Origin of the sequence: Komagataeibacter xylinus, assembly GCF_009834365.1 — a bacterium.
Classification (GTDB): Bacteria; Pseudomonadota; Alphaproteobacteria; order Acetobacterales; family Acetobacteraceae; genus Komagataeibacter; species Komagataeibacter xylinus_D.
Window position 1 is genome coordinate 53279 of record NZ_CP041348.1, and the last position, 56692, is coordinate 109970.

The following is a 56692-nucleotide window of genomic DNA, read 5'->3' on the forward strand; positions in this document are numbered from 1 at the left end:
GCTATAAATGATCCTGACGGCTCCACCCGAGGAATTATGCAATTCCAGGAGGCGACTATGCTTTTGGCCGATGTAGATTCAGATATAATGACCCCCACGGGAATGACCCGAGAGCGTAAAACGCAAATTGGTTGGGAGCCGCCTTCAGCCTCGACTAACTGGAGCCAAGGGGGCGTCGCTACCACGGGGTTTGGCGGAACGTGGGGCGGCGCTTTTACGGGTTTCACCCGGTCCAAAAATCTGAACTGTCTGTTTATTGTGAGGGCACTATGACCACACCCGTTGGTGTTATCGGTAGGGACGGCTACGCTTCAACTGCTGGATATCTCGCTGTTTACAGCTACGATCAGTACGGGTGCTACGCTGGATCGATCGAGCACTATTTCCCTATCGGCACCGGGCTGCCCCCCGGTTGTACGCTGACTGCGCCGCCTGCTGCCGTGTCAGGGCAGATTGCGGTCTGGTCAGGCACCGCGTGGGTTATGGAGCCGGATTTTCGCGGGCAGACCTGGTATCTGAAAAGCACGGGTGCGCCGACGGTCATCAACGCGCCTGGCACGCCGGACGCCACCACGTATTCCAGCACTCCGGTTGCCGGGTCTGAGTATCTCAAAGGCCAGGCGCAGTCGGCTCTCGGGTGGTGCAGCCAGCAGGCCAGTCTGGCGAGCATGATGGGCGAGACCTTCACGGCTGACATGAAGGCCTATGTGCTGGCAATCAGCGCGATTGCCAGCGGCACCGACACCACCAGCACCACCCTGCCTGCCCAGCCCACGGATGTGATGACGGCCAGCACGGCTGCCGCCACTACCACGGCCACCACGACGACAGGGACCACGACATGACTCCGCGTGGCATACGCAACAACAACCCCGGCAACCTGAACTATGCGCACCAGCCCGGAGCGCATCTGGAAACCGGCGTGAGCAACCCGCGCTTTGCGGCCTTCCCGACCATGGCGGACGGCATACAGGCCCTGCGGACCCAACTCCTGCGCTACGCGGAGCGCGGCCTGACCACGGTTGCCAGCATCATATCGGTCTATGCCCCCGCGACTGAAAACGCCACGAGTGCCTATATCGCTGGCCTGTGCCGACAGATGGGCGTGCAGCCTGATACCGTGCTGGACCTGCATGACCCGGCCACGATGGCGCGCCTGATCTGTGGCATTACGACCATCGAGAACGGGGCCGGCCATCTCGGCCTGGTGCAGATTGATCAGGCGCTTGGCATTACGCCCACGTCCGCCATGACCTGAACGGCCTGCACATTCCGCGCCTGCCACGCCGCCCATCCGGGCGGTTTTTTATGAGAAAAGCATGAGAAAATCCATATTTCTGGCTGCCATTCTCGGCATCCTGTCCGGCTCCCTGACAGCGCATGCTACGGATGCGCGCATGGCCTATAAATCAGTGGGCGGCCAGTATAAGGCGGTCGCGGCTGTAGCGCCTACCTGTGGCGTAAGCAGCGCAGGCGCCCCGCTTGTATGCACGGCAGACGGCACGGCGGGAACGGCAGATGCGCGGATGGCCTACAAAATGGCCAACGGGCAGTATCAGGCGGTCATTCCCACTGTTCCTGTCTGTTCGGTGGACAGTTCGGGCGTTCCTCAGATATGCGACTTCTCCAGCACGCCTGACCTGTCGTCGTATCTGACCACCACCGCTGCGGCGGCCACTTACTCGCAATTGAGCGGCGGCAACAGTCTCCTTGGGGAACAGCGCTTTGCATCCGCTTATTTTGCGGACCCGGACCAGGGTGTTTCGCGGGATGCTAAATTCGGGGATAAAGGCATCGCCGTCAGAGGCGGTACGAAAACCGATACCCTGAGCGTCACCACATCCGCATACGTGCCGGACACCACGGCTACGGACAGCACAACTGCAGCACTCAATACGGAATCAGCGGCGGCGCGGTTCGTGAGCCAGACCACGGCGGCATCGACCTACGCGACGATCTCGGCGCTCAATACGCAGGTGAACAACGCCGCCGCAACGTATGAGACAATCGCGAACGCTACAGCATTGGCAAAAAGCACAGTTGACGCGCTCCAGGGATCTGCCACCGGCGACCTGTCTGCATCCGGCAGTAGTCTGTCTATGCCAATAGGGTCGAGCGGCCTCACGCTCACCATGTCCTACTCTGCAAGCGCCACCGGCTCACTGTCGATTGTTTCCGCGTCCGGCAGCATCACGCCGGTTGATATCTACGAAACGGCGGCATGGGGCGCGACCTCGTTCAAGGGCTATACCCTCGACAGCGGAACCATCACCACAAAGCCAACTGTGATCGACAGCACATTCTATCTCTCGTCTAACGCGTGGGGGACATACCACATCGGCGTGGGCGGGAATCTCTACATCGTGGACATTTTCGGATCAGGGGCCGGTAAGCGCACGATACTCTCGTGGCGCAAGGTTCTCTGACACCCTCACAGGATAACAACAATGCCTACTAATGCAATTTATCCTGCCGAGGATCAGCCGCAGCAGGGGATGCCCGTGCGCTGCGCCACGGTCGAGGATCTGGCCCGAGTGCGTGAGCGACTAGCGAAAGTCGAAGGCGGACACGATAACCTGCGCGACGGCCTGAGCACGCTCTCGCAGCAGTTTTCCGACTTCAGACTCGACCTCATGCAATCGGTTGCCGAAAATGCTGCCCGGACCCGGCGCGAAATCATGGAGCGCGTGGACGACATGACCGACACGGCCACCGAGCGCAACAACGAGATATCGGGCAGGCTGGCCCGCATCGAGGGCGGCCTGAAACTGACCTCTTGGGTGACCATGACCTTCATCGTTCTCGCAACCGGCCTGCTGGGCTGGGGGCAGATTGGTGATGCAGCATGGTCGTTCTGCAAGCGTGCGTTCGGTTACGGTCCGTGACCGCACTCATCACGCATTTCGTTGAGGTTTAACATGAACACCACTGCAAAACTCGGCGGACTTGGCGCCGTCATCGCGCTCCTGCTGACCGCAGTGCCGGAGCAATACACCCTCTACGCCGCGATCTTCGTCTTCGCCTGTAGCGCCGCCGCTGCCATCATCCCGCCGCCACATGCGGGCAGTCGGTGGGCCGTGGCCTATCAGCTTATGGTCACCATCGGCCTGAACATCGGATGGGCGGAAAATCACTTCAAGCCGGGGCAGGGCGGCGTGCGTGTGCCGCTTGCCGACAAGCCTGCCGCCAAGCAGGCCGTAACCGCCGCAGGCATCCCGGTCCTGAACAAGAAGGGTAAGCCTGAAACCCCTACGTGACTGGCCGGTCCCGGCTCGATCATCCTGATTCCCCGACCGCCCGCGAGGCGGTTTTTTCATATGGAGACGGCAGACATGCCTGATACGAACATCACCACCATTCCAGCGCTTGAAGGTCTCGTTGAAACCGCGCTGGGCAAGAAGGACACGGCCACGACGCAGGCCGATATCGCCTTGGCGGGCAACCTGCTGCAGACGCTTCTGCCGGTCATCGTCGAGAAGGCCGCGCCGAACCTCGATCTGTCCGGCATTGACGCAGCCCTGACCAAGATCCTGAGCGGCGTTTCCGATCTCAAGACGGCGATCGAGACGAAGCCCGCGACGACTGCGGCTCCGACCGCCGCCGCTGTTTCCTAACCGATCAACAAGGAAATCATCATGAACACGAGCATTTCTCGCCGATCCCTGCTGCGTGCCGGGGCTGGAACGCTGGCGGCTGGCCTGCTGGCAGCCTGCACCGTGACCAAGAGCGGCACGACCACCACGCTGACCCTCAACGTGGCCGAGGTCACAGACTACGGGAACGCGATCCTGTCATTTGCCAGCACGGCCATCAACGTCTCGTTCGTGGCGAGCGCGATGGGAACCGCGAACCTGGCACTCGCCAACACGGTGATTGCATCGCTGAAATCGGCCCTGTCCGCGTTCTCGACTGCCGCCGGGTCCAGCACGTCCGTCAGCTACGACAGTGCCAGCGTGAAAACCGCGTTCGACAGCATCCTTGCCGATGTGGAGAAGGTGGACACTCTCATCATTTCCACAATCACCGGCACGGCAGCGAGCCTGTCAAGCAGCGTGGTATCTGAGGCCAAGACGGCGGCTGGTGCGGCTGAAACGCTGATCTCGCTGCTCAAGGCGATGATCGACATGACTGGTCCGCGCCTGCGTGGCGTATCGCCCCTGAGCGGTGATGCGGCCATTGCGCAGATTGCCGTTTTCTCGGCTTCGCAGGGATGACCGCCCACGCGCTCGCTGGTCTGGGCCTGTTCCTGACCGGCGCGGCGTTCTCGCAGGTGCTGGCATTCGGCATCGCCGCGTGGCGGGAAGCTCGGCGCGAACGGCAGATTGACGACACGCTTGGGCCGCCTGCGCCTTAGTCATCAAAAATTGATGCGTACATGAAAAACCCCGCCCCAATTAAGGGACGGGGCTGAATCTGAGTTCTTGCATGTTTCTCAATTTCTGATGGGCATTTTGGCGAGGATGGTTCCGCCGACTGCCAGAACGATAGGCATGACGACGAAAGCGATAAGCTCCATAAGCATCACCCTGACTTCTTGATGGTTTGAGCGTATTTTCCGGTAATCAAGGCCATAACCGTCCCTCCCACTGCTGCCGCTCCGATGCTTCCACCGGCCCAATCGTGCCCGCTCAAGCATAGACTTACGCCTGAAATGAGAGCCGCTATCGCAAACAGGAATCCAAGAATGCGCCCTGTCATATCCAACCAAAACCGTTGAAGTTGCTCCCGCTGCAGCCTCAGCCGCTCATCCTCGGAGTTCTGTTCTGCCATGCGGAGAATGCGTTCGGGCATATCCGCCTGGACTGCGCCGTATGCCGCAAGCTCGCTTGCGGGCGGCAATGGACCGCTGTGCTTCTGAAAAACTGCCGTCGCGCCCGGAATTCCTAGAATGGGATACCCGTCTATCGGTCCGACGTTCGCGGTAACTTTGTCAGGCGTCCGGGTTGAAGGGGGATTTTTCGGGGGATGATGTTCGGGCATCTACGTCCTTCATTGCTCTTCGCAGTGATGAACCCACACGCCCCCATGAGCGCGCGCTGATCTCATTTGCCGTTGGAACAGGGTGATGCTCAGCCGGACTCGCAAAAGTGAGCAGGCCCGCAAACCCGGCGATCGTGCTCGCGATCAAACGTCGCGCATGACTGGCCATACTGGTTTCCTCCCTGATGAGGGCTTCATATGCATCGTGCAGGAACGCATAGCATGAATGGGAAGCAGGTTGCCATATCTCTCATGAATAGCTCGGCTCTGCGGATTCATGGGGTAAAATTCAGCCCTTATCCACCTCAAGCCCCCTCGCGATCAGGCGGCGGATGGCTTCGGCGCGAGTAACGCTGTTGGCTTCGGCCCATGCATCAAGGTGGTCCAATAGAGGGCGTTGAATGCGCGAGCGCACTTCTTCGCTGTCCACGCGTGGCCGCCCCATCTTTTTGCGCGCATTAAGTGTTGACATATCCACTTTATACGCGCATATAAGTCGGGCGGCAACGGAAATCTCACCTTCCGAAACCGCCCTAACCACACCGAAACGGAGCTTCGGATATGGCTGATAATGCCAATAGCACAATTGCGATTAACCCGCAGCCCATGGATGGCGAACTGCGCATCAAGGATGAAGACCTCGGGGTGCGTCTCGGGTTTAATCGCCCGCGCGATATTCGCAAGATCATCGTGCGCTATCTGCCGGAATTGGGGCGCCTGGGGGTTTGCGCCACCGCGTCGCAAACCTCTGGAAGCAAGGGCGGAAGGCCCACAGAAGCATATTACCTCAACCGCAAGCAGGCCATCTTCATCACGGCCAAGTCGGAAACAGCGATTGCCGCCGATATCACGATTGAAATCGTCGAGCGGTTCGACGCTTACGAGCGCGGAGAAGTCGGTGCCATCAAGTCACCCGACCAGAAAAACAAGCGCATCCGCAAGCCAGCCTTCGATGTAGCTTTTGAACGCTGCCTGCGTGTCGCATCGCACCTGTCTCATCTGGACGAAAACCAGCGCCTTCTGATGGCCGCTCGCGGCACGAAGGAACTGTCAGGCATCAACCCGCTGGAATTGATGGGCGTAACATCCGTTGCCGCGCCGACGCAGGAAAATTACCTGACGCCCACACAGATCGGTAAGGAGATCGGCCTTAGCCCGATTGCCACGAACAAACTGATTACCTCCATTGGCTATCAGGTGAAGTCGGTCGGTTCCAGCGTGTCGAGTGACTATTCGATGACCGAGGCCGGTGGGAAGTATGGCCGGATGTTCGACACAACGCGCCGTCACGGCAAGGGATCGCAGCAGCAGTTGAAGTGGTCGCCCAATCTGGTTGGCATCCTGCGTGCCGCCATGCTGGCGGATAAGGATGCGCCGCACCCTTTCGCCAAGAACCCGGAGCCTGCCCCAGTGTAGGGCTGACAGAAAACCCGATCAGCGGGCACTATCCAGAGGATGAGTATCTGCTCATCCTGATGGCGAACTATCGGGCGTGGGACCGCACATTCCAGCAGAGGCCGGATGATGCAGGCGCCCGGTGGTGCCGGGATAACTGCCTGATGCACATCCGGTCCCGCACAGGGATCAAGGCTGTTGTCGAGCAGGCAAGGTGCATCTTCCTGCGCAAGATCGGGGTGGACGTGGAGCCGATAGAGCTTCGGCCCATGCCACACAGGCAGATTGCTTAACCACAAGGCGGTTCTTCGGAGCCGCCTTTTTTATTGGATATACCATGACAAAACGCTTCCTCGGCTGCCTGATTATGACAGCCATCTGCCTTTCGGGATGCTCGACATACAGAGATTGCCGTTCCGAAAATATCCCCAAAGGGCAGTGCATTTTTGTAACTGTGTTTGAGAACATCCAGCCATGATCAATCGTAAACTCGGCTGCCGCCCGGCTGAACACCGGCCCGGCCAGCCGCATCTGTCCGTCATGCGCGGGTTCTGCGCCCGGCAGGCTCCGGCTAGGCTGATCCGAGACCATATCGACCCGCACCCCGGCATGTTGGGCAATGACGCGCTGGGCGATTGCACGGCGGCAGGCATTTTCAACCACATGCACGCCACGGCTGCGCTGGCTGGATTCGACGTGGCAGGCATCACCACAGACGCGGCAATCCGGTTCTACAGCCAGTCCACCGGCTACGTGCCAGGCAACCCGAACACGGACAACGGCGGCGTTGAGGTCGATGTGCTGACATCAGCGTCCCGTGATGGATGCGCACTGACCGATCAGACCCTGTATCCGTGCTGGGGGAGCGCCGATCCGGGCGACCTGAACGGGGTCCGCAACATCACCGCTGGCCTGTCCGCTGCCTATCTGGGCGTGCAGCTTGCCACGGCGGATATGTGGGAGGACCAGGACGGCAACCTGCCGCCCGTTTGGGACACGGACAGTCCGACTGACCATGGCGATCCGACGCCGGGCAGCGCGGGCGGCCACTGTCTGCTGCTGTGGGATTACGCGGGCACAGCTGACACCGATCTGGTCACGCTCCTGACATGGGGCAGTAAGCAAAAAGCGACGTGGCGATGGCTCCGGTCCCGCATCATGGAGGCGCACGGTCTGGCTTGGGGCCAACTGCACGCGCCGGGCACGCTATATCCGTCTGGCGATGACTGGGCGGCTCTGGTCGCGTCTAATGAGGCATATCTGCGAGGTGCGGCATGAAGTCGGTTCTGGTGCTGGCCTGCGCCCTCGGCCTGTCCGCCTGCGCCCATCAGGCACCCGTGCAGACCACGATCCCGGCGGCCATGGCATCCATTCAGTCCAGTCTGGCGCAGGCCGGGGTGGTGTCGGTATCGCATGCGGGAGACTGGACGGCGGAGCAGGACGCCCTGTTCGTCCGCGCCATCCGGGCGGCGCAGTGCTCTCAGGACCGGCCCGACCCGGTGGTGGGCACGATTGCAGGCGACGTGACGCTTCAGCTATCCGGCCAGTTCACGCAGGGCGGTCAGTTCAGCGTAGGCGCGGCCACCACGGTGCCCACGTTCGGAGTGCAGGCCGATGCCAGCCGGACACGCGGGCAAGCCATCAGCCTGCCGGTGGCCTATGCCCCGTTGTCGTCCATGCCGGATGTGGAGATGGGGCGGCAGCTTGGCTACGAGGCGTCCATGTTCGCGCAGAATGATGATGCCCGGCACGCCGAGGCCAAGCGGCTGATCGCCGACCGCGAGGAATTGCGGGGGAGGGTGCAGGCGATGATTGATACCTGGGCCTCTGGCGAGTGTGTCGGGCGTGCGCCGGTCGCGCCGTTCGTGGGTGGGCGGCGATGATCTGGCGCTGGCTTCACCGGCTGTTCTGTTTGCGGAGAGGGTGCAAAAGGGACTGATTCCCTATTCGCTCGTACGGGAGGATTATTGGCAGTTTGCCTCCATAAAACGATAATTCCCTTGCCGTTCGTACACCCCGCCACCAATAAGGCCGGATCAGGGGTAAAACCCTTGGTAAACTGCCATTTATAGGCCGCCCCCTGCTCATATTGGTCAATCGCGGATCATGCCTCTACAAAAAAAACGGCAGGAACCCGAAGGCCCTGCCGCTCGTAATCGCCCCCGCGTGCACGCGAGGCCTTCGTGGGGCGCTTCAACGCGCTCGGGCCACGCTCCCGCCAACTATTCCCATATTGGAAACAGTTGGAACCTTTTCGCTACGCAGGACGCAATCCCCGATCTCTTGGGCGTTCAGGCTACTGCCCGTCCGCTTAATTGCCACGGCAAGCGATGCTTATCATGGCGCGTGGGATAGCTTTCCCACCTCGCAGCGCGCCCTTGCGGGCATTCATGAAACTGGCGCGGGGCTTTCACCCGCTGCCGCCTGAGATGGATAGGTGTCAGGCATCTTTCCTTCTAAGCCGAAGGACTAGAAGTCTTATACTAGAAAGGCAGGGGCTGTACAAGTGCTATCGTCGCGCCTTTTTGAGCAAATCAGCTGGCGCGCAAAACCCATCCAGCAAAATATCTGCCCAGTCCTGCGCCAATTCCCGCTTTCGCTCTTTGTGCTCCGAGCGGTTGTAAATCGCCTCTACCTTGTTCTGCGAGACGTGCGCCAGCATCTGGTCGATAATGGCCCTGTCCTGCGGGTGGCGCTCGTTCATGATGGACGAAAACGAGGACCGGAACCCATGAGGCACATGCAGCCCGGAGAATGAAGTGCGCTTGAGCAGGACGCTCATGGCATTTTCAGACATGGGTCGGTGAGACCATCTAGCATTCGGAAACACGATAGGCCCCCTGCCCGTTAATGATCGTGCAGCCTCAAGCGTCTCCTGAGCCTGCCGAGACAGAAAAACGGCATGCCCCCGGCGCATCTTCATTCGCTCTTTCGGTATGGCCCATACATCTCCCTCAAGCTCGGTCCAGGGCATTGCCCTCACCTCGCCCGGGCGCACAGCCGTCAAAGCCAAAAAACGAATGGCTAGAACGGTTATGGGATGGGCCGGAATGCTTTCGACTTCCCTGAGCAGTTCGCGGAGTCGGGCAAGATCCGTGATGGCCGGAAAATTGCCCTTCTGCAGCGGCGGCAATGCCTCCTTGATCACAGCTGCCGGATCGGCATTGCCAAGCCCGCAGGCAATGCCATACGTGAAAATCGCGGATAGACGCTGCCGAACCCGTCGGGCCGTATCTGGAGAATTGCTGCGCCCTATTCCCTCGATCACTTCGAGAACCATCGGGGGCGTGATATCTGTAACGGGAATGTTACCCAGCTTCGGCCAGACGAAACGGTCAAGCGTATATGCGACATTCTGGGCATGAATTTCGCTCCACCCGGGCGCCTTGATCTTTAGCCACGACTCGCCCACGGCGCGCAGATGATTTTTTGTGCAGGCGGCCTCTGCCCGGCGCTGCTTTTTGGTAAGCGCTGGATCTCGTCCATCACGAAGCTCGGTCTTGGCGCTATCCCGCGCCTGCCTGGCGCCTGCGAGGGAAACCTCTGGATAGGCTCCGATGGACAGCAGCTTCTCCTTCCCTCCAAACCGGTATTTGACGCGCCAGAGACGCGACCCGTTTGGCTTAACGAGAAGGTGCAGGCCGCCCGAGTCTGCCAGCTTATACGGGGCTTCCTGGGGCTTTGCTCGCCTGATAGCGGCATCGCTCAGCATCGATACCCCCACCTTTTCGCCGATACCCCCACGGATACCCCCATCATGCCTGTCATTCGGCGTCTACCCCTGTCATCAGATGTCACAGTCAGAGGAAAGAAAACGGCAGATTTTCGGGGGTTATGTCAACGCTTGTCCTTTCTTGTCATGGAAGAACTGGAGGTCTGGGCGGGAATCGAACCCACATTCGCGGATTTGCAGTCCGCTGCATCACCATTCTGCCACCAGACCTCGGCGGTGCACCGGGTATATCCGCTGAAATGCCTCTCAGGTCAAGCCGTTGTGTGCGGCGTTCCTGTTGTTTCCCGATCAAAGCGGGGCATAAATACAAAAAAAGCCGGAAAAATTTTCGCCCGTCCGGCCGGGTTGCGGCTTCAGCACCCTGCGGGGCAGCGTGTTTCAAGGAAACGTTATGGACAGGACAGACCCCGATTACGCGCCACTCGATTTTGTTGCCGCCCGGCAGCGCATGGTCGATGCCCAGATTCGCCCCTCACAGGTGGGCAATGCCGCCATTATCGCCGCCATGCGCACCGTGCCGCGTGAACGCGCCGTGCCCGATGCGCTGCGGGCCTTCGCCTACTCCGACCAGAACCTGCCATTGGGCGATGGACGCTACCTGACAGAACCACGGGTGACGGGGCGCATGCTGCAGGTGGCCGATCTGCGCCACGGCGAGCGGGTTCTGGTGGTTGCAGCCGGCACGGGCTACCTCGCGGCCCTGCTGGGCACGATGGCGCTTGAACTGCATGTCACCGCTCTCGAATCGGACCCGCGGCTGGCCACCATGGGCAAGGCCCTTTGTGCTGCCTGCGCGCCCGGCGTGCAGTGGTGCGATGGGCCGCTGGTCAGGGGCGCACCGGCCTCCGCGCCGTATGACCTGATCTTCATCGATGGCGCGGTGCGCACGGTGCCGCAGGCCATTGTGGACCAGCTTGCGGAGGGCGGGCGCATCATCGCCCCCATCGCTCCTGCATCAGGTGTGACATCGGTCAGCCGTATTGCCGCGACAGTGCCGGGTAACCCCGTGCAGCCCCTGTTCGAGGCAGCCGTGCCCCTGCTGCCTGAACTGGCCCCTGCCCCCGCCTTCGTGTTCTAGGCGGTTAACCCGCACGCAACATCCTGCGGCTAAGACTGGCCGGGGCGGGCTGTCATGGTTCCGCCTGGCATATCAGGCTGGCAGGGGCGGACATGAAGGGAAACTGGGCGATCGGGGCGGGAAGCGCCGCACTTTTATGCAGTGGCACGGCACTGGCCCGCGTGCCGCAGGCGGTGGAGGAACCGCGCACGCTGGATGCGGCACTTGCTGCGGCCTATCTGGGTAACCCGTTGCTGCGGCAGGAACGTGCCACCCTGCGCGCGACCGATGAGCAGGTGCCCCAGGCCCTGGGCGGCTGGCGCCCCACGATTACGGGCACGGCGAGCATGTCCTATTATTCCGGCCTGATGCGCATGGAGCCCTCATCGGGGGAAAGCGGCTATGGCCGCCGGTATGAAAGCCCCGGCTATTCCGGCGGGGTCAGCATCTCACAACCCATCTATACCGGCGGCAAGACCACGGCCGGCACGCACAAGGCGCGCCATGCGGTCATGGCCGAGCGCGCGCGGCTGATCGCGGCGGAGGAGCAGGTCTTCTCCGATGTGGTCAGCGCCTATGTCAATGTGGTGGAAGATGAGCAGATCCTGCACATCGACATCAACAACGAACAGGTTTACGCCGCCCAGCTTCACGCCACTGAACTGCGCGCGCATGGCGGCGAGATCACCCACACCGATGTGGACCAGGCCGCAGGCGCGCTGGCCAATGCCCGCGCCGTGCGGCAACTGGCCGAAGGCACGTTGCTGGCCGATCGCGCCACTTACCGACAGGTTGTGGGCGTTGACGCGCCCGATGACCTTGCCCTGCCACAGCCCCTTGTCCTGCCACTTCACACCGAGCAGGACGCCATGACGCAGGCCGTGCAGAACAACCCCGACGTGATTGGCGCCCTGTTTGACGAAGCGGCAAAAAAAGATGCCGTAGGCGTGGCCTTTGCCGCCCTCATGCCCACGGTCAGCGCACAGGCGGCCTATATGCATGGCATCAACCAGGATGAAGGCCGCTCGCTCAACAATAACAAATATGCCCTCGTCAACGCGTCCATGCCGCTTTATCAGGGCGGGGGAGAATATGCCGCCGTGCGCATGGCCCGCCAGCAGGCCAATGAGGCCGCCCATACGGTAGATGTAAAGCGCCGCGCCGCCGTGCAGCTCGCCGCGGCAAGCTGGCAGCGCATGCAGGCCAACCGCGCCGCGATAGAAAGCAACCGCGCTGCCGTCGAGGCCGATGCCGCCGCCCTGCACGGCATGCAGCGACAGGTGATGGTGGGCACCACCTCAACGCTTTCCGTGCTCCAGCAGCAGGAAACCCTGCTTCAGGCCCAGATTGCGCTGGTGCGCAGCGCGGGCAATCTTGTGATCTCGTCCTATCAGGCCACTGCCGCCATTGGCCGCCTGACCGCGCGTGACCTGAGCCTTGACGTGCCGCTGTATGATGAACGCGCCTATTACCGCGCAGTGCATGACCGGTTGTGGGGTATCAGCGATTACGCCACCAACCAGCCGGGGCGGTAGGCGCAAGGCTTTTCTGGACCTTATGTTATTTGCATCAATGTTTATGGGGACTGCGTTATCTGAAGCTTTACCAAAGACTTCTTTACCATGATTGTTTTGTACCCGGAGGCGCTTTTTACAAGCATACAAACGTCCCATTGTGCTTATGCAATCTGTTCTATGTAGCATCGAGAGGAAAAATATCAGAAAGGCAGCCGAAGAACTTATTATTTCGGATATATTCTGTTCTTCATCAGGGAATCCCCTTTAAAAAAGTGAGGAAGGAGGCAACGCTTTTTATGATAAAAATAGCCTCCTTCATTTTTTTATTATTATAATACAATAAAGTTCATTTTTAAATTAAGGCCATGCATCATGATAGAAGAAATTACAATAAAAGTATTTTCAGGCAATGGATGCGCAACGGACATCTTTCTCGGAGTTTCTACAGAATATCCGTGGTTTCTAAATATCATCCATCCAGAAAAATGGGCCAGATGGTATGAAGCACCTGATCTTTTTTCGGCTTTCCAAAACATGCGACTTGATCTTGAAAAAGAAGGAATACGTTTTCTCTGTATTGGCGCCTGTCCCGATGTCATTGCATCGGGCCTGTCCAGAAACATGAGTGGCGGCAGAAAAGTCTATGCCATCAGGCATGGGGAACAGGCAGATAGCAGAAATATTGTCGATATATTTGATTATGCCCCGCCCGAAAGGATTGGAACGGTGCAACAGCAACGTGATTTTGCAGCACGCTGGCTGGCTTCAGTGACACACCGCAGGTGATGCCCCAAAAAAACCTCAGCAATCATAAGAAAGTTTCTGGTGAAGCTTTGTTCAAAAATCGTCAGGAAACCCTGCCTTAAAAAAGCAGGCCGTGCCTGAATGCGGCGCGGGAACATCATCCGTCACGCGCATGAGGCAGGAAGTTGCAGCGCATACGATCACAATGATGCGAATACCCTGTTCTCGCCCCAGCCTGTTAACGCCAGAAAAACGGGGCAGGTCTTATCTTCATGCAGTATTGGCGGACAGGTCCGGACAACACAGCCACCCGATTTTTCCTGTGGGGTTGACCGCCTGGTGTCTGTTACATGAGGTAACATCGACCGAGCGACAGGAAACCTATGAAAAAGACCCTCCTGTGCCTGAGTGTTCTGGGTATGGCTGGATGCGCCGCCAATCCATCGGATATCAGCGCACAATATACCAACCCCGAACCTTTCATGCGCCAGAGCTGCGCCCAACTGGCCCAGATGGACCAGACGGATACGCAAAACCTTGCCTCCGCCGAAATGCACCAGCGCCGCATGCATCAGTCCGATGCGTGGGGCGTAGCCCTGATCGGCGTGCCCGTGGGCAGCGCAGGCGGTGACAGGCACAAGGAAATCGGCGCGTTGAAGGGACAGCTTGAGGCCATTCACACCGCCGAGCGCGGCAAGAACTGCGTCGGTCGCTATTCCGCCACTGATTATGACCCCTCCGGAGCCCTCAGCGTCCCTGCCGGTCGCCTTCCGTCGGGCAGCGATCCGGCTTATGGCTATCGTGGCACGGGTGCTGCAGCCCCTTCAGACACCACGGCTTATCCGCCCCTGCAGACCACCCCGACGGATATCAGCACAGGCACAGGCACAGGCACAGGCACAGGCACAGGCACAGGCACAGGCACAGGCACAGGCACAGGCACAGGCACAGGCATTACAACCGGTTCCATGCCCGCGCAGGAAGGTCTTTCCGCACCCGGAGCACTCAGCGCACCCAGCCATGCCCCCACCTATACCGCGCCACATTACGTGGTGCCGCCCGCGGGCTATACCGCGCCGTCGTATTCGGGCAATCCGTTCCAGTAACAACCAGCCCCCGTGCTGCTTCGGGCGATGGCGGCACGGGGCAGATCGTAACGAAAACCGATCAATATCGTGGCGCACATATATCCATAAGGCCGTTCCTCAGGCATAACGCGTTTGATGAGCACGGCGTTTGAAACCCACACCATTCACCAGATTCCTCCCGACCAGCGCCATGGCCGCGCGCGCGACCTGTTCGCGGTCTGGTTCAGCACCAACCTGACCCTGCTCACGGTGGTGACCGGCGCACTGGGGCCGGGGCTGTTCGGGCTGTCGTTCACGTGGTCGGCCATTGCCGTCATACTGGGCAATCTGGCGGGGGCCGTGTTCATGGCGCTGCATGCCGCCCAGGGGCCCATGCTGGGCGTGCCGCAGATGGTGCAGAGCCGGGGGCAGTTCGGCTTCTATGGCGCGGTGCCCATCATCGGCCTTGTCGTGCTCATGTATATCGGCTTCGTGGCGTCGAATTTCGTGGTGGGTGGCGAGGCGCTTTATGCCGCCCTGCCCATGACCGGACATAACAATGCGATCCTGCTCATTGCTGTGCTGAGCCTGGTGCCGTGCTGCATGGGCTACCACACCATCCACGCCTGGTCGAAGGTGGTCAGCTGGGTAGCGGGGGCGGTCATTCTATACTGCCTGTGGCTGGGCTATGAAGCCTTCCCCCCCGGCACGCTGCGTGACATGCATGGTTCGGTCGCCGGTTTTTTCAGCACCTTTTCCACCGCAGCGCTGTGGCAGATTGCCTATGCGCCCTATGTATCGGATTCATCGCGCTACCTGCCCGCCGATGAGGCGGGTCGCCGCACCGCCTTCCTCACCACCTATATTGGCACGGTCGCAGGCACGGCGCTGCCCATGATGCTGGGCTGCATGATCGCACTGCATGGGCCGGGCGTATCGGTCGCGGCCACGCTGGCCAGACTGGCGGGGCAGCAGGCCACGCCGGTCATGATCGTGCTGTCGCTTTCCATCGCACTCGGCAACGCCATGAGCCTGTATGGCGGTGCGCTCTCGGCCATAACCGTGCTCCAGACCTTCATGCCGGACTGGCGGGCCGCCCTGCGCGAACGCCTTGTTGTCACCTGCACGCTGGTGGCGATTGCGCTGGGCATGGCACTGGGCATGGCCGACAGCTTCATGAAATCCTATGCCGCCTTCCTCGACCTGCTCATGGCCATCATGGTGCCATGGACCGCCATCAACCTGACCGATTACTACCTGCTGCGCCGTGGCCGTTATGATGTCGCCTCCTTTTTCCGCCGCGATGGCGGGGCCTATGGCTATTGCAACATTCCTGCCCTGTGCGCCTACGGCATTGGCATCGCCATTGAAATACCCTTCATGCAGAACGGGTTTCATACCGGCAGCCTGGCCCGCCGCCTGCATGGGGTGGACATATCATGGGTGGTAGGGCTGCTTGTTACCGCCGCCTTCTATATCCGCGCCACAACCACGCGCCGGCGCGCGTAATGGCACCCTTCTCCCTGTGATGAAGGTTGCGGCAAGCAGCATGTCCTGATGGATGCAGGCAGATCCACTACAACACAGGAATAAAAATTCCCAAGTATCGCCTTAAAAAAAGAAAGTGTTCTTTTGAATCTTTAAAAAAAGCCCTACCATAAACCTCTGTTTTACATATGCCCCTGCACCAGCCCCGCAATACCGGGCGTAATGGCCTGAAGCAGGTCACCCGCTGGCTGCGGGCTGCTACGTACAGCCAGCATCGATGCCGAGGCAGCGAACTGGTCCTGCGCTATCTGTAGCACCGCAGCCACCTGTGCCTGATGCGCTGCCAGCGTACCATCGAGCGCATACAGCCCCACGCAGGCCAGTTCCGCCAGTTGGCCCGATGCAGGCAACGCCTCACGCAGGGCCGGGCGGGTGGCCACGACCTGGCGCAGGCGCGTATCGTTATCGCGCCAGATTTCCAGCCGGGCACGCAGGCTGGCGGCAAGGTCATGCTGGCCGCCCACATAGGCCGCTACATCCCGCGTAAAGGCTGCGGCCTGAAAACTGTCAGGCGTGGCAATATCAGCCACCCGGTCCAGCGCGGGCGGGGTGGATGTGGCGGCCACATGGCCCGGGCCAAATACATGGTTGAGCGCATAATTGCGCACCGGGGTAGTCACGGCCAGCAGGGTGGCAAGCGGGGCAATACCATCAGGGGTGAGCCGTGCCATCATGCGGTGGCGGTCGGCTGCGGCGCGGTTGCCCAGTATTTCCAGTTCCGCCTGCACCACGGGCAGGCGGAGGGCCAATGCGGCCTCATCACGCACGGCTGCGGGCGACCAGAAACGCTCGGCCAGGGCTGCCGCGCGCGGCCACAGGCGGGCATCAAGCATCTCCTCGCTCACGATCTCGGTCCATAATGCAGCCTCCGCCCCCAGCACCAGCCCATCCTGCGCCGTGGTCATGGAAGCAGCAGGGTCGAGAGCAAAGGGGGCAAGTGCCGGGGCATGGGCTGCGGCAACCTGATCGGGCGGCAGCCCATTGCCCACCGGGTCCAGCGGGTCAACGCGGTAATGATCCGCCGCAGGCAGCAGCAGGTCTAGATAATACCCTGCCGAGACCACGACCGGGTGCCCCGCCGCCGTGGCCTGCGCCGTATAGCGCGAGCCACGCCACGGCTCGATCACGATGCCGGGGGGCGTGGGCGCATCGAGCAGTTCATCCCAGCCCATCATGGTCTTGCCCTCATGCGCCACAATGGCGAGCACGCGGCGGGTAAAGGCGGCCTGCAGGGCCGGGGCGCTGGCATAGCCATGCTGCTGCATATAGGCACTGATGCGGGGGTTTGCCGTCCATTCATCAGGCCGCACCTCATCGCCGCCTACATGGAAATAGGCATCAGGGAACAGGCCCGCCATTTCATGATAGAGCCGGGCCAGGAACACATAGGTATCGGGGTTTGTGGGGTCGAATGCGGCGCGCACCACCCGCCTGGGGTCAAGCGGGGTTGCAATGGGCTGGGCCGCATATTGCGGATAGGCCAGCAGCATGGCGTAGCTGTGGCCCGGCGCATCGAATTCCGGCACGATGCGAATGCCGCGATCAGCAGCAAAGGCCACGAGGTCGCGCACCTGCTGCTGGGTATAGTATTGCCCGTGTGATGCCACCTGCTGCAGGCGCGGATAGACCCTGCTTTCCACCCGGAAGCCCTGCCCGTCAGACAGATGCAGGTGCAGCACATTGAGCTTGGTCAGTTCCATCATGTCCAGTTGCCGCTCAAGGGCCGCAGGCGACATGAAATGACGGCTGACATCCACCAGCATGCCGCGCCATGCAAAACGCGGGCTGTCATCAATCTCGGCCCCATCCAGCACCGGCCCCGCCTCACCGGATTCAACAAGCTGCAGGAGCGTTGCCAGCCCGCGCAGCACGCCCGCCGGGCCATCGGCCACCAGTGTCGCGCCATCAGCCCCCGTGTGGAGCTGGTAGTGCTCGCGCATATGGACGGAGAGCATATCCGGGTCGGCATGCTGGCAGTTGATGCGCAGCACCAGCCCCGCAGGCGCGCCCGCCACCGCCGGGCGTGCGCTCAGGGCAGCCAGGCGCTGCTCGAAACGTGCCACAGCGCGCTCCAGCAGGGGGGAGCGCACGCCCTGCCACTGCACCTGCACCCCGCCCGCAAGCGGCAGGGCGCTCCCCTGAGGCTGGTACTGCACGGGCTGCGGCATCAGCGCCGGGGCGGCCAGAGCGGGCGTGCAGGCCGTCCCCGCGCAGAGCATGACCATGGCAAAAGAGCGAAAACGGCGGGGAAAGGGCATGATGGGCATGATTCCGTTAAAGGCACCGCCCCATGGTGCCCCATCACGCAGCACGACCCAACCCCCACGCGTGCCGCCATGCAACCAGCGCAAAAAGTCCGATCACGCCATAACCGGGCATGACCAGCCCCATGAAGGCCGGTTTCATGCCCCATGCCCCCTGCAACAGGGCAAAACACTGCGGCATGACAGCGCCGCCGCAAAACGCCATGACCAGCAGCGCATTCGCCCGCTGCCGCCATGCCCCCGCCATGTGCAGCACCAGTGGAAACAGGATGGGCATCATCATGGCATTGGCCACCCCCAGCAGGGCGATACACAGCACCGAGCCCATGCCATGGGCCATGATGGCCCCGATGCACAACCCGCCACCCACAAGAGCGGACAGGCCCAGATAGGGTGCGGGCCGGATCACGGCAGGCACCATTAAACTGCCCAGCACATACCCGCCCAGCATGCCCGCAAGCGTGAACGCGGTCAGAAACCGGGTCTGCCCGACCGAAAGCCCCATGCCGCGCGCATAAAGGCCAATGCCATCGCCCGCCATCACCTCCACCCCCACATATACAAACACCACGGCAATCCCGACCCAGGCCATGCCCGCCATGCGCCCCGTGAGCGGGGCGGCATCCCGGCAGGCCAGACGCAGATCAGGCAGGCCCGCATACCGCAGGCCAACAGCCACAAGCACCAGCACAGCCGCCATGACCCGGTAGGGCAGCACCACCGCGTGGGCAAAACCGGCCAGCACCTCCGCCTGTGTGCGGGTATTGCCGCCTGCCGCAAGACGGGCCACCACGCCGCTGATATCGCGCATGACCAGGATAGAAAATATTATAGGTGCGATAATTCCTGAAAGCTTGTTGGCAATACCCATCCACGCAATACGCCGCGCCGCCTGTGCCGGGGGGCCTAACAGCGTGACATACGGATTGACCGCAACCTGCAGCAGCGTCAGCCCCGCGCCCAGCACCGACAGGCCCGCAAGCGCACCAGCATACCAGCCGCGCCCCACGCATTCGCCAAACCCCAGCGTGCCCGCCGCCATGACACCAAGCGCCAGCCTGATGCCACGATACAGGCCCGTGCGCCGTGCGAGCGCCATGGCGGGCAACGCGCAGAAAAGATAGGCGAGGTAAAAACACATCGGCACCAGAAACGCCCCTACCGGCCCCACCCCGAAGGCAACCTGCACGAACGTGATCAGTGGCCCGTTGAGCCACGTGACAAATCCGATGATGAAAAACAGCCCGGCCATGACCAGCAGCGGCCGCACGCCATAAGCCGCGCCTGTTCCGCCCCCGCCTTCATGGTTCAGATCCGCTCTTTCCATGCCCTGCATCCCTCAACCCCATCATACCGGCATCGTAATATCGGGAGAAGAAAAGCGGCAATCCCGCCATGCCGGTTCCGCCCCCTGCCCCGACCTGCTATGGCTGGGCCGCCCCAAACCGCATTACAGGTCTGTTACGCCATGCGCCTGCGCTCCCCCTGGCAGCCGCGCCTGCCCGCAGGCGACGGTTCACCCGCCGAAAGGCTGGCCGACGTTCTGGCTGGTGATATCCTCGGCGGCCGACTGCAATCAGGCGACCGCCTGCCCGCGCACCGCCCGCTGGCCTGGCAGCTTGGCATCGGCCTTGGCAGCGTCACGCGGGCTTACGCCACGCTTGAGCGGCGCGGACTGGTGCGCAGCGTGCGCGGACGGGGCACCTTTGTGGCCGCCAGCCCCAACGGCACGGGGCCGGTGCTCGACCTTTCGGCCAACATGCCGCCGCCCATGTTCAGCGACCGCGCACTGGCCCGCACGCTCGGCCGCCTTGCCCGCACGGTTGATCCGGCACTGTTCAATGTTTATCCACCTGTGGCAGGCCATATCGAACACCGGCGCATCATGGCCCACTGGCTGGCGGAACTGGGCGTGACGTTATCACCCGACCAACTGCTGCTGACCAGCGGGGCGCAGCAGGCCCTTGGCGTGGCCCTTGCCGCCGCACGCAAGGCCGCTCCCGCGATGCTGACCGAGGCCCTGACCTATCCCGGCATGCTCGGCCTCGCCCGGCAGGCAGGCATGCACGTGCAGGGCCTGCCAATGGATGCGCAGGGCCTGTTGCCCGAAGCACTCGACCACGCCCTGCGCCAGCATGCTCCGGGGCGCTGCGTGCTCTATGTCACGCCCACCATGCACAACCCCACCACCGCCACCATGAGCACGGACCGCAGGCGGGAGATCGCACGCCTGTGCAGCAGGCACGACGCGCTGATTATTGAAGATGACGTCTATGACTGCGTGCATGATGAGAGCCTGCCCCCGCTGGTAACGCTCGCGCCAGAACGGACCTTTTATGTCAGCAGCCTGTCAAAGACCCTCAGCCCCGGCCTGCGCATCGGGGCTCTTGCCCCGCCGCCGGGTTTCATGCAGGCGGCGCGTGACGCGCTGCTGAGCGCATCGCTCATGATCGCCCCGCTATCCTACGCCATGATGGCGCAGTGGATGCTTGATGGCACGGCGGCCTCCGTGCGGCAGTCGCTGCGTGGCGAGGCCGGGCGACGGCGCGCGCTGGCCCGTTCCGTGCTTGGCCCGCACCTTGCGCCACCGCCCTATGATGCCTTTCATGCATGGATGCCCATGCCACTCGCCCGCGCGCAATGGTTCGGGGCGGAGGCGGCAAGGCAGGGCGTGAAAGTAACCCTGCCCCAGCCCTTCATGGCCCGGTCAGATGCACAACCCGATGCACCTGCAGGCATTCGCCTATGCCTTGGCCCAACACCCCTGCCCGACCTGCGTGAGGCCCTGCACCGGCTGCGCCATGTGCTTGATGGCATGGACAATAGTGTCACGTGACACTTTCTCCGTGGAAGAAAAGTGTTACACCGCCCTATGCTCGCCGCACCATACAACACATCTGGCGAGGATATTTTCATGACAGCGCAGCCCATCACGGTCATTGCCACACTCCGCGTCCTGCCGGGACATGAAGCGGCGGCGCTCGATGCCATCCGCCATTGCGTGGCGCTGTCGCGGCAGGAAGCCACCAACCTGTCCTATCAATGCCATCGTGACATCAACGATCCCGCCGTTTTTGTGTTTGTCGAGCGCTGGGCCAGCCCGGAAGCACTCGTTGCACATGAAGAAACACCGCACTTCCAGGCCATGAAGGCCGTGTTCGCCACGGCACTGGCCGCCCCCCTTCAGGTGCACATTACCCATGAACTCTGAGGCCGCATCGCTGCGCCTGCTTGGCCGCCTCGCCATTGCGCTGTTCCTGGCCTACATGGCCGTGGCCCTGCCGCTCGCCGCCATTCCGGTGGCGGTGCTGCACTGGCCAGGCTATGGCAACGGGCTGGCCGGACTGGCAGTGGGCATTGCTTTCTTCTCCACCATTCTCAGCCGCAACCATGCAGGCCAGATGGCGGATACGAAAGGCGGCAGACCCTGCATGCGCACAGGGTTGATGATATATGTGGCCGCCAGCCTGATATGCGCCCTCGCAGCCCTGCCTAGCCTGAACAACGGCGCACGCTACGCCATTCTTATCGCGGGCAGGCTTCTGCTGGGGGTGGGCGAAAGCCTGACCATTGTGGGCATGCTGGGCTGGGGCATTGGCCTGGTGGGGCAGGCGCGCGCGGGTCGCGTGCTGGCCTGGACGGGGGCGGCCATGTACGGCGCCTTTGCCGTGGGCGGCCCGATCGGGCTGGCGCTTTACCAGCAGGCAGGGCTGGGCGTGCTCATGGGCGTATCGGCCCTCCTGCCGCTGGCAGGGCTGGCGCTGGTGCACACCATACCCGCCACCCCAACGCATGCGGGCGGCAGGCCGCCGTTCTGGCAGGTGCTGGGCACCATTCGCTGGCAGGGCATGGCCGTGGCCCTGCAGGGCGTGGGCTTTGCGGCACTGGGCGCGTTCCTGCCGCTGCGCTTCATTGCCGCACACTGGCCTGGTGCCGGGCTGGGGCTGACCTGTTTTGGCGCGGCCTTCGTGGCCGGGCGCGTCATATGCGGGCACCTGCCTGACCGGATTGGCGGGCTGCGGGTGGCGCTGCTCTCGCTGTTGATTGAGGCAGCGGGGCAATATTTGCTCTGGGCCGCCCCCTCGCCCATGCTGGCATTGGGGGGTGCGTTGCTGACCGGGGCGGGGTGCTCCATGGTTTTCCCGGCTCTTGGGGTCGAGGTGGTGCGGCTGGTCGCACCTGCCATGCGGGCTACAGCACTAGGCGGCTTCGCGGCATTTCAGGATCTGGCCTATGGCGCCACCGGCCCGCTGGCGGGACTGCTGGCTGACCGGTGTGGCTACGCGGTCGTGTTCGGGCTGGGTGGTGCGTGCGCCACGCTGGGCGCGGGCATTGTGCTTGCACTGCTGGTCCGCCAGCGCGGAGGCATGACATGAATTCAGGCCATGTTTACATTCTGGGCACCTGCGATACCAAGCAGGCCGAACTGACCTATCTGCGCCAGATACTGCGCGAGAGCGGGATTGCTGCGCTGATTGTCGATATCGGCACACAGCATGCGGGGCGGGAGGCGGATATCAGCGCCCGCTCGGTCGCCCGCTGCCACCCGAAGGGAGAGGACTACGTTTTCTGTGGCGACCGGGGACAGGCCATCGCGGCCATGGCCGAGGCGCTGCGCCTGTTCCTGCGCGCGCGCACAGACATGCGCGGCGTGCTGGCCATTGGCGGCTCGGGCGGCACCGCGCTGGTCGCCCCGGCCCTGCAGGCGCTGCCCATCGGCCTGCCCAAGCTTGTGGTCTCGACCGTGGCCTCGGGCAATACCGCGCCCTATGTGGGGGGCGCCGACATCGCCATGCTCTATCCGGTGACCGACATGGAGGGGCTCAACCGCATCTCGCGCGTGGTGCTGGGCAATGCGGCCCATGCCATGGCGGGCATGGCGGGCAATCCCTGCCACCCCGCACCTGACCCGCGCCCCGCCATTGGCCTGACCATGTTTGGCGTGACCACGCCGTGCGTGGAGCAGGTTGTCCACCAGCTTTCAGGCCGGTTTGACTGCCTTGTATTCCACGCCACGGGCACCGGCGGCCGCGCCATGGAACGGCTGGCTGATGACGGGATGATAAGCGGCTTCATCGATACGACACTGACCGAGTTCTGCGATTACGTGGCAGGCGGCATCTTTGCGTGCGATACTGATCGGCTCGGCGCCGTCATCCGCACAGGGCTGCCTTACGTGGGCAGTTGTGGCGGGCTGGACATGGTCAATTTCGGCGCCCGCGCCAGCGTGCCCGCCCACTACAAAGACCGTGTGTTTGTCGAGCACAACCCCCAGATCACCCTCATGCGCACGAATGAGGCGGAATGCCGGGCGATGGGCCACATGATCGGCCACCAACTCAACCGCTGCGCGGGCGAAGTACGTTTTCTTTACCCCGAGGGCGGGTTTTCCGTGCTCGACCAGCCCGGCCGCCCGTTTCATGACCCCGAAGCTGATGAAGCCTTTTATGCAGCCCTGGCCGAGACACTGGAACAGACCCCGCGCCGCAGGCTGATCCGCCTTCCCCATGCCATCAACGACCCGGCTTTTGCCGCGGCGCTGACGCATGAATTTTCGCATCTTTATGGAGACCAACACTAATGCCCCGTATTCCCCGTAGTGATATCCTCGCCCGCTTCAGCAGCATGATCGCCGCGCGCACGCCCATCGTGGGTGGGGGCGCGGGCACCGGCCTTTCCGCCAAATGCGAGGCGGCGGGCGGCATCGACCTGATCGTCATCTACAATTCCGGGCGGTATCGCATGGCGGGCCGTGGCTCGCTGGCAGGGCTGCTGGCCTATGGCAATGCCAACCAGATCGTAATGGACATGGCGCGCGAAGTGCTGCCCGTGGTGCCCGACACCCCCGTGCTGGCCGGGGTAAACGGCACCGACCCGTTCGTGGATTTTGACGTGTTCCTTGATGACGTGAAGCGGGTCGGGTTTTCGGGCATCCAGAACTTCCCCACCGTGGGGCTGATTGACGGCAATTTCCGCAAGAACCTTGAGGAAACCGGCATGAGCTACAGCCTTGAAGTGGATGTAGTGGCCCGCGCCCATAAAAAAGACCTGCTGACAACGCCCTACGTGTTTGACCCCGCTCAGGCGGTGGACATGGCCAAGGCGGGCGCTGACGTGCTGGTGGCCCATATGGGGCTGACCACGGGCGGCGCAATCGGCGCGGAGACGGCGCTGACGCTGGATGACTGCATTACGCAGATCAACGCGATCATTGATGCTGCCCGCAGCGTGCGCCCGGACATCATCACACTGTGCCATGGCGGCCCGATCGCCATGCCGGCCGATGCCCAGAAAGTGCTTGCCGCCTGCCCGGACTGCCACGGCTTTTATGGTGCATCGAGCATGGAGCGCCTGCCCGTTGAGGTGGCGCTGACCGAGCAGACCCGCAACTTCAAGGCACTGACGCGCTGATGATAAAAGAATAAAAGTTTTTGGGTGCCACTTTTTTTAAAAAGACGGCACTCTTTTGAATGCTTTTTGAAAAAAGCTTCACCAAAAACTTTTATCCGGCTTCAGGCGGTCCCTCAGTCCAGGGCTGCTGCTCAAGTGCGGGGGGCTGCCCGGCGGGGCCACACAGGGCATGGGCAAAAGCATGCCGCACCCGCCGGTGGCGCAGGGGCAGCACCACCGTTGCCGGTGTCATGCACGCGCCGGGGTCGAACACATTGCCAGAGACCCAGCGCAGGGCGGTTTTCATCTGGCCGCCCGCAGGCAGCACCATGGCAGACGCGGGCACGGCCTGCTGCCATGCCACAACAACGGGGTGGTGGCGGCCATCCTCAAACGAGACTGGCCCCATTCTTGCAACCGAGCACGCGCGTGCACCGGTGTTGCGCACGACAAGCCATGCGCCACTATGCATCATGCCATTGAACGCGCCCTGCCCGTCATCAAGGCCGAGCGCCATCTGCCGCACCTTGCAGTCAGGCACTGGCGTGGCCTGCGCCTGTAGTGGCAGGTTCCATAGTGTGAGGGCCATCAGCCCCAATATCCTGCCCTTCACGGCCCGGCCTGCACCGGCCCGGTGGGGCTTACGTCAAAATGCGCCACATGCCCGGTGGCGGGATCAAGGTGGCAGGCCCACGCAAAACCCACCCATTCAATGCCACCGCCTGCCCGCAGGAACTGCCCGCGCCCCGATACCAGCGCGGCACTGGCCACAACCTGGCTGCCGGGCCCCGCATCCTGCAGGAAAAAACGGTGCGGCTGACTCCCCATGCGCACCAGCACCCCGCGCGCCGCATTCTGGCACAGGAAGGTGGTCATCTGCCACGCCACATCCTGCGCCTGCACGGCGCGGCGCGTAGCGGGGTCGGCAATGCGGCTGATCTGCCGGTCGATGATCCGCTTTTCAGCTACGGAGGGGCCAGCCACCACAGCCGCGCCACAGGCCGGATGCAGCATGGTCATCAGGCCCAGCCCGGCGCACAGGCCGCGCATCATGTTCTTGATCCCTTCATGCGGGCCTGCCGCAGCGCCATGCCCATCACGCTGCCCGCCTGGTGCCGCTTGGGCACGGCAACACGCTGGGACAGGTAGATGCCCGAATGGCCCGAGCACATATAGGCCACGAAACAGCCCGTGGCGAAATAGACGATATCCGCCGTGCCGAACAGTTCCACCCCCATGAGCGTGCAGGCCAGTGGCGTATTGGCCGCCCCCGCAAACACCGCGACAAACCCCACCCCTGCCAGCAGGTCCGCCGGGGCGTGCAGTAACGGGGCCAGCGCATTGCCCAAACCTGCCCCGATGAAGAATAGCGGCGTCACCTCGCCCCCCTTGAAGCCCGCAGCCAGCACAACCACCGTAAAGACCAGCTTCCACGCCCATGCCAGCGGGTAATGCCCTGCCCCGAAGAAATCGGTAATGGACGCCCCACCCGCCTCCGGTGCGACAATGCCCAGCCCCAGATAGTCACGCGAGCCGCACAGCCACACCAGCCCTATGGTCGCGATGCCGCCCAGTGCGGGCCGCAGCCACGCAATCGGGCAGAGCCTGCGCAGGCGGGCTGCCAGCCGGTGCACCGATTCAGCAAATGCGAGGCTGGCCAGCCCAAAGGCCACCGCCGCCACCATGACCTTGCCCAGAAGCAGCAGGTCAGCATGAAAAAAATGCCCGTCCGCCCCCGCATAACCCTGAAAGGCCAGATGATAGGGCACATGCTCCATGCCCCATGCATGGCATGTCCAGTCCGCCACGATGGCGCTTAAGGCCACGGGCACCAGGGCATCATAATCAATGCGCCCGACCCGGATCACTTCCATGCCAAACACGGCGCCCGCCACCGGCGTGCCAAACACGGCGGAAAACCCTGCCGCGATGCCGGACATGAGCAGGACCCGGATCTCGTAAGGGTTGGTCAGGCGCCACACCCGCCCCACCGCGCTGGCAATGCTGCCGCCCATCTGCACCGCCGTGCCCTCGCGCCCGACCGATGCCCCGAACAGGTGGCTGACCACCGTGCCCATGAGCACCAGCGGCGCCATGCGCAGGGGCACGCCGCCACCGGGTTCGTGGATCTGGTCCACGATCAGGTTATTGCCCCCTTCCGCGGCGCGCCCCCAGACGTGGTAAAGCAACCCCACGACAACACCTGCCACCGGCAGGCCGTAAAGCAGCCACGGGTGCTGCAGGCGTGTCTGCGCCGCCTGGTCGAGCAGCCACAGGAACAGGGCGCACAGCGTGCCCACGCAGGCCGCCATGGGCAGCAACAGGCTGGCCCATATGAGCAGCCCCCCGGACTGGCGCGCCATAGCCCGCGCAAATGCAACAATATTCATGATATTTCGGTCAACCCGGCATTCAGGATGGAACAGCAGGCCAGTCTTGGCTGGCGGTGGATCATGGCTGTACGAAACGCTACACGGATTCCTCCCCTTGTTGCCATAAAGGCAGTGGGCAGGAATCATCAGCGCCCTTGCGGGCAGCGGTTCGACCAGCATGGTCCGGCAGAATCCATTGCCGTATTCTGTTAAAAAAAGCCCGTATCGCCTTGAGGGTCAACTCTGGAAATACGCGGCTCCGGTTGCAGCTATGCCGCCCCCACAAAAGAACGCCGCCTTTTTGAAAAAAGGCGGCACCCAAAAAATTTTGTTATTCCTCAGGCATCTTCTGCCGGTTGCAGGCTTCAGTATCCCCGCCTGAGGTCGCACAGCAGGGCGGGCCGCTCGTTGCGCTCCATCTGGCCGATCACCTCCACCACGTAACGCGCCTGTGCCTCCCGCGAAGCTTCGGAGGCCACATGCGGGGTAATGGTCACGCGCTCATGGCGCCATAACGAATCATCGGGCGGCAAGGGTTCTGGCTCCACCACATCAAGCACCGCGCCGCCCAGAATACCTTCATCAAGCGCACGGAGCAGGTCGGCCTGCACCACATGGTCGCCACGCCCTACATTGACCAGGCCCGCCCCGCGCGGCAACTGCGCGAGCAGGGCGTAATCGATCATGCCGCGCGTCTGCGGCGTGCTGGGCAGCAGGTTGACCACAATATCCACATCGCGCAAGAAATCGGGCAGCTCCGAAGGCCCGGCAAACGTGCGAATGCCTGACACCACCTGCGCCGAACGCCGCCAGCCCGAAACCTCAAAGCCGACCTGCCGCAATACGCGCCCCACATGCGCGCCCAGATGGCCCATGCCCATTATGCCCACGCGGGTCTGGCTGCTGGTGCGTGTGCTGGTGCGCGGGTTATGCCAGTGATGCGCATTTTGCTGCACGGCCCATGCGCGCGCGCCCCGTAACAGCCCAAGCGTGGCCCACAGCACGTAATCAGCCATCAGCACCGCTGTCTGTTCGCCCCCCATGCGCACAAGGGGCACATGCAGCGGAAAGCCTGGGCTATCGAGCAGATGATTGACCCCTGCCCCCGTGCAGATGATGGCCCGCATGCCCCCCATGCGGGCCAGATCATCTGCCGTGGGTTTCCATACCAGTGCATAATCATCAGCAGTGAGTTTCAGCGCTGGGTCATGCCATGCGGCAATGGGCAGGTCGGGTGCGACGTGCTGAAAGGCCGCGCGCCACGTGGCCATGGCGGCGGGTCCGTCCGCACTGATGACAAGCCTTGGCATTTCTTCTCCCGTTATGTGTCCTGCACTTTCAGGCGGTAAGAAGAGACTTACGGCGCAAGGGCATGGTCATGCAATGGATGCTGCCGCCCCCCTGTGAAAACTGGTCAAGGGCCGGGTCAAGCACGTGCAGCCCCTCGGCGCGCAGCATCTGGTTGATGCGCGTGCAATGGCGCGGGCTGACCACGCGCTCGCGGCCAAGGGCCAGCACATTGCAGCCCATGTCGCGCATCGCCTCCTTGTAGCTGACCGGCAGCAGACGGATGCCCTGGGCGCGGAACCAGTCAAGATCTTCATCAGCAATCACGTCCACCGCTGCTATGGCGAGGTTCTCGGCCACCATGGTGAAGATCACGTCAAGATGCAGGAAGTGCTCGGGGAAGTGGATCATGCGGCACGTCCAGCCTGCCGCCTCGAACCAGCTGATGAACTCGGCCGCACCCGCCTCATCCGTGCGGCCGCCGCTTACGCCCACCGCCAGCAGGCCGGGGCGGATGATATGGATATCCCCGCCTTCGATATGGCCTTTGGTGCAGGTTTTCCAGATCTCGTCGGGGGCATAGAATTCATGGATCGGCGTAATCTCGGCCCTGCGCTCGGGGCGGGCAAGGCGGGTGACCACGGTGCCGAATGGCGTAGTCTGTGAACTGTCGCGGGTATAGACCTCGTAGGGCATGCCCTCATGCGGGGTCAGGTAATGGCAGGCGACCTGCGCGCCTTCCAGTACTGCCACGAGTTCACGAAACTGCGCCCCCAGCGCTGCCTGGTCGATGCGCGCGCCACGCGCCATGCTGCTAATGGCAATGTCATTACTTGGTATCCACGCATAATGATCGGGGGGGCAGAGCAGCACGTCGGCCAGTTCGCCTGTTTCACTATCGATAAACCAGCGATTTGCCACCATGTGTCTGTTATCCTGTACCGTGCCGTTGGAACGTTACGATAACGGATATATCTGCCTCTTCAAGATACCAATGATCCGGAGTTTACTTTAGCCGCAGCCAAACTGCGCCCCTGGGCGAAAGACAGGCAGGGCATGAACGCCTGCCTGCCGCGCCAGTACGGGGCGCAGGGCCGTCAGTCATTCGCGCCAAAGGCCGGGCGGGTTGATTCAAACAGGAACCATGTGCGGCGCTCGGTCTCGTCGATCCAGTTTTCAAGCAGGCTGGCTGTCGCCACGTCATTACCTTCGTCGCACACGGCATGAACGGCGCGCAGGCGTGCGGTCAGGGCCAGATTATCCTCACGCAGTTCAGCCAGCATGTCCTCGGGGGTCACATAATCGGCATCGTTATCAGCCACTTTGGTCAGGCGCGCGATCTCGCCAACCGAATGCAGGGTATTGCCACCGATCTTGCGCGCGCGCTCGGCCAATGGGTCGGTCATGGCGAAGATCTGGCTGCTCTGCTCATCAAGCAGCAGGTGATAATCGCGAAAGTGGCGGCCACTCATATGCCAGTGGAAATTCTTGGTCTTGATATAAAGCGCAAAAACATCGGCCAGAACGGCCTTCAGCCCTGCGGCGATGTCACGCACCGCCTCGTGCGCGAGGTCGGTCGGTGTGCCAAGATAGGTTCGCACATGGGCTGCACCTGCTGCGACTGCCTTGTCTGTCATCATGATCTCCGTGGTCTGTCATCGGGCCGGACACGAGCGCCCTGCTGCCGCAGGTACTGTGTCGGGCTCCCTGCGCCCCCAACGCATGGAGGATGGCAGGGTTCATACCTGCCTTTTTGTATTGCAATTGATATTCGTTTGCATTATCGATTGCCTTACTCACGGCGTTATCAGGCAGTTTTCCCAACCGTCGATTTCCCAGCACAGGGCCGTGAAAACTCTTGCGGCATCGCCATCGCGTTCAGGCGATGCCGCCCCTTTTCTTTCCCGCAGGGATCATGCCATGAGCGAGACAACAGGCTGCACGGCCGATTGGCACCTCGAACATTCCACTCCCGAGCAGTTGCTGCATTATCTTGACCCCCACTACCCTTTTGCCCGGCAGGCCAATGTGCTGGCCCGACGCTTTCGGGATGTGCAGGCTTTGTGTGATGGCGGCGAGGCAACGCCCGCGCTGACCCGGCTGCGCAATGCGCTGGCGTTCCATCTGATCAAGCTGTCACGGTGGTGGCGGTTTGATTTCTGTCCGCGCGGGGTTACGGGGGTGAACAACCCGCTGTTCCTCACCTACGTCAAGAACCATGCCGAACGCAGTGTTGATGATGAAAGCCTGCTCGATGCCTTTACCGCGCAGCGTTACATGCATGCGGGTGATGGCGGCCACATCGTCATACTGGGGTATGATCCGCTGACCGACCCCACGATTTCCATTTTATACGGCGTGGACGGGCAGCGCACGTTCCGGTTTGCTACCGGTTCACACGGGGCCGAGCCATTATGGAACGGTCAGGGCTACCCTGATTTTGCCTCCGCGTGGCTTGCGGCGCGTGCGGTGCATGCGCTCGTCTGTGACAACAGCACCGACCTGCATGAATTCGAGACCGCGCAGCGCGAGCATATGTGGGCACGGGCATGGCATCAGCAGCACTTTCACCGCAGCCGCAAGCTGCCGCTCATCCAGCTTTATGCGCAGGCACGCGCGCAGCTTTCCAACTGCCAGTCGGCCTTTGGCCGCGCAGAAATGAAAACCGTGACCGACCGCCTGGCCTTCACCCTGGCGCAGACCGCCTTCCAGCGGCGCATGACCGTGGCTGACCTGATTGAGGAGAGCGACATGCTGGCCATCAACCTGCGTGCCGCCAATACCATAAAGCAGCGCGCGCGGGCCTATGTGGCGACATGCATCGACCCCCTTGTGCGGCCCGAGATGGATATCCTGCTTGACCGCGTGGTCTCTTACGTGCCCCGACGGTGCCCCTGAGCACATGGCAGAAAGAATGCCGCCTTTAAAAAAGAGCGGCATTCAATCGATTTTATTTTATAAAACGCGTGTTTTACTGCGCGGTATAGCCACCATCAATAACCAGTTCGCTACCGGTCATGAACTTTGATTCGTCCGATGCCAGGAACACGATGCCGTAGGCAATGTCATCGGGTTCGCCCAGATGGCCAAGCGGATGCAGGTCAATCAGCTTCTGCCGGGCGGCAAGCTGGTCCGGGGTCGCGGCTGTCAGGCCCTGCACCATGGGGGTCCAGATATAGCCGGGGTGCACGGAGTTGACGCGGATCTTGTAGCCCGCTTTGGCGCAATGCAGCGCAGCCGATTTGGTGAACAGCCGCACGCCACCCTTGCTGGCATTATAGGCCGCAAGTGTAGGGTCGCCCACCAGCCCCTCGATGGAGGACAGGTTGATGATCGACCCGCCGCCATGCGGCTTCATGGCCTCGATGGCGTAGCGCGTGCCCAGAAACACGCCATCGAGATTGACCGACTGCACGCGCCGCCACTCTTCAAGGCTGGTCTGCTCGACCGTGCCGGTATAGGCGATGCCCGCATTGTTGACCGCAATGTCAAGCCGCCCGAAACGGGCCTGCACGGCGGCCATGGCCTGCTGCCAGCTTGCTTCCTCGGTTACGTTGAGCTTAACAAACATCGCCTCGCCACCGGCGGCTTCAATCTCGGCCACAACGGCCTCGCCTTCGGTTTCCTTGAGGTCGCCGATGACAACCTTCGCCCCCTCGCGGGCCAGAAGCTGGGCCGTAGCCCGGCCAATGCCGAGTGCTGCCCCGCTGACAAGCGCGACTTTTCCCGATACGCGTCCCATGAATACTCTCCTGCTTGCATGAACCTGTGTGCAGGCGTCTCAGAAATCGAACCGCCCTGGTGCCAGGTTTTCCTTACCCTGCCGGATCTGCTCTCACGCCTCAATGACACGCGTCAGGCTCTTTTAAATATGAACGACGGCCTGAAACGCCTCAAAAAAAGAACGCCGCCTTTTTGAAAAAAAAGGCGGCACCCGGAAAGTTTTATTATTGATGGAGGCTGTCTTCATCCACCCGCGCGGCATGTGCATGACAGACGCGGCTCAGGCATTACCCCTCGCCATGGGCAATGTCCATGAGCGCCTTGCCAAGTTCGGTCTTGATCATGCGCCTGGCATAGGCTTCAAGCCCTGCGGCATCGATGAACCCCATGCGGAAGGCCACCTCATGCGGCGAGCCTACCAGCAGCCCTTGCCGGGACTGGATGGTCTGCACGAACTGCCCGGCCTGCATCAGGCTGTCGGGCATGCCGGCATCAAGCCATGCACAGCCGCGCCCAAGCCGCTGCACATGCAGTTCATCCGACTGCAGGTAAAGGCGGTTCAGGTCGGTAATTTCCAGTTCGCCACGCGGCGAGGGCTTGAGGCTGCGCGCATATTCACGCACGCGGCCATCATAAAAATACAGCCCCGTTACGGCCCAGTTTGATTGGGGGTCGGTGGGTTTTTCAACAATATCGATTGCATGCCCGTCTTCGGCAAAACTCACCACGCCATAACGCTCGGGGTCGCGTACCTGATAGGCAAATACCGTAGCCCCGCTCGGCCGGGTGGCGGCGGCGCGCATCTGCTTGCCCAGATGGTCGGCAAAGATCAGGTTATCACCAAGAATAAGCCCGCATGGTGAATCATCAAGCCAGTCATCGGCAATGACAAAGGCCTGGGCAATGCCATCGGGCTCGGGCTGCTCGCGGTAGGTGAAGGTAACACCCATATCCGCGCCATCGCCCAGAAGCCGGCGGAACAGCGGCAGGTCGACGGGGGTGGAAATGATCATGATATCGCGTATCCCCGCCAGCATGAGCGTGGAAAGCGGGTAGAAGATCATCGGCTTGTCATAGACCGGCAGCAACTGCTTGCTCACCGCCAGTGTCATGGGGTGCAGGCGCGTGCCCGATCCGCCTGCCAGAAGAATACCCTTGGTCGGCTTTGCGCTACCGTGTTCGCTCATGCTGCTGTTCCCATCTTGTCACCTGTCTGCCCAAGGCGCTTGCCATCGTAGCGGGCGGCGCGGATGCCCTCCCACCAGGCGCGGTTATCGAGGTACCACTGCACCGTGCGGCGGATACCGTGCTCAAAATCATGCTTCGCCCGCCAGTCCAGCGCCTGCTCGGCATGGGTGGGGTCGATCTCGTAACGGAAATCATGGCCCGGCCGGTCATGCACATGCCGGATCAGGCGTGCATGGGACCCGGCGAGGTCCGGGCGCAGCTCATCAAGAATGGCGCAGATCGCTTCGACGACCTGCATGTTGGTGCGCGGCTGGCGGGCGCCGATGGCGTAGGTCTCGCCGGGCTGGCCGCGCTCGACCGCGCGGACCAGCGCTTCGGCATGATCCTCGACAAACAGCCAGTCGCGCACGTTCTGCCCGCTGCCATAAACCGGCAGTTCACGCCCTTCGATGGCGTTGATGGTCACCAGAGGGATCAGCTTTTCGGGGAAGTGCCACGGGCCATAATTATTCGTGGTGTTGGTGACAAAGGTGGGCAGACCATAAGTATGGTACCATGCCCGCACCAGATGATCGGATGATGCCTTGGAGGCGGAATACGGGCTGCGCGGGTCATAGGGCGTATGCTCGTTGAACGGCGGGTCACCCATCTCGAGCGCGCCGAAGACTTCATCGGTCGAGATGTGGTGGAAGCGGAAGGCCTTGCGGCGGGCTTCATCCTGCTGCACCCACCACCGCCGCGCGGCCTCGAGCAGCGTATAGGTGCCCACGATGTTCGTGCTGACAAACGTGCCTGGCCCATCGATGGACCGGTCGACATGGCTTTCAGCGGCAAGATGCATGACCGCATCGGGCGCAAACTGCTCGAATACCCGGTCCATGGCCTGCTGGTCGGTAATATTGGCGACCTCAAGGCGGTAACGACCGCTTTCTGCGGCATCTTCCGTTGCTTTTATACTTGCGGCATAGGTCAGGGCATCCACATTGAGGATCTCATGCGTGGTGTGCCGGACCAGATGCCGCACGACCGCCGAGCCAATGAACCCACAGCCCCCCGTTATCAGTATACGCATTTCCTACTCCTTCCCCTTGTCGCGCCCGCCAGATGCCATGCTCCGGCCCGCGCGGCAGGCCAATTATTTCGCATGGGCACGCCAGACGGAAATATTGGCAATGATATCAGAACCACCACGACTTAACGCTACAGTTAAGGGGGCTTATATGTCATAAATATGAACAAACCTACCTTCAATCATGTCGCTCCGGGCGGGTGCCGGATCAGGCCATATGCCGCGCCGCCACCATGGCGTCACGCGCATCGATGCGCTGCATGATGCGCCGCCCGAGGCGCTGCGAAGGGCGCTCGACCAGATGGTAACAGACCACTCCCACCAGCAGGCACAGGGCGAATATGGCCACGACCGCGACCAGCCCCGCGGCAAAATCCAGTTGCCGCAGCCATGCCCCCATGCCCCAGGCCAGAATGCCGATGATGAGGTAATGCGTCAGGTAAAACGAAAATGATATGCGCCCCAGCCACACCACCGGCGCCGAGGCCAGCAGCGTATTGACCACGCCGCGCTGGTAGGCAAGGCCGAACACCAGAACAGTAAACCCGAACACGTCACACACCGGCAAAACCGGAAAGAACAGGGTTACGGCAATAAACCCCACAGCGCCCAGTGTAAGGGCCGCCGCATAACGCTCCGTGCTGTCAGGTGCGAGGTGATAGACGCGGTAAAGCACGACCCCAGCCGCAAAACAGAAGAACATGCGAACGGCGCCAAACGTGCCCGTGGGGTTGTTGTTGGCGTGGTGGGCGGCAAACAGAATGACCACCAGTGCGGCCAGGCTTGCAGCACACAGGACCACAGCACTGCGCACCGATGTGATGCGCATCGCTACCATAGCCAGCATGGGGAACAGGATATAGCCCAGTACTTCCGCGCTCAGCGTCCATGATACGATATTCCACTCCCCCAGTTTCAGCACCGTCCAGCTCTGCACCAGCAGCAGCGTCTGCACGAAACCGGGCCAGGACAGGTTATGCGCCCTGTAGGCAAAGGCGGGGTCGGTATAGGCGCGCTGCATGGCCACATAACCTGGTGCAAACAGCACCAGCGGCACAATAGCCAGCAGCACGACTGTATTGAGCGGATAGACACGAAAGAAACGGACAATAAAAAAGTCCCGTATCACGCGCCATGTGGGCATGCGAAACTGTTCCTCATGCACATGCATGAGAATGAAGCCCGACAGCACAAAGAACAGATCAACGCCCCGAAAGCCATTGAACAGGAAAAGCGACTGCAACAGCCACGGCATATGCAGCATATCAGCAGCCAGACCATAGAAATGGGTGGTGAAAACCCATAGCGCCGCAACACCACGCACTCCTGTCAGGCTGGGGATGGAACGGGCCCTGGGCATGTGATTCCCCCTTCAGAGATTGCCTGAACAACAACTCATCAACACAAAAACAATAAAAGTTTTCGGATGCCGCCTTTATTTTAAATCAGGCGACATGCCCTGAAGCCGCGTGGCACGGGCTTCACCAAAAACTGATTTATACTGACGCGATGTTTCCGGGCGGCCTGAACCACCCCCCGAAAACAGCCTGCACGCGCCTAGAAGAACCGTTCTTCAATCGTCACGACATCACCGGGCAGCAGCACCGTCTCGCGTGAGATGCGGCCTTCATGCGCGGGGGTATCGAGGTCTTCATGGCGCACGTCGTTCGCATGCCCGGTCACGGCGCGATAGGTAAAGCCACCGGCAAGGGCCACGGCGGTGAGCATGGTCATGCCCGGCTGGTAGGGATACTGCCCGGGATGATTGACCTCACCAAGGATGTAGATCGGCCTGTACTGCGCGATCTCGACCGAAACGCTGGGCTGGTACAGAATGCCCTTTTTGCCAAGGTCGGCAGCAATGCGCTGTGCAAGCTCGCCTGGCGCCGAGCCTGCCGCCGGCACGACCCCAAGCAGCGGAAAATCGATATTGCCGTTGTCACTCACCGTAAAAGTATTGCTCAACTGCGGGTCATTATAGGTAATGACCCGCACCTGGTCGCCCGGCCCGAGGTGATAGGCCCGGCCATCCACCGGGGCAAAGGACTGTTCCTGCCCCGATGCGCATGAGCCCAGCGCCAGCAGGGCCGTGGCACCGATTGCGTGCAGTATTCCAGGCCGACACGTTTTCCGTATCATTGCAAACATGGCCACTCCCAAATCATTCAATGCTGTTTTTCTCTTTCCGGGTGCGGGCCATGTGGCCCTTTAGCCGGAGATGGAAAAACCCAATAGTACCGTATTGCTCGTAAACGTCGAAAGACGTCCCGGGATGTTCAGGTAATTCACGTTTCCGCCTGATGTGGCGTTATTGACATAGTTATAGGTAAGTGAGGCACGCACATGGCGATCGATGTTCCAGAACACCGTTCCGCCAAAATGAATCTGTTTTTGCAGGCGGCTGCCCTCAAAGCTCGCCACTGCCGAGCCCTCCGTCTGCTGGCTGGACTGCGAACTGCTTTCCCCGAACTCGCCATAGGCGCGCACGAACACGTTATGCCGCAATTCATGATCCCATTGCAGCCGCACGTCGGTAATGACCTGGTTACGGGCAAAGGGGGTTTCGGGGTCGCTGATATGCCGTGCCGCGGTCAGGGTCACGGTATCGATACGGCGCGGCATCCACGCCACATTGGCCTCGAACGTAGGCGTGCTGACCGAGGGGCTGTAGCCATTCTTGAAGCTACGCGTCTCGCCACCGACAAGCAGCCGGTACTGCCACACCTGCCCACGGCGGAAATCGACACCTACAAACCCCGCCCCATCGGCGTAGTTGTTGGTCGAGGCCTGAACCGCCTGGTCGAACTGCGCAGCCGATCCGCGCAGCACGGCGACAAGCGCATCCCCGCGCGAGAACTCGTAGCGCGAGGTCAGCGATCCGGTCTCGACCTTGTGGCTGATCGAATCATAATCGATCGAAATCGGCCCCGGTGCCGTGCCGAACGAGAAATCCTGATAGTCGAATGCCGGGATCAGGCTGAAGCGCCCGAACACCTTGGTATAGCTCAGCCGCCCGTCATTGACCTGGTAGGGCACGGGATAGACCACCCCGTACACGCCCAGATTGGTGGCCGAAAGGTGGTACTGATAGTGCGAAAACGCGGCACTAAGCGTGTCATGGCCCAGGTTGAGCGACCCGCCAATGCTGCCATGCCAGTTGGTATAGCTGGCGATGGACTGGGTGGGGTAGCGGTGGTCGTCCATCCCCACCGAGGCCCCGAGCGCATGCCGCCGCCAGCGTGAATTCGCACTGACATTGGCCGATGTCTGCACCGCCGGGCTGCCGGAGCCGGGAATGCCCAGCGTATTGGTGTTGTAACCCACGTTTTCTGAAGCACTGGGCCTGAGCAGCCAGCTGCCCATGCCGATTCCATCACTCTGCTGGCCCATCATCTGGTGGGTCACGACCGAGCCGGTCAGGTCGGTGGAATAACCCGGCACGTCGGAGGGAAAAAGCTGCTGGATGAGCTGGGCATGGGCCGCCTGCGCATGCAGCCCTACCCCCAGCGCCACCATGCCGCCCACCGCCCCATACCGCAGGCCACGCCGCACCCCGCCGCGACCACGCAACCGCACTACCTTCATACCCTACCCTAACCTAACCTGTAATCGTAACGCGGGGCTTTCCCCCCGCGCGTGGGACCAACCGGTGCACCATGTCATGCAGCCCCGGGTCCAGCCGGTAGGCAGCAACAGCCATTGCCAGACCCACTGCCACGGCGGCACCTGCCGAGACCAGCAGGGTCATGGGAACAAGCAGACTCACAATCAATGCCCCTGTCATAATCATCATACCTGGCACAAGGCGCCAAGTCTGCCGTGACAGGCAATCCGACAACAGGTAAAGCGCAATTAAATTAATCGTGACCCGCAGGGTCCACGCCGCTGCAGCCCCCGGCAGCCCCCACCATTTGATGAACAGCCACAGCACGCAAAAGAACGGCAGGATCTCCACCATCGACACCTTGGCCGTGATATGTGGCCGCCCCTGCCCCTGCAAAAGCCCGTAAGGCAGGAACGCAATGCCGTTGGTCCAGGCGCCAAACATCAGGATCTCGGCCACCGGGCGCGAGACATCGGCAAAGTTGCCGCCCACCCACATATGCAGGAACGCGCCCGAAAACACGATGCCCGGCGCGCAGATCAGCCCAAAGCCATAGGTGAGCGAGGACGTGGCCCGCCGCGTCAGGTCAACCGCCTCGCCACGCTCGGCGCGTGACAGGCGCGGGAACAGCGTGCGGGCCAGTGCCGTGGCCACAACCTGCGAGCGCATGGCCAGGTTCATCGGCACGGTATACTGCCCCACCGATGTAACACCCAGCGTCGCACCAATGATAAGCTGGTTGGAGGTATCAAGCAGCGGGTTGATCAGGCTCGATATGCTGACCCACGAGCCATAGCCCAGCAGGCGCTTGAGCCATGTCACGTCAAAGTCAAGCGGGCGGATGGGCCATTCCAGCGCCATCACCACGCAGTAGGACAGCACGATCATGCCCAGCCGCGACAGCACGATCGAAGGCAGCACAACCGTAAGCTGTGGCCCCCATATATGGATGCAGATCAGCGGAATGATCTGCCCCGCCATGGTGGTGGAGGAATTGAGCATGTTAGAGAGCAGGAAGCGCTCGCGCGATTCCATTGCCCCCGTAGCCACGCCGTTGATCATGCCCAGCGGCAGCATGACCGCCATCCACGGATAGGCATGCCGCGTCTCGGCCATCAGGTCGGGCGGTATGCGCACGAAATGCAGCAGCACCATATCGCCAATGGGATACAGAATCAGCCCGCCCAGCGCGCCGAGGCCAAGATTGCTGTAAAACGCGGTCATGAGCACGGGCGAGCGCTCGCGTGATGTGGCATGCCCCAACTGTGCCAGCGCATTGGCCGAGGCGCGCGACAGCCCGAAATCAAGAAACCCCAGATACCCCAGCAGAATCCATGAAATGGCGACGATACCGTACCGGTCCGTGCCAATCAGGTGCAGGTAGAATGGCACCGTGCCCAGCGAGACGATGATGGGGAAGATCGAACCAAAGACATTGAACAGAAAATTGGTGGAAAATTTGTTCTTCGCCATCACTCCGCCCCTGCCGCGGCCATGTTGGCTTCGGGGCGTGTGCGGCCCAGCACCTGCTGGTAAAGCTGCGCATATTCATGCGCCACGCTGTGCCAGTCATAGCGGCTGGCCACATCCATGTTGCGCGCCCGCAGGGCATCGGCCGTCTCGGGCAGGGCAGCGGCCATGTCCTCGGCCTCGCGCGCACCAGGGGCGAGATTGTCAGGGTCCACCATCACGCCTGCCGCCCCCTGCTGCATGAGGCGCGCAAAGGGGGTGATGTTGCTCAGGATGGGCACAAGCCCGGCCGACATCGCCTCCACCGCCGCAAGGCCAAAGCCTTCATGCGCGGACAGGCAGCCAAAGAAGCTGGCCTCCCCCATCAGGTCGCGCAGTTCGGCATCCGACGGGCCGGACACGATACGCAGGCTGTCCTCTATGCCGCAGGCGCGGGCCTGCTGGCGCAGGTCATCGGCCGTGAGGTTGGAATCCTGCCCTGCCACAACCACCTTCCAGCCGGAGTTATAGGCCCGCAGCAGGGCTACAAGCTGGAACAGAAGCTTGAGGCGCTTATGCACCGCAAAGCGGCCAAAGGCGAGAATGGTGCGGTTGGGCGTGCGCGATGCTGCATCACGGAAGCGGGTCTGGTTGATGCCGTTCTCGATGGTGAGCAGGCGGCCTGCCGCCACATGACGGAACAGGTCGGCATCGCTGTAGCTGCACGCCACGATCTTTTTGTACGCCCGCACCGAGATGGGGGTAATGGTGCGAAACCAGATTTCCTTGATGCGCCTGAGCGCGCCGGTATGGAAAAAGCCGCCATGGGTCGAGGCGATCATGGTCTTGCGGTGCAGCGGCCATGTCCAGGCCAGGAAATCGAAGAAGAAGTCGATCGCATGCACATGCAGGAGGTCAAACCCGCCAATATGCCGCAGCACCTGTGGCGCCAGCGGGTATTTGGTCGAACCCCGCCACGCCAGCCGGGTGACGGGTATGCCATCAACCACATCCCGGTGCGGCAGCTTGCCGGGACGGCCGAACACGGTGTCAAGCGTCAGCACCTCGGCGTCAATGCCCAGCCTCTGGCGCTGGCTGCGGGCGAGATTGAGCAGGGAGTCTTCCAGCCCACCGACCGAAGGGCTGAACTGGCGGCAGATATGCAGGACTTTCAATGTTTCATCCCCCCGTTTTTTACTGTTCATCAAAACGGCTCAGGATCCTGATGTCCCTGTTGCCGTAACTGTAGCCCATCACGTCCATCGCATTATCCTCCACCATGGTGGCGACCACGCCGGCGAGGTGCGCGCCACAGGCTTCAAGCCGCTCCAGGCAGGCCATGACGGCACGCTGGGCCGTGCTCTTCCAACGGCACACGAAAATCACCTGATCGGCCATGTTCGCGTGCACCAGCGCATCGCTCAGCCCCAGCAGCGGCGGGCAGTCGATGATGATGAGTTCATAGGAATGCTTGAGCTCGACAAGCATCGCGCGCAGGCGGCGGATCTCGACGGGGCTGAAAGCATGCTCGATGGTCCGGCCCGCCGGAATGTAGTCAAACCCGGCCTCGGGGTCGGTGCGGATCACGTCCGCCACCCGCACGCCACTCGTCACGAGATCGCTCATGCCCAGCGAGGGGCGGCCCGTGGTGCCATCGGTCAGGTAATGGTCGAGCATGCCGCGCCGATGATCGGCATCGATCACCAGCACTTTCTGCCCGCCACGCCTTGCCACGGCGGCCATCCACAGCGCCAGCGTGCTCTTGCCTTCCTCTGGCCCCGCCGAGGTAATGGCAAGGCAGAGCGGCTGGCCGCCTTCATGCACTCGCATGGAAAGCTGCATGACAAGGCTGCGCACCGCCTCGGTCGCGCGCGAATAGGGGTGATCGAGCACATGGCGGCGCACGGTCTGTTCGCTCCTCCCCCCCACCTTGGGCACCACGGCCAGCAGCGGCAGCGGAATGGCGGCGCGCAGGCGTTCGATCTCGGTAAAGCCCGCCGTGAAGTAATCGCGCAGCAGCACGGCACCCGCCCCTGCGGCAAGGGCTACTGCAATAAGCCCGATGCCAAGCTTCTTGCGGTTGGGAAAGCTGGGCACATCCGGTGCCGACGCATGCGACACCATGGCGATGGGCGGCTGCAGCAGAGCAGCGCGGTCCACCACTTCCTTGGCGTGCTCGAGGAAGGTTTCATAAACCGTGCGCGCGCTCTGTGCTTCCTGGTCAAGCGTGCGGTATTCCGCCTGCGGGCCGCTCTGCCCGCCCGCCTTCTGGCGCAGCAGGTCAAGGTTTTCGTTCAGGCGGTCCACCTCGGCGCGGGCGGAGATCTGGTCCTCGCGGATGGTGTTGAGCGCTGCCTGCGTCTCGGCGGCGAGGCTTGCCTTTGTGGTCGCGATCTGCTGGTCAAGCGCGCGCAGGCGGGGGTGCTGGGGGCCGTAGGTCGCAGCCTCCTCCTGGCGCGTGCTTTCAAGCTGCATGAGCGAATTGGCGGTCGCCACCAGGATCGGCTCCTGCGACAGGGCGACGGCGGCGCGCGCATCGCCCCTGGCCGCTGCATCCTTCAGGGCATCGGCACGGGCCTGGGCTGCGGCAAGGCGGCCCTGCGCCTGGCTGAGGTTGGAGGCGGTATCGGCAATCTGGCGCTCGATCAGCGGGCTTGAGGTGCTGCCCTCGTTGGTATTGGTCAGGCCATGGGCGTTATCAAAGGCGTTGGCCTTCTGCACCGCATCGAGCCAGCGCTGGCGCAGGGCGGCGGTGCGGCTGTCGAGCCACGAGGCCACGCGGTTGATGTCCGCCGTCTGGCGCGCAAGGGCAATACGCTGGTAATTGGTCACCACTGCATCGGCCAGCGCTGCGGCGCGTGCCGGGTCGCCATCAACCACGCTGATGTCAAGGATCTGGGTGCGCGGCTCGGGTGTGATGGTCAGGCTGTTGAGGAAGGCATCCTCCTCATGCATGCGCTGCACCTGCGGGTCTACCGTTTTTGCCGCGTGGCACAGAAAACCCAGCCCCATGTGGCACAGCCGGTCGCGCAGGCCGACATGGGCAGGCTGGGCGGGTGGCGGCAGTTGCGCCAGCACGGCGGCGGCTACATCGCGCGAATGGATCATCGCAGCCTCGGTCGAGACCAGTTCATCATCCGGCGGCGCCTGATTCTGCTGCTGGCCGTTGGGGGCGAGCGGGTCCTGCTGCGCATGACCTGCCACCACGACAGTGGCCGTGGCCGTATAGCGCGGCTTGAGCGAGAGCGTGACCGCCCCCCCCACCCCCACCACGCCAAGCACGGTCAGGGCAAACAGCATCCGGTGCCGCAGGAAGGCGCGGCATGTCTGGCGAATGACGAGGCCGACATCCTGTGCGGTCCATGACATTGAAGGGTTCCGTCCCTGTATGGAAACATAATTCATGCTGCTTACCCGGCGAGTTTCCGTGAGAGGGGGGAGGCTGCCCGCAGGCGGAGCCTGCGCTGCAGGTAGACAAGGACATAGAAGCCGAACACCGGCAGCCCCAGCACGTAACGCCGCCACAGCCTGCGTGGCTCGCGCATCAGGCGCACCAGCCATTCCAGCCCCATATTGGCCACCCATCGTGGCGGCCTGCGCACCCGGCCCGCCGCATGGTCAACCAGCGCGCCCGCCGTAACGAACACGCCGGTAGGCAGGTGGTCGATATTGTCACGCAGCCAGATTTCCTGCCGGGGCATGCCCATGGTCAGCAGGATGATGTCGGGCTTTGTCGCTAGCAGGCGCTCGAGCAGTTGCGTGGACTCACGCGAGCCGGGGGTGAGGTCAAAAAAACCATGCTGCGTGCCTGCGGTCCGCACGCCGTAACGTGCCGAGAAAGCCTCCGCCGCGGCATCGACCACGCCCGGCTTTCCCCCGATCCAGAACACAGAAGCCTCCGGCCCCAGGCGCTCGAGCACCGGGCCGATCCATTCCGGCGGCGTGGTGCGTGGCAGCGAGCGCCCGGTCAGCACGCGGGCGGCGAGCTGCACGCCCGCGCCATCGCAGAACGCGATATCCGCCCGGCGGAACAGCCCGCGCAGCCACGGATGTTTTTGTGATTCGACAGCCATATGGGCATTGGCGTTGACAATGGCCATTTTCCGCCCGCCCTTTACGGCATCGATCACGCGCGTGACAATTTCAGCGCGCGTGATGTCGTGCAGGGGCAGCCCCATGACATCGACAATCGCATCATCCAGCTTTATTTCCGTATTTGCGTTCATTTTGAATACACCGTTCATCATTATTGCAGTTCAGGAATTCAGAACGCATTCCGTGAGAAAATCTCGCGCTTGATGGTCAGGAAGATGATCTTCATATCCAGCCAGATCGACCAGGCGCGTATGTATTCCAGGTCCAGCACCACACGGCGGCGCAGGTCCTCGCGCGTGACAAGTTCGCCGCGCGATCCGTTGATCTGCGCCCAGCCGGTAATGCCGGGCTGCACGCGATGACGGGCCACGTATTCTTCCATCGCCTCGTGCAGCAGTTGCCCGCCCGCACGGGTCTGGGGGGCATGCGGGCGGGGGCCTACGAGCGACATCTCGCCACGCAGCACGTTAAAAAGCTGTGGCAGTTCATCAATGCTCAGCCGCCGGATCACCCGCCCCACGCGCGTTACGCGCGGGTCGGTGCGCGAGGTCTGGCGCGCGGCACCACTATCGGCCATGTCGGTATACATGGAGCGGAACTTGAACACGTTGAAATAGCAGTTGTTGAAGCCCTGGCGCGGCTGGCAGAACAGCACCGGCCCGCGGGAGTCCAGCTTGATGGCCAGCGCCACGAGGGCAAGGACGGGAGCGATCGCAATCAGGATCAGCACGCTGGCACTCAGGTCGAACGCACGCTTTTCCAGCATGTCCCACTCGCTCAAGGGCCGGCGCTGCAGAACCGTGAGCGAAAACGGCCCGAAGCGCTCGACCGGCCAGAAGTGACAGTCCTCCGTCATCAGGGTTGGCACGACATAAACATCGGCCAGCACACCGCGCAGCCGCCACAGCACATCCATCACATGCTGCTGACCGCCCTCGGCGGGGGGGAAGCTCATGATGACGGCATCAATGCCATCTTCGCGCCCGCGCTGCACGAGCTCATCAATCGTACCGTCAACATTGCTGCCCTGATCATCAAATATGCCAACAAGGCGGAACATGCGCTGCATGCGGGTATTGATGCGCGCGGCCATCTGGGTCGCCTCCGCGCCTGAACCGATAATCGCCACCTTGCGCGTGAGGCGATGGACCATCGCGTCCGTGTGCAGCACGTAAGTACCGATAATCCGTTCAGCCGCCAGCGCCACGACAACAAAGACCAGCCATTCGCCGCCCATCCGCACCGCAACACCCACCGGCCAGGACAGCATGACCAGAATGGCGCAGAACACGATCAGGCCAAACAAAACGGGCGGCGTGAGATAGCGGAGCTGGAAAGAGAGCCGGGTGAGATCGGGAATGTCGAGCAATGGCACATTCTTGGGAAACAGGAAAAACGCCCCGCCCGCCATGACATTGGCCAGCAGGAGCGCGCCGGACAGTTCGGGTGTGTCGTAAATGCGCTGCCAGGCGATGCAGGCCACGACGGCAAGGCACACGCACATCGCATCTGACAGCACGACCACCTGCGACACGACGGGATGGCGGTAGGAAAAACTGCTTTCACCTGCCCGGTGCATCAGGCGCCACCGCGAAGAGATGCCATCGACCCCCGTTGATAGCGACAGGTCGGATTCACCATTTTCCAAATGCCTGAGTGCCTCGCTCATTTTGAAACATCTCCTGTCAACGCGGGCCGCAGCCTGCCACCGGATACAGCTTCCCTTGCCATTCCCCCGCATTACGCATACGGGCACCAAACACTCTTCACCTTTTTATTGTTTTTATGACTTTCGGGACATCAGTTCCCGTAACGGCATTATTCTGGGTATTTTAGGGCCAAAATATGTCATTGCCGCAATATGGAAACATGATTTATCCGTCACATCTTATTTATTAAAAATTTAACAATTCTACGGAACCGTTCTTATACCGAAACGAAATTCCCGCATATTGTCCCCGTCCTGCTTTTATGGGGCATCCATGGGCACATGCCCCTGAATGCCTCCATGCTTTCTTGTCACTGCCGTCCGTAGGTATCCTCGAAGCGGACGATGTCGTCTTCCCCAAGGTATGGCCCGGACTGCACTTCGATCAGGGTCAGTGGAATGCGGCCAGGATTTTCCAGACGGTGCATACAGCCTAACGGCAGATAGACACTTTCGTTTTCCTGTATCAGAAGATTTTCATCATCACGCGTGACCAGGGCAGTGCCACTGACCACAACCCAGTGCTCGGCGCGGTGGAAGTGCTTTTGCAGCGAGAGTTTCTGCCCCGGATAGACCACGATGCGCTTGACCTGAAAGCGCTCGCCCTGGATCAGCCCCTCGTAAAAACCCCAGGGCCGGTAACAGCGGTTGTGAATTTCGGCTTCCGTCCGGCTGGCCTTTTTCAGCTGGGCCACAAGGGCCGAGACATCCTGCGCATAATCACGATGGATGGCGAGCACCGCATCCGTCGTGACAACCAGCACGATATCGGTCAGTCCCGCCACTGCCGTCAGCATGCCCTCGCTGCGCACGTAGCAGTTATGGGACTGCTCAAGCACCACGTCGCCCACGACCACGTTGCCGCCTGCATCCTTGTCGCCAAGTTCCCACAGTGCATTCCAGTTCCCCACATCCGACCAGCCCAGATCGGCGGGAATGACCAGTGCGCGGTCGGTGCGTTCCATCACGGCGTAATCGATGCTCACGCTCGGGCAGCGCAGGAAGGCTTCTTCATCAAGCCTGCGGAAGGTCAGGTCATGCTGGCTGCGGGCCAGGGCAGTGCGCACGTTTTCCAGCACATCGGGTTCATGCCGCGCCAACTCGGCCAGCATGACCGAAGCAGGGGCCATGAACATGCCCGAATTCCACAGATACCCTCCCTCGCGCAGCATTTCGGTCGCGCGCAGATGGTCCGGTTTTTCAATAAACCGTGTGACGCGGTATACGCCCTCATCGGGCTGATCGGGGTGCACCGGCGCGCCGGTGCGGATGTAGCCATAACCTGTCTCGGCCACGTCGGGCTTCATGCCGAATGTGACGATATAGCCTTCGCGCGCCACTTTCGCCGCCTTTTCCAGCACGGCGGGCAGGCGCTCGGGGTAGCGGAAGGCGGCATCGGCGGCCATGATCCACAGCAGGGTTTCGGGGTTGTCCTGCGCTGCCACGAGAGCGGCGGCGGCAATGGCGGCAGCGGTGTTGCGCACGGCAGGCTCAAGGATGATGCGGCCGTTCTCGCACCCGTTCTCGCGCAACTGTTCGGCCACGAGAAAGCGATGCGCCTGATTGCACACCACGATGGGCGGCGCAAAGGCCTCGCCCGTGGCGCGTTGCAGGGTCTCACCGATCATGGTCTGATTCGAGGCCAGCGCCCAGAACTGCTTGGGGTGGCTGGCCCGCGAGACGGGCCACAGCCGCGTGCCCGTGCCACCCGAGAGCACAATGGGCGTAATGGGCGGCAAGGCGGCTTCAGGCTGGGGTACGGTTACATCCGTCGCTGTCATAAACGTCATGGATCGTGTCTCCGTCCTGCGGTTTTCATGTCACGCCTGCGCGCAGCCCCCGGTGGCGGGTGGCACAAGCAGTCGGGGCGGACATTCATGTGGTGAACGCACTAAGCCAGAATTTTTTTGTCAAGAATGTGGTGGGCAAACATATTTTTGTCGTGTTCATGCCTTTGTGTGTCACTGGCATGAAATATTCGGTATGACGGAACCGACATGCCTTATTACTTTTTCATTGTTTCAGACTGATTTGAAAAACGCTACACGCGGGCCTGCGAATGAAAGCAGGTTCACAGACAGACCAGGGAGGTCCAGGTGCGAATTGCTATGATCGGTGGAGGCTACGTGGGGTTGGTCTCCGGTACATGTTTTGCGGAATTCGGCACGGATGTTGCCATTGTTGAAACCAACCCCGACCGTCTGGCCGCCCTGCGTGAAGGGCGGATCCCGATTTACGAACCCGGTCTCGACCGCCTGGTGGCGGAAAACGTGGAGGCAGGGCGCCTGACGTTTGGCGATGACATCGCCGCTGCCGTAAAGGGTGCTGATGCCGTGTTCGTGGCCGTGGGCACGCCCTCGCGCCGTGGCGACGGGCAGGCCGATACGAGTTACGTCTATGCTGCGGTCGAGCAGGTTGCGCGCGTGGCCGAGGGTTATACGCTGATCGTAACAAAATCGACCGTGCCGGTGGGTACCGGGCGCGAGATTGCCAAGATCGTGCACGCAACGCGGCCGGACCTTGATTTTGATGTTGCATCAAATCCCGAGTTCCTGCGCGAAGGCAACGCCATTGTCGATTTCATGAAGCCCGACCGCGTCATTATCGGCACCGACCAGTCAAAACCGGGTGGCACGCAGCGCGCGCAGGATATCCTGCGCAAGCTCTACCGCCCGCTCTACCTGCTTGAACGCCCCATTGTCTTTACCGGCCTGGAAACGGCGGAACTGATCAAATACGCCGCCAACTCCTTCCTCGCCATGAAGATCACCTTCATCAACGAGATTTCCGACCTGTGTGAAAAAGTGGGCGCTGATGTGAATGATGTCGCCCGCTCCATCGGGCTTGACGGGCGCATTGGCAAGAAGTTCCTCCATCCCAGCCCCGGCTTTGGTGGCTCGTGCTTCCCCAAGGATACGCGCGCGCTGACCGCCATCGGGCGCAATGCGGGCTCGCCCGTGCGGCTGATCGAGACGACGGTTGCCGTCAACGAACTGCGCATGAAAGCCATGGGCGAGCGCGTGATCGCGCTGGCCGGCGGTGATGTGAAGGGCCTGACGATTGGCGTGCTCGGCCTGACCTTCAAGCCCGAGACCGATGATATGCGCGAAGCAGCCTCGATTGTGGTGCTTGACCAGCTCGACAAGGCGGGTGCGCAGATCCGTGCATTCGACCCTGCCGGCATGGAAACCGCGCGCCCCGTGCTGCCCGCGGGCGTAACCTACTGCAAGGACGCGCTCGATGCCGCCACGGGAGCGGATATTCTCGTGGTGCTGACCGAGTGGAATGAATTCCGCTCCCTCTCCCCCGAGAAGCTCAAGACCCGCATGACAGGCCGCAAGGTTGCTGACCTGCGCAACATCTGGGACCCCGAGAGCCTGAAGGAAGCGGGCTTCGATTACATCTCGCTCGGCCGACCGGACATGGTACACACCGCCTGAAACACGATCCGGGCCATGCAGGCATCTGCATGGCCCGGAAAACCGCGTTCAATACTGTTGAAAAAAAATAAAAGTTTCCGAACGCCACCCTGCTTCAGAAGCGCCGCATCAATTGAGGCTTTGCTGAAAAAGCTTTACCAGAAACTTCTTTATTATTTCACGAATGGCAGAGACGACGCCGCAGGGCGGCACCAATCTGGCGGATCATGGCAGGCAGGAAGGCAGGGCGGTTCATGGCGCGCCGCATGATCGCCCCCACCGCCCCCGCACGCAGGGCGACTGATACGAAGTGAGAATCATCAAGCCGCTGCAGTCCCTCGGCGCGCTGGTGCAGCAGGTCAACAAGCACGGGGTCATTGCTGATGCGCGGGTCACGCGCCAGGGCCAGCGCCATGTCACGCATGTCGCGATAGGCAATGACGGTGCGCGACATGCCAGAGGCCCTGCCACTCACGCTGCCCTGACGCTGGGTGTAGAGATAGGTGGGCTGATCAATCAGGCACAGCCGCCCCCCCGCCAGCAGGAACGAGACCACGAGCAGGAAGTCCTCCCCATGCCGTACCAGCGGATCATACTGCAGGGCATGGGCGATCAGGAATGACCGCCGGAACATCGGCTTGAGCAGGCCCCAGTCAAAACCATTGCCGCCTGAACGGTTATGGTACACGTAATCACGCAGGCTTATGGTCTGCAGCGGCACCTCCCCTGCCCCCATTGCGCGGCCTGTCACCTGGCCTGCCATGGCGTCGTAATAGCCCAGATCATCGGCCACGGCGTCGCAGTCATCCTGTGCGGCGCGCGCCATGAGCACTTCAAGCCGGTTGGGTGCAAAGGCGTCATCGCCATCAAGAAAGGCGACCCAGTCCCCCCTTGCCACGGCCAGGCCGGTATTGCGCGCAACCGACGGGCCGCCATTGGCAACGGTGGACACGACACGGATGATGTCATGCGCGCGCGCCACCCGGCGCAGCAGGTCGGGCGTGTTATCGGTTGAGCAGTCATCCACCACCACGATTTCAAGCGGCCTGTGTGTCTGCTCAAGCGCCGAATTAACGGCCCGCATGATGAAATCCTGCGCGTTATACGCCGTGATGATCAGGGTGACGGACATGGGAGCGGTCATGAGGTGCGTCCTGTCATGCTATCGTAAATCTTCTCAAGCATGCCTGCCCAGTAGGACAGGTCATGGTGCTTCGCCACAAAAGCGGGACCAGCTTCTGACATGCGCGTGGCCAGCGCATCATCACGCAGCAGCCGGATCAGGTAGGCGCTCAGTGCCGCCACATCGCCCTCGGCAAACGCGAAGCCGGTCTTGCCATGCTCGATGCCCTCGGTGGCGCCACCACGGGCGGATGTAACCACCGGCACGCCACAGGCCTGGGCCTCGAGCAGGACAAGGCCCATGCCCTCGGCATCGCCATTGGCTGCAGTGACGCTGGGCAGGCAGAACACACGCGCCTGCGCCAGCAGCGGCTGCATCTGTGCCGCGGAATAGCGGCCATTGAACATAATGCCCCCGATATCAGCGGCGAGACCTGCCAGCATATTGCGCTCCGGCCCGTCGCCTGCAATCAGCAGGCGGGCATCGGGTACCTGCGCGCGCACGCTGCGAAAGGCCTCGATCAGGTAGCGGCACCCCTTTTTCTCCACCAGCCGGCCAGCGAACAGGATGACCGGCGCACGCTCGGCCATGGGCGGCCCGGCGGGGTGAAAGCGCGTCAGATCAATACCGATGGGACAGACATGAATACGCTGTTCGGGCAGCCCCGCGCGGATCGCCGCCTCGCGGATGCTATGCGACACCGCGACGTAATTGACCTGCTCAATACCGGCCAGATGCCTGAGCCTGCGCGGATAGGCCCGCCAGCGCTGCCCGCCGCCACCCGAGGCAAACCAGTCCATGCGCGTTGTAATGTCAGAGCCATGCAGCGTGACCAGAAGCGGCACGCCCAGCGCATGCGCCACAGGCCAGGCCTCCACACCGTCAAAACCGAAATGGGCATGCACCAGCCGGGGCGCGAAGCTACGCGCCAGGGTGAGCATGCCCGGCACCGGGCGCTCGAGCATGCGCGATGCCATGCCGGTCAGGCGCTGCATAAACGTAGGCGGCCCGTCATGCAGCGCGCGTACGTCCATGCCATCAAGCGGCAGCTGGCCTATGGTGCGCTCGCCAAGAAGCACGGGCCGCCAGCGCCGCAGGCCACGCGCCTGATCACGCACGAATGTCTCGGACAGGGGCAGGATCTGGGTACGGTAGATCGCAACCGCAGGCGCGGTTGCATCCGCCATGACCGACCCCGCAGCAGCCTCGGCCATATCGTTCATGCCGCCACGGCCTCGCCGGGGGCAGGACAGGCCTGGCCGCGATGGCAGGCGCGGTCCGTGCGTGAGGATTCATGGCCAAAACGGCGCACGAGCGGGGCAAGCAGCACGCCGAGTACCACATCCTTGAGCATGGCACGGGGGCCGAAGGTCCAGAACGAACGCTCGCTATAGCCCCCCGCGCGCACCAGCCGCACAAAAGCGGCGATGCGGCGCGGCAGGCTGGCGGAACACACCTCGGCGCGCGCGGCATAAAGCGGCTCGAGCGCGCCCCACGCCCTGGCCGCGGTGCGGGCGCGCGTGCGCAGGGTTTCAGGCCACGAAGGGGTCAGGGCCAGATCGGCAAACAGGTTGCTGTCCTGCACCGTCATGCGCGCAAGGTAGCGATAGGTATCGGCCCGGTCTTCCAGCCGATAGCGCCAGCGGTCCAGAAAAGTGGGCCGCGTGCGCTTGCCCGAGCCCACCGTATTGCCCCCGTGCAGGCGGTATTCGGTCAGTTCCTCGTCAATATAGGCGATCGAGCCAACGCCTGACGCCACAAGAAAATAGAACAGGTCATGCCCCATTTCCTTGCCGGGGTTGTAATGGTCGCGCATGCGCGGCCACAGGGCGCCGGCGGGCTTGAGGGCGGCGCGGAAGGTCTGCATGTACCCATAGGAAAAGCTCCACGGCTGCAGGGTCAGCGGCCGGGCCACGGGCGACATGGGCGGCGTGGCATAGAAGGTGGAAATGGACCTGCGGTTTTCATCAACGAGCCGGGCGTTGTGATAGACCATCATCACATCAGGGTCTTTGACAAAGACTTCGCGCACACGGGCAAGATTTTCGGGCTTCCAGTAATCATCCTGATCGCAGAACGAGATCAGATCGCCCGTGCTCAGGGTGACCGCATGCATGAAATTGCCCTTGTAGCCCAGCCGCGTGGCATTGCGGTGCACCTGCACGGGAAAAGGCGCGCTGCGGGCAAAATCGGCCACGATGTCGAGCGTTGCATCGGTTGAGCCATCATCGGTCACGATCAGTTCGGCAGGCAGGCAGGTCTGCGCTGCCAGGCTGTCGAGCTGTTCGCGGATATGGGTCGCGCCATTATAGGTGGCCATGACAACGGAAATACGGGGACCGGGATCACCTGCCTCACTCATGTTCTCGCTCTTTCCTGTATTTTTGCAGGGATCAGCCTGCGCTCAGACATGTGTGTCGGGATATGCTTCGGGTGTTAGGATGCGCTGCACGATCTCGGGCCAGCCATGGGCCTCGAGTTCGATCACATCCGATGAGCGCAGGGCATCGGCAATGGCCTGGCCGATCGAATGCGCATCGCCCGGTCGGTAACCATACCGGCCGGGCGTGTCATTAAGCGCGAAATCGGGACATACGGCGGGAATGCCGAACAGCGCGAACTGCCGCAGCTTGAGCGATGTATCGAGCAGGTAGCGCGGCGTGTTGGCATCGCGGTAGGGTGCTATGCCAAAATTCGCGTGCTGCAGATAGGCCAGCGTGCGCTCGAACGCCATTTCAGGGTGAATGATGATGTTGGGCGCATCCAGCCCTTCGGTTGCGCGCCCCGCGCCGATGATGTGAAAGTCGATATCGGGCCGCAGCCTTGCCGCAATCTGGAAAAATGTCCTGTCGAACAGCATCGAGCCGATCGAAACACAGCTTATACGACCGGGCGTATAGGGATCGGGATAGGTTTTGCTGGCAATGCTGCGATCGATGCCATGCGGCGCGAACACCGCCGAACGCGCATGGGGCAGCCGCTCAAGCAGGTAGCGCGAGGGCATGCGCACGGTGTCGATCATATCAAAATTACGCACGAAATCATTCTTGATGGTATCCGCACAGCCCACGACCTCCAGGTCATCGGACATCAGGTAGATAATGCGCGCGGCGGGATTAAGTTTCCTGACATCGCGGATAAATATGGGCGCCATGCCCGATTCAATAAAAACCGTATCGGCACGACGTATCCACCGGCGTGCAATGGCAGGCAACATCTGCCGGTAAAGCCAGAACAGACCGCGCTCAAGAGGGGCAAGCGCCTTTTTGCGCATGTTGAAGGGATGCCACTTCATGCGCCACAGATAGCATTCCACGCCATCGACCGTTTCCACCTTGTTGGCGCGGGTGGCGAGGTTGGCGCGCGTATCGCCGCGCCGCAGCGACAGGTCGCTCAACCCGATTGAGAGGAAGGCCGTTGGCCCGCGACGCGCCATTTCCGCTGCGATGAAATGAATACTTGCCTTGCGCAGACTACGAAAATCATGAACAGAAATGAACAGCGACCGTGTCATGGAAAGGTATGCTCCTGCCTTGTAACCATTCTTCCTGCTCCTGCACGCGCAACGACAGGCGTGCCCGCCGGTTCATTGTGGTTGCGTGAACATATGCGAGAGCACCCGCAGCCCTTTTCACGCAGGCGCCAAATCGACCTGCATATTGCGGCAGGATCATGACATGATCGTGCTCTGAAAAAGGCGTCGGGACAAAGAATTGTGTAGGGATATTTATTGTGTTTTCTACATTTATAGTCTGATACGCTGTGCCCGCCATAGCAGAATCACTGTATTGCCTTGATCACACCACACCGCGCATGCACCGGGAGAGCCGACAATGTCGTCTGTGACAGAAACTTCGGGAACGGAACGACATTACCTGCACCAACTCACCTCCCTGCGCGGCGTTGCGTGCCTTGTGGTGCTGTTTGGCCATGCCATACAGGTTTTCCGTTACCACAACCCGCAGCGCACGCCCGTGCAGGGGGGCGTGCATGACCTCATCACCTACGCCTTCAATGCAGAGGCGGCAGTGGTGCTGTTTTTCGTGCTCAGCGGGTGCGTGCTCTCGCTGTCGCTGCGCAAATACGCGCACATGACGCCACGCATCGTGGGCAGCTTTTACATCAAGCGCATTTTCCGCATCTATCCGCTGCTGTGGTTTTCCATAGCGCTTGCCGTGCTGAGCATGGTGGTGGCGCGCGGGCTGGTGCCTGACGGGGTGTTCGTGGGCTGGCTGTCACGCAACCTGCACACGCCGGTCTCGATCCGCAACACCATTGCGTCGCTCGCAGGCGTTTTCACCCGCTATAACGGCCCGATGTGGTCGCTGCGGGTCGAACTCATGTACTCAGTCGTGTTTCCCCTCCTGTTCGTGCTGATGCGCGGGCGCACGGCGCGGGTAGTAACGCTGATCACCCTTGCGGCCATCGCCGCGCTGCCGGTGCCGCATGAGGTGGGCACGGTGTTTGCCCTGTCGTTTGGCCTGGGCGCGCTGATTCCGCTGCTGCCGGGCACGCTGGGCAAATATCACGGATGGTACGCACTGATCGCACTCATCGTGCTGCTGTATGACCGTTACGCGCTGGCAGGCCTGCACCTGCCCGAGCGTATTGCCGACATGATCGAGACCCTGGCCGCCTTTGTCGTGATCCGCGACCTGTATGCCTCGGGGCGGCAGTACCGCATCCTGCTCAGCAGGCCGGTCATCATGGTAGGCGAACTGTCCTATGGCATCTACCTCATGCATCTGCCGATCATGCTGATCGTGTTCACGATCGCGGGCCACCGCATGGGCACGGCCACACTGCTGGCCCATCCGTCGCTGACACAGTTTACGCTGGGCGTGGTGACTGCCGTGCTGACCACGGTGCTGGCAGGGCTGACCTACCGCGTGCTTGAACTGCCGCTGCACAATATCGGGCGCAGGCTGGGCCGCGCCATTCTGGATGTGGCACCCGCCCGCCCCTCCCCCCCACGCAGGACGCGGATACCCATGCCTCAAGGATCTGATACCTTCTCCTTCCTGCCTGCCAGTGCGCCCTCCTTCCGGGCGGCTCCCCGCATCACTACCCACGCGCCCGCCTTATCGCGGGCCGATGGCATATCGTGGCTGGTGGTGGCAGGGGCCGTGTTCAATCTGGTGCTGTGCTTCATCAACACCCGGCATGTCGTCACCGTTCATAATTCTGAAATCGTGCTGTGCGAGCTGTTCATCATTTTTCTCGCCTTCCTTGAAGTCCGCAACACCATCTCACCCGCCGTGGTGCGCATAACCGGGGTCATGGTGTGTTTCGAGGTGGGGGCGAAGCTCATCAATCCCGGGCTGGACATGAAGATCCTGCACGATCTGGCCATTGCCTATGTCTTCTACCAGCTTGGCACGCGCTCCACCCTGCGCGCGGGCGAGCGGACGATCTGGGTGATGATGGCGATCATCCTGTTCATCGGTTTCTTCGAACTGATGTTCACCAACCTGTTCGGCATGGTGTTCGATGTCTGGACCTATTACGTGAACAAGGGCGTCATCGCCAGCACCACGGTCAATTACAGCAACACCAACCTTTTCATCAGCGGAAATCGCGGGGCTGCGGCATCGCGCACGTTCTTCCAGTCCATATTCGGCTCGCACCGTGTGTCCTCCATCTTCCTCGAGCCGGATTCACTGGGCAATTTTTCGGCCATCGGGTTTGCGTGGTGCCTGAGCACCCATCTTGGCTCGCGGCTGCGCCATGCGTGCCTGTTCTTCCTTTCAGCCCTGTGCTTCGTGCTGGCGGATTCCCGCTTTGCCTCGGGCTGCACGGTGGCGATGGTGCTGCTGCGGCTGACCCCGCTGTACCGCTCGCGCTTCGTGGTGTTCGCCATGCCGGTGGCGGTGATGCTCGGCCTGATGATCCAGGGCGCCAACCACGAGATGCCGGGCATCCTGCCCTCCATCATCGGCGACAACTTCTCGGGCCGCCTGCTGTTTTCGGGCCGGCTGCTGGATTACTGGAACCTGCCGCAATGGTTCGCGCTGGCCCCCTCGCAGGTCTATACGGCGGATACGGGCTATGCCTACATCATCAACAACCTTGGCCTGCCGCTAACCCTGTTCCTGCTGGCGCTGTTCACCATGCACCCCGCCCGCACCGAAGCCGCCGTGTCGATGAAGGCGATGATCTCGCTCTATTTCTCGACCTCGCTGTGCATCGGGGCCTCGGTTTTCACCATCAAGACGGCAGCGCTGCTGTGGTTCCTGTATGGCACGACCAACAGTGTCGCCCCCGTGGCAGACGCCGTGCGTCAGGTGCCTGAGCGCCTGAAATCCTTTCGCTTCAACCGCTTATCCCCTTCAGCGGAGCATGTGACATGACAGCTTTCCCCTCCTCCTTCCGCTGGCCCGCATGGATGATGGGCTGCATCGCAGGAGCCGGGCTTGCAATGGCCTCCCCTGCAACGGCCCAGACCTATCGGGGTGTGAACCTTGCGGGGGCGGCCTATTCCTCCAGCAAACTGCCGGGGCGCTACGGGTATGACTATCTCTACCCCAAACCGGCGGAGGTTGATTACTTCACGCAGGCAGGCATGAACACCTTCCGCCTATCCGTGCTATGGGAACGGCTGCAACCCACGCTGAGCGGCCCGCTTGATGAAAAGGAACTCCAGCGCGTAAGCCAGTTCATTGCCTACGCGCAGGCCCACAACGCATCGACGGTCATCGACATCCACAATTACGGGCGCTACCGGGGGCAGGAAGTGGGTGCGCCCGGCGTGCCTGACGCCGCCTTCGCCGATCTGTGGATGCGGCTTGCGCAGGCTTTTGGCAATAACACGCATGTCCTGTTCGGCCTGATGAACGAGCCGCAACAGCATGACGCCGATGCCTGGAAAAGCGCCGTACAGGCTGCGATTGACGCCATACGCAAGGCAGGCGGCCACAACCTGATTCTGGTGCCCGGCATCGGCTGGGATGGCGCACACAG

Annotated in this window: 55 protein-coding genes, 1 tRNA gene and 1 riboswitch (2 of these 57 cut by a window edge); of the genes, 28 read left to right on the forward strand and 28 right to left on the reverse strand. The window is 61.9% G+C overall.

The window, feature by feature from the left end; translation table 11 throughout:
* The 9 genes from FMA36_RS19380 to FMA36_RS19105 form a co-directional block, all read left to right on the forward strand.
* On the forward strand, positions 1 to 273 hold the 3' end of the coding sequence (locus FMA36_RS19380) for a tail fiber protein (RefSeq protein ID WP_159260063.1). Its footprint begins 582 nt before the window's first position; 273 of the gene's 855 nt are visible here — the last part of the coding sequence; its start codon lies beyond the left edge, outside the window; the stop codon is at positions 271 to 273.
* Positions 270 to 845, forward strand: a complete 576-nt coding sequence (locus tag FMA36_RS00355) for a hypothetical protein (RefSeq protein ID WP_159260065.1) — start codon at positions 270 to 272, stop codon at positions 843 to 845. Before FMA36_RS19380 ends, FMA36_RS00355 begins: the two co-directional genes overlap by 4 nt.
* Positions 842 to 1258: a structural protein gene (locus FMA36_RS00360; RefSeq protein WP_159260067.1), complete on the forward strand. Its 417-nt coding sequence runs from the start codon at positions 842 to 844 to the stop codon at positions 1256 to 1258. Before FMA36_RS00355 ends, FMA36_RS00360 begins: the two co-directional genes overlap by 4 nt.
* Before the next feature lie 61 nt (positions 1259 to 1319).
* The gene (locus FMA36_RS00365) at positions 1320 to 2426 is read left to right on the forward strand and encodes a hypothetical protein (protein ID WP_159260068.1); all 1107 of its coding nucleotides are present in this window, start codon (positions 1320 to 1322) and stop codon (positions 2424 to 2426) included.
* A gap of 21 nt (positions 2427 to 2447) precedes the next feature.
* Positions 2448 to 2885, forward strand: a complete 438-nt coding sequence (locus FMA36_RS00370; protein ID WP_240906431.1) for a hypothetical protein — start codon at positions 2448 to 2450, stop codon at positions 2883 to 2885.
* Between the two features lie 33 nt (positions 2886 to 2918).
* Positions 2919 to 3257 (forward strand): hypothetical protein, encoded by a 339-nt coding sequence (locus tag FMA36_RS00375; protein WP_159260070.1) that lies wholly within the window; start codon positions 2919 to 2921, stop codon positions 3255 to 3257.
* 75 nt (positions 3258 to 3332) lie between these two features.
* Entirely contained in the window at positions 3333 to 3614 is a 282-nt protein-coding gene (locus FMA36_RS00380; protein WP_240906432.1) for a hypothetical protein, read from the forward strand.
* A 21-nt stretch (positions 3615 to 3635) separates the two neighbouring features.
* The gene (locus FMA36_RS00385) at positions 3636 to 4214 is read left to right on the forward strand and encodes a hypothetical protein (RefSeq protein WP_159260074.1); all 579 of its coding nucleotides are present in this window, start codon (positions 3636 to 3638) and stop codon (positions 4212 to 4214) included.
* Positions 4211 to 4354, forward strand: coding sequence for a hypothetical protein (locus FMA36_RS19105; protein ID WP_167517994.1), 144 nt, complete (start codon positions 4211 to 4213; stop codon positions 4352 to 4354). The genes FMA36_RS00385 and FMA36_RS19105 overlap by 4 nt, the downstream gene beginning before the upstream one ends.
* A gap of 167 nt (positions 4355 to 4521) precedes the next feature.
* On the opposite strand, the gene FMA36_RS00390 is transcribed toward FMA36_RS19105, so the two are convergent.
* Complete coding sequence (locus tag FMA36_RS00390; RefSeq protein ID WP_159260076.1) at positions 4522 to 4980, reverse strand: hypothetical protein; 459 nt, start codon at positions 4978 to 4980, stop codon at positions 4522 to 4524.
* Between the two features lie 289 nt (positions 4981 to 5269).
* Positions 5270 to 5452 (reverse strand): CopG family transcriptional regulator, encoded by a 183-nt coding sequence (locus FMA36_RS00395; protein ID WP_159260079.1) that lies wholly within the window; start codon positions 5450 to 5452, stop codon positions 5270 to 5272.
* A gap of 89 nt (positions 5453 to 5541) precedes the next feature.
* Here FMA36_RS00395 and FMA36_RS00400 point away from each other — a divergent pair, with 89 nt between their 5' ends.
* The 4 genes from FMA36_RS00400 (at position 5542) to FMA36_RS00410 (ending at position 8258) form a co-directional block, all read left to right on the forward strand.
* A complete protein-coding gene (locus tag FMA36_RS00400; RefSeq protein WP_240906433.1) occupies positions 5542 to 6396 on the forward strand; it encodes a Rha family transcriptional regulator in 855 nt (284 codons plus the stop codon).
* A gap of 143 nt (positions 6397 to 6539) precedes the next feature.
* Positions 6540 to 6668 (forward strand): hypothetical protein, encoded by a 129-nt coding sequence (locus FMA36_RS19655; protein WP_276612593.1) that lies wholly within the window; start codon positions 6540 to 6542, stop codon positions 6666 to 6668.
* 181 nt (positions 6669 to 6849) lie between these two features.
* Entirely contained in the window at positions 6850 to 7653 is an 804-nt protein-coding gene (locus tag FMA36_RS00405) for a hypothetical protein (protein ID WP_159260081.1), read from the forward strand.
* Entirely contained in the window at positions 7650 to 8258 is a 609-nt protein-coding gene (locus FMA36_RS00410; protein WP_159260083.1) for a hypothetical protein, read from the forward strand. Before FMA36_RS00405 ends, FMA36_RS00410 begins: the two co-directional genes overlap by 4 nt.
* Before the next feature lie 626 nt (positions 8259 to 8884).
* Here the strand turns inward: FMA36_RS00410 and FMA36_RS00415 are convergent.
* Together FMA36_RS00415 and FMA36_RS00420 are read right to left on the reverse strand one after the other, a co-directional pair.
* Positions 8885 to 10087 (reverse strand): tyrosine-type recombinase/integrase, encoded by a 1203-nt coding sequence (locus FMA36_RS00415; RefSeq protein WP_159260084.1) that lies wholly within the window; start codon positions 10085 to 10087, stop codon positions 8885 to 8887.
* 157 nt (positions 10088 to 10244) lie between these two features.
* A tRNA-Cys gene (locus tag FMA36_RS00420) sits at positions 10245 to 10318 on the reverse strand.
* A gap of 181 nt (positions 10319 to 10499) precedes the next feature.
* Between FMA36_RS00420 and FMA36_RS00425 the strand changes: the two genes are divergently transcribed.
* The 5 genes from FMA36_RS00425 (at position 10500) to FMA36_RS00445 (ending at position 16002) form a co-directional block, all read left to right on the forward strand.
* Complete coding sequence (locus FMA36_RS00425; protein ID WP_159260086.1) at positions 10500 to 11186, forward strand: protein-L-isoaspartate O-methyltransferase family protein; 687 nt, start codon at positions 10500 to 10502, stop codon at positions 11184 to 11186.
* 92 nt (positions 11187 to 11278) lie between these two features.
* On the forward strand, positions 11279 to 12700 hold the full coding sequence (locus FMA36_RS00430; protein ID WP_159260088.1) for a TolC family outer membrane protein: 1422 nt from the start codon (positions 11279 to 11281) through the stop codon (positions 12698 to 12700).
* Positions 12701 to 13054: 354 nt separating this feature from the next.
* On the forward strand, positions 13055 to 13468 hold the full coding sequence (locus FMA36_RS00435; protein WP_159260089.1) for a hypothetical protein: 414 nt from the start codon (positions 13055 to 13057) through the stop codon (positions 13466 to 13468).
* Positions 13469 to 13809: 341 nt separating this feature from the next.
* Positions 13810 to 14532, forward strand: a complete 723-nt coding sequence (locus FMA36_RS19280; protein WP_206065141.1) for a hypothetical protein — start codon at positions 13810 to 13812, stop codon at positions 14530 to 14532.
* Between the two features lie 117 nt (positions 14533 to 14649).
* A complete protein-coding gene (locus FMA36_RS00445; RefSeq protein WP_159260091.1) occupies positions 14650 to 16002 on the forward strand; it encodes a purine-cytosine permease family protein in 1353 nt (450 codons plus the stop codon).
* 161 nt (positions 16003 to 16163) lie between these two features.
* On the opposite strand, the gene FMA36_RS00450 is transcribed toward FMA36_RS00445, so the two are convergent.
* Together FMA36_RS00450 and gluP are read right to left on the reverse strand one after the other, a co-directional pair.
* Positions 16164 to 18299: a beta-N-acetylhexosaminidase gene (locus FMA36_RS00450; RefSeq protein ID WP_346766522.1), complete on the reverse strand. Its 2136-nt coding sequence runs from the start codon at positions 18297 to 18299 to the stop codon at positions 16164 to 16166.
* 43 nt (positions 18300 to 18342) lie between these two features.
* Positions 18343 to 19632, reverse strand: a complete 1290-nt coding sequence (gene gluP, locus FMA36_RS00455) for a glucose/galactose MFS transporter (protein WP_159260095.1) — start codon at positions 19630 to 19632, stop codon at positions 18343 to 18345.
* 141 nt (positions 19633 to 19773) lie between these two features.
* On the opposite strand from gluP, the gene FMA36_RS00460 reads away from it, so the two are divergent.
* The 5 genes from FMA36_RS00460 to FMA36_RS00480 all read left to right on the forward strand — a co-directional run bounded on the left by FMA36_RS00460 (position 19774) and on the right by FMA36_RS00480 (position 24716).
* Entirely contained in the window at positions 19774 to 21141 is a 1368-nt protein-coding gene (locus tag FMA36_RS00460) for an aminotransferase-like domain-containing protein (RefSeq protein WP_159260097.1), read from the forward strand.
* A 78-nt stretch (positions 21142 to 21219) separates the two neighbouring features.
* Entirely contained in the window at positions 21220 to 21516 is a 297-nt protein-coding gene (locus FMA36_RS00465; RefSeq protein WP_159260099.1) for a putative quinol monooxygenase, read from the forward strand.
* The gene (locus FMA36_RS00470) at positions 21506 to 22681 is read left to right on the forward strand and encodes an arabinose transporter (RefSeq protein ID WP_159260101.1); all 1176 of its coding nucleotides are present in this window, start codon (positions 21506 to 21508) and stop codon (positions 22679 to 22681) included. The genes FMA36_RS00465 and FMA36_RS00470 overlap by 11 nt, the downstream gene beginning before the upstream one ends.
* Positions 22678 to 23886, forward strand: coding sequence for a Tm-1-like ATP-binding domain-containing protein (locus FMA36_RS00475; RefSeq protein ID WP_159260103.1), 1209 nt, complete (start codon positions 22678 to 22680; stop codon positions 23884 to 23886). Before FMA36_RS00470 ends, FMA36_RS00475 begins: the two co-directional genes overlap by 4 nt.
* Positions 23886 to 24716: a phosphoenolpyruvate hydrolase family protein gene (locus tag FMA36_RS00480; RefSeq protein ID WP_159260104.1), complete on the forward strand. Its 831-nt coding sequence runs from the start codon at positions 23886 to 23888 to the stop codon at positions 24714 to 24716. The genes FMA36_RS00475 and FMA36_RS00480 overlap by 1 nt, the downstream gene beginning before the upstream one ends.
* Positions 24717 to 24807: 91 nt before the next feature.
* Here FMA36_RS00480 and FMA36_RS00485 read toward each other — a convergent pair whose 3' ends face one another.
* The 3 genes from FMA36_RS00485 to FMA36_RS00495 are packed head-to-tail and all read right to left on the reverse strand — an operon-like array spanning position 24808 to position 27085.
* The gene (locus FMA36_RS00485; RefSeq protein WP_159260106.1) at positions 24808 to 25284 is read right to left on the reverse strand and encodes a DUF4232 domain-containing protein; all 477 of its coding nucleotides are present in this window, start codon (positions 25282 to 25284) and stop codon (positions 24808 to 24810) included.
* A 20-nt stretch (positions 25285 to 25304) separates the two neighbouring features.
* Positions 25305 to 25748 (reverse strand): hypothetical protein, encoded by a 444-nt coding sequence (locus FMA36_RS00490; RefSeq protein ID WP_159260107.1) that lies wholly within the window; start codon positions 25746 to 25748, stop codon positions 25305 to 25307.
* Complete coding sequence (locus FMA36_RS00495) at positions 25745 to 27085, reverse strand: voltage-gated chloride channel family protein (protein ID WP_159260109.1); 1341 nt, start codon at positions 27083 to 27085, stop codon at positions 25745 to 25747. The genes FMA36_RS00490 and FMA36_RS00495 overlap by 4 nt, the downstream gene beginning before the upstream one ends.
* A gap of 112 nt (positions 27086 to 27197) precedes the next feature.
* A riboswitch (Fluoride riboswitch) is annotated at positions 27198 to 27277 on the reverse strand.
* Here FMA36_RS00495 and FMA36_RS00500 point away from each other — a divergent pair.
* A complete protein-coding gene (locus FMA36_RS00500; protein ID WP_159260111.1) occupies positions 27246 to 27449 on the forward strand; it encodes a hypothetical protein in 204 nt (67 codons plus the stop codon). It overlaps the preceding riboswitch by 32 nt.
* On the opposite strand, the gene FMA36_RS00505 is transcribed toward FMA36_RS00500, so the two are convergent.
* The 3 genes from FMA36_RS00505 to FMA36_RS00515 all read right to left on the reverse strand — a co-directional run bounded on the left by FMA36_RS00505 (position 27433) and on the right by FMA36_RS00515 (position 29994).
* Entirely contained in the window at positions 27433 to 28338 is a 906-nt protein-coding gene (locus FMA36_RS00505) for a 2-hydroxyacid dehydrogenase (protein ID WP_408885638.1), read from the reverse strand. The two genes, FMA36_RS00500 and FMA36_RS00505, sit on opposite strands and share 17 nt — an antisense overlap.
* Before the next feature lie 67 nt (positions 28339 to 28405).
* On the reverse strand, positions 28406 to 29278 hold the full coding sequence (locus FMA36_RS00510; protein ID WP_159260115.1) for a dimethylarginine dimethylaminohydrolase family protein: 873 nt from the start codon (positions 29276 to 29278) through the stop codon (positions 28406 to 28408).
* A gap of 173 nt (positions 29279 to 29451) precedes the next feature.
* Positions 29452 to 29994 (reverse strand): Dps family protein, encoded by a 543-nt coding sequence (locus tag FMA36_RS00515; RefSeq protein WP_159260117.1) that lies wholly within the window; start codon positions 29992 to 29994, stop codon positions 29452 to 29454.
* Between the two features lie 280 nt (positions 29995 to 30274).
* Between FMA36_RS00515 and FMA36_RS00520 the strand changes: the two genes are divergently transcribed.
* A complete protein-coding gene (locus FMA36_RS00520; RefSeq protein ID WP_159260119.1) occupies positions 30275 to 31252 on the forward strand; it encodes a hypothetical protein in 978 nt (325 codons plus the stop codon).
* Positions 31253 to 31325: 73 nt separating this feature from the next.
* Here the strand turns inward: FMA36_RS00520 and FMA36_RS00525 are convergent, their stop codons facing one another.
* The 12 genes from FMA36_RS00525 to FMA36_RS00580 form a co-directional block, all read right to left on the reverse strand.
* Positions 31326 to 32096, reverse strand: a complete 771-nt coding sequence (locus tag FMA36_RS00525) for an SDR family oxidoreductase (protein WP_159260121.1) — start codon at positions 32094 to 32096, stop codon at positions 31326 to 31328.
* A 268-nt stretch (positions 32097 to 32364) separates the two neighbouring features.
* On the reverse strand, positions 32365 to 33264 hold the full coding sequence (gene rfbA / locus FMA36_RS00530; protein ID WP_159260123.1) for a glucose-1-phosphate thymidylyltransferase RfbA: 900 nt from the start codon (positions 33262 to 33264) through the stop codon (positions 32365 to 32367).
* Positions 33261 to 34337 (reverse strand): dTDP-glucose 4,6-dehydratase, encoded by a 1077-nt coding sequence (rfbB, locus tag FMA36_RS00535; RefSeq protein WP_159260125.1) that lies wholly within the window; start codon positions 34335 to 34337, stop codon positions 33261 to 33263. The genes rfbA and rfbB overlap by 4 nt, the downstream gene beginning before the upstream one ends.
* 205 nt (positions 34338 to 34542) lie before the next feature.
* Positions 34543 to 35694 (reverse strand): acyltransferase family protein, encoded by a 1152-nt coding sequence (locus tag FMA36_RS00540; protein ID WP_159260127.1) that lies wholly within the window; start codon positions 35692 to 35694, stop codon positions 34543 to 34545.
* Positions 35695 to 35891: 197 nt separating this feature from the next.
* Entirely contained in the window at positions 35892 to 36482 is a 591-nt protein-coding gene (locus FMA36_RS00545) for a polysaccharide biosynthesis/export family protein (RefSeq protein ID WP_159260128.1), read from the reverse strand.
* Positions 36483 to 36542: 60 nt separating this feature from the next.
* Positions 36543 to 37919, reverse strand: a complete 1377-nt coding sequence (locus tag FMA36_RS00550) for an outer membrane beta-barrel protein (RefSeq protein ID WP_159260130.1) — start codon at positions 37917 to 37919, stop codon at positions 36543 to 36545.
* A gap of 13 nt (positions 37920 to 37932) precedes the next feature.
* Positions 37933 to 39411, reverse strand: coding sequence for a flippase (locus FMA36_RS00555; protein ID WP_159260132.1), 1479 nt, complete (start codon positions 39409 to 39411; stop codon positions 37933 to 37935).
* On the reverse strand, positions 39411 to 40562 hold the full coding sequence (locus FMA36_RS00560; protein WP_159260134.1) for a glycosyltransferase family 4 protein: 1152 nt from the start codon (positions 40560 to 40562) through the stop codon (positions 39411 to 39413). Before FMA36_RS00560 ends, FMA36_RS00555 begins: the two co-directional genes overlap by 1 nt.
* Positions 40563 to 40581: 19 nt before the next feature.
* Positions 40582 to 42756 (reverse strand): GumC family protein, encoded by a 2175-nt coding sequence (locus FMA36_RS00565; RefSeq protein WP_159260135.1) that lies wholly within the window; start codon positions 42754 to 42756, stop codon positions 40582 to 40584.
* A 41-nt stretch (positions 42757 to 42797) separates the two neighbouring features.
* A complete protein-coding gene (locus FMA36_RS00570) occupies positions 42798 to 43613 on the reverse strand; it encodes a WecB/TagA/CpsF family glycosyltransferase (protein ID WP_206065142.1) in 816 nt (271 codons plus the stop codon).
* A 38-nt stretch (positions 43614 to 43651) separates the two neighbouring features.
* Positions 43652 to 45151: an exopolysaccharide biosynthesis polyprenyl glycosylphosphotransferase gene (locus FMA36_RS00575; RefSeq protein WP_240906434.1), complete on the reverse strand. Its 1500-nt coding sequence runs from the start codon at positions 45149 to 45151 to the stop codon at positions 43652 to 43654.
* A 350-nt stretch (positions 45152 to 45501) separates the two neighbouring features.
* The gene (locus tag FMA36_RS00580) at positions 45502 to 46980 is read right to left on the reverse strand and encodes a mannose-1-phosphate guanylyltransferase/mannose-6-phosphate isomerase (RefSeq protein WP_159260139.1); all 1479 of its coding nucleotides are present in this window, start codon (positions 46978 to 46980) and stop codon (positions 45502 to 45504) included.
* A gap of 318 nt (positions 46981 to 47298) precedes the next feature.
* Between FMA36_RS00580 and FMA36_RS00585 the strand changes: the two genes are divergently transcribed.
* Positions 47299 to 48630, forward strand: coding sequence for a UDP-glucose dehydrogenase family protein (locus tag FMA36_RS00585; protein ID WP_159263459.1), 1332 nt, complete (start codon positions 47299 to 47301; stop codon positions 48628 to 48630).
* Positions 48631 to 48787: 157 nt separating this feature from the next.
* Here the strand turns inward: FMA36_RS00585 and FMA36_RS00590 are convergent, their stop codons facing one another.
* The 4 genes from FMA36_RS00590 to FMA36_RS00605 are packed head-to-tail and all read right to left on the reverse strand — an operon-like array spanning position 48788 to position 53246.
* Complete coding sequence (locus FMA36_RS00590) at positions 48788 to 49753, reverse strand: glycosyltransferase family 2 protein (protein ID WP_159260141.1); 966 nt, start codon at positions 49751 to 49753, stop codon at positions 48788 to 48790.
* Positions 49750 to 50955 (reverse strand): glycosyltransferase, encoded by a 1206-nt coding sequence (locus FMA36_RS00595; protein ID WP_159260142.1) that lies wholly within the window; start codon positions 50953 to 50955, stop codon positions 49750 to 49752. The genes FMA36_RS00590 and FMA36_RS00595 overlap by 4 nt, the downstream gene beginning before the upstream one ends.
* The gene (locus FMA36_RS00600; RefSeq protein WP_159260144.1) at positions 50952 to 52094 is read right to left on the reverse strand and encodes a glycosyltransferase; all 1143 of its coding nucleotides are present in this window, start codon (positions 52092 to 52094) and stop codon (positions 50952 to 50954) included. Before FMA36_RS00600 ends, FMA36_RS00595 begins: the two co-directional genes overlap by 4 nt.
* 42 nt (positions 52095 to 52136) lie before the next feature.
* On the reverse strand, positions 52137 to 53246 hold the full coding sequence (locus tag FMA36_RS00605) for a GumK N-terminal domain-containing glycosyltransferase (protein ID WP_159260146.1): 1110 nt from the start codon (positions 53244 to 53246) through the stop codon (positions 52137 to 52139).
* A 319-nt stretch (positions 53247 to 53565) separates the two neighbouring features.
* Between FMA36_RS00605 and FMA36_RS19385 the strand changes: the two genes are divergently transcribed.
* The gene (locus FMA36_RS19385) at positions 53566 to 56082 is read left to right on the forward strand and encodes an acyltransferase family protein (protein WP_240906435.1); all 2517 of its coding nucleotides are present in this window, start codon (positions 53566 to 53568) and stop codon (positions 56080 to 56082) included.
* Positions 56079 to 56692, forward strand: the 5' portion of a protein-coding gene (locus tag FMA36_RS00620; protein ID WP_206065146.1) for a glycoside hydrolase family 5 protein. It continues 409 nt past the right edge of the window; the window shows 614 of its 1023 coding nt (coding positions 1–614); it begins with the start codon at positions 56079 to 56081; the stop codon falls past the right edge of the window. The genes FMA36_RS19385 and FMA36_RS00620 overlap by 4 nt, the downstream gene beginning before the upstream one ends.

Coding starts and splice junctions, on each gene's coding strand:
- FMA36_RS00435 (WP_159260089.1), top strand. CDS start 13,055: ATGATAGAAGAAATTACAATAAAAGTATTTTCAGGCAATGGATGCGCA.
- FMA36_RS00605 (WP_159260146.1), bottom strand. CDS start 53,246: ATGACACGGTCGCTGTTCATTTCTGTTCATGATTTTCGTAGTCTGCGC.
- FMA36_RS00500 (WP_159260111.1), top strand. CDS start 27,246: ATGGTCCGGCAGAATCCATTGCCGTATTCTGTTAAAAAAAGCCCGTAT.
- rfbB (WP_159260125.1), bottom strand. CDS start 34,337: ATGCGTATACTGATAACGGGGGGCTGTGGGTTCATTGGCTCGGCGGTC.
- FMA36_RS00555 (WP_159260132.1), bottom strand. CDS start 39,411: ATGGCGAAGAACAAATTTTCCACCAATTTTCTGTTCAATGTCTTTGGT.
- FMA36_RS00520 (WP_159260119.1), top strand. CDS start 30,275: ATGAGCGAGACAACAGGCTGCACGGCCGATTGGCACCTCGAACATTCC.
- FMA36_RS00395 (WP_159260079.1), bottom strand. CDS start 5,452: ATGTCAACACTTAATGCGCGCAAAAAGATGGGGCGGCCACGCGTGGAC.
- FMA36_RS00505 (WP_408885638.1), bottom strand. CDS start 28,338: ATGGCCACGTGGCGCGCGGCCTTTCAGCACGTCGCACCCGACCTGCCC.
- FMA36_RS00580 (WP_159260139.1), bottom strand. CDS start 46,980: ATGACGTTTATGACAGCGACGGATGTAACCGTACCCCAGCCTGAAGCC.
- FMA36_RS00410 (WP_159260083.1), top strand. CDS start 7,650: ATGAAGTCGGTTCTGGTGCTGGCCTGCGCCCTCGGCCTGTCCGCCTGC.
- FMA36_RS00445 (WP_159260091.1), top strand. CDS start 14,650: ATGAGCACGGCGTTTGAAACCCACACCATTCACCAGATTCCTCCCGAC.
- FMA36_RS00465 (WP_159260099.1), top strand. CDS start 21,220: ATGACAGCGCAGCCCATCACGGTCATTGCCACACTCCGCGTCCTGCCG.
- FMA36_RS00600 (WP_159260144.1), bottom strand. CDS start 52,094: ATGAGTGAGGCAGGTGATCCCGGTCCCCGTATTTCCGTTGTCATGGCC.
- FMA36_RS00540 (WP_159260127.1), bottom strand. CDS start 35,694: ATGCCCAGGGCCCGTTCCATCCCCAGCCTGACAGGAGTGCGTGGTGTT.
- FMA36_RS00510 (WP_159260115.1), bottom strand. CDS start 29,278: ATGGTGGCAAATCGCTGGTTTATCGATAGTGAAACAGGCGAACTGGCC.
- FMA36_RS00490 (WP_159260107.1), bottom strand. CDS start 25,748: ATGATGCGCGGCCTGTGCGCCGGGCTGGGCCTGATGACCATGCTGCAT.
- FMA36_RS00495 (WP_159260109.1), bottom strand. CDS start 27,085: ATGAATATTGTTGCATTTGCGCGGGCTATGGCGCGCCAGTCCGGGGGG.
- FMA36_RS19105 (WP_167517994.1), top strand. CDS start 4,211: ATGACCGCCCACGCGCTCGCTGGTCTGGGCCTGTTCCTGACCGGCGCG.
- FMA36_RS19385 (WP_240906435.1), top strand. CDS start 53,566: ATGTCGTCTGTGACAGAAACTTCGGGAACGGAACGACATTACCTGCAC.
- FMA36_RS00515 (WP_159260117.1), bottom strand. CDS start 29,994: ATGATGACAGACAAGGCAGTCGCAGCAGGTGCAGCCCATGTGCGAACC.
- FMA36_RS00475 (WP_159260103.1), top strand. CDS start 22,678: ATGAATTCAGGCCATGTTTACATTCTGGGCACCTGCGATACCAAGCAG.
- FMA36_RS00380 (WP_240906432.1), top strand. CDS start 3,333: ATGCCTGATACGAACATCACCACCATTCCAGCGCTTGAAGGTCTCGTT.
- FMA36_RS00590 (WP_159260141.1), bottom strand. CDS start 49,753: ATGACCGCTCCCATGTCCGTCACCCTGATCATCACGGCGTATAACGCG.
- FMA36_RS00545 (WP_159260128.1), bottom strand. CDS start 36,482: ATGTTTGCAATGATACGGAAAACGTGTCGGCCTGGAATACTGCACGCA.
- FMA36_RS00595 (WP_159260142.1), bottom strand. CDS start 50,955: ATGAACGATATGGCCGAGGCTGCTGCGGGGTCGGTCATGGCGGATGCA.
- FMA36_RS00405 (WP_159260081.1), top strand. CDS start 6,850: ATGATCAATCGTAAACTCGGCTGCCGCCCGGCTGAACACCGGCCCGGC.
- FMA36_RS00425 (WP_159260086.1), top strand. CDS start 10,500: ATGGACAGGACAGACCCCGATTACGCGCCACTCGATTTTGTTGCCGCC.
- FMA36_RS00390 (WP_159260076.1), bottom strand. CDS start 4,980: ATGCCCGAACATCATCCCCCGAAAAATCCCCCTTCAACCCGGACGCCT.
- FMA36_RS00430 (WP_159260088.1), top strand. CDS start 11,279: ATGAAGGGAAACTGGGCGATCGGGGCGGGAAGCGCCGCACTTTTATGC.
- FMA36_RS00570 (WP_206065142.1), bottom strand. CDS start 43,613: ATGAACGCAAATACGGAAATAAAGCTGGATGATGCGATTGTCGATGTC.
- FMA36_RS00485 (WP_159260106.1), bottom strand. CDS start 25,284: ATGGCCCTCACACTATGGAACCTGCCACTACAGGCGCAGGCCACGCCA.
- FMA36_RS00370 (WP_240906431.1), top strand. CDS start 2,448: ATGCCTACTAATGCAATTTATCCTGCCGAGGATCAGCCGCAGCAGGGG.
- FMA36_RS00525 (WP_159260121.1), bottom strand. CDS start 32,096: ATGGGACGCGTATCGGGAAAAGTCGCGCTTGTCAGCGGGGCAGCACTC.
- FMA36_RS00460 (WP_159260097.1), top strand. CDS start 19,774: ATGCGCCTGCGCTCCCCCTGGCAGCCGCGCCTGCCCGCAGGCGACGGT.
- FMA36_RS00385 (WP_159260074.1), top strand. CDS start 3,636: ATGAACACGAGCATTTCTCGCCGATCCCTGCTGCGTGCCGGGGCTGGA.
- FMA36_RS00375 (WP_159260070.1), top strand. CDS start 2,919: ATGAACACCACTGCAAAACTCGGCGGACTTGGCGCCGTCATCGCGCTC.
- gluP (WP_159260095.1), bottom strand. CDS start 19,632: ATGGAAAGAGCGGATCTGAACCATGAAGGCGGGGGCGGAACAGGCGCG.
- FMA36_RS00360 (WP_159260067.1), top strand. CDS start 842: ATGACTCCGCGTGGCATACGCAACAACAACCCCGGCAACCTGAACTAT.
- FMA36_RS00450 (WP_346766522.1), bottom strand. CDS start 18,299: ATGCCCTTTCCCCGCCGTTTTCGCTCTTTTGCCATGGTCATGCTCTGC.
- FMA36_RS19655 (WP_276612593.1), top strand. CDS start 6,540: ATGCACATCCGGTCCCGCACAGGGATCAAGGCTGTTGTCGAGCAGGCA.
- FMA36_RS00355 (WP_159260065.1), top strand. CDS start 270: ATGACCACACCCGTTGGTGTTATCGGTAGGGACGGCTACGCTTCAACT.
- FMA36_RS00480 (WP_159260104.1), top strand. CDS start 23,886: ATGCCCCGTATTCCCCGTAGTGATATCCTCGCCCGCTTCAGCAGCATG.
- FMA36_RS00565 (WP_159260135.1), bottom strand. CDS start 42,756: ATGTCATGGACCGCACAGGATGTCGGCCTCGTCATTCGCCAGACATGC.
- FMA36_RS00550 (WP_159260130.1), bottom strand. CDS start 37,919: ATGAAGGTAGTGCGGTTGCGTGGTCGCGGCGGGGTGCGGCGTGGCCTG.
- FMA36_RS19280 (WP_206065141.1), top strand. CDS start 13,810: ATGAAAAAGACCCTCCTGTGCCTGAGTGTTCTGGGTATGGCTGGATGC.
- FMA36_RS00585 (WP_159263459.1), top strand. CDS start 47,299: ATGATCGGTGGAGGCTACGTGGGGTTGGTCTCCGGTACATGTTTTGCG.
- FMA36_RS00415 (WP_159260084.1), bottom strand. CDS start 10,087: ATGCTGAGCGATGCCGCTATCAGGCGAGCAAAGCCCCAGGAAGCCCCG.
- FMA36_RS00400 (WP_240906433.1), top strand. CDS start 5,542: ATGGCTGATAATGCCAATAGCACAATTGCGATTAACCCGCAGCCCATG.
- FMA36_RS00575 (WP_240906434.1), bottom strand. CDS start 45,151: ATGAGCGAGGCACTCAGGCATTTGGAAAATGGTGAATCCGACCTGTCG.
- FMA36_RS00365 (WP_159260068.1), top strand. CDS start 1,320: ATGAGAAAATCCATATTTCTGGCTGCCATTCTCGGCATCCTGTCCGGC.
- rfbA (WP_159260123.1), bottom strand. CDS start 33,264: ATGAGCGAACACGGTAGCGCAAAGCCGACCAAGGGTATTCTTCTGGCA.
- FMA36_RS00470 (WP_159260101.1), top strand. CDS start 21,506: ATGAACTCTGAGGCCGCATCGCTGCGCCTGCTTGGCCGCCTCGCCATT.